The organism is Streptomyces sp. 4N509B, assembly GCF_052245655.1.
Taxonomy (GTDB): Bacteria; Actinomycetota; Actinomycetes; order Streptomycetales; family Streptomycetaceae; genus Streptomyces.
Map to the genome: position 1 here is coordinate 1 of NZ_JBQQBZ010000031.1, position 57,671 is coordinate 57,671.

Consider the following 57,671-nt stretch of genomic DNA (forward strand, 5'->3'; position numbering starts at 1 on the left):
CCCCCACCCGCCAGGCGAGTTGTTTTCCGAAAGTTCCCGCTCGCCCTCTGGTGTAGACCGCTCCGCCTTGGAACGCTGAACCGCTGGACGCGCGTCGCACGCGCACTGGTTTTGGCCTTCCGGGGAGTCGCGGTGGCACACGAGGCTGGACGTAGGCAGGGACGACGTCGTACACCCCGGCCGGGTCGAGGGCGGCGGCGCCACCTCGTGGTGGCGGCCGGCCTCGCGGCGCTGACGCTCGCGGGCCCGCCCGCCGTCGCCGCCGCCCCGGCCACGCTCCCCGCGGTGGCGCCCGCGGCGGCCCCCACGGCCCACGCCACGGGCATCGTCGCGGGCGACGGCCTGGAGCTGTCGCGCGCCGAGCTACCCCTGGCCCCCGGAGCGGAGCTGACGAGCTTTCAGCGGCTGGAGTCCGACAAGTGGCTCAGCGCGCACGCGCTGAGCCTGGACCTGACGAGTGAGCTGCGGATCGACTACCTCTCCCCCGAGGCCGTGTCCGCGTCGGCACCCGTCAGCGAGCTCGTCGCCGGACACGACCCGGGTGCCGGTCGCACCACGGTCGCCGCGATCAACGGCGACTTCTTCGACATCAACGGCAGCCAGGCACCACTCGGCTCGGGGCTCGCGGAGGGCGAGCTCGTCCACTCCTCCTCGGAGGGGTACACCGAGGCCGTCGGCATCGGCCCCGACAGCGCCGGCCGCATCCTCGACCTCTACTTCGACGGAACCCTGAGCCTGCCCGACGGCACCACGGAGCTGGCCGGGTACAACGCGGCCCGCCTGCCCGCCGACGGCATCGGCGTCTACACGGCGCAGTGGGGCGAGGCCGACCGGGCCCTACCGGTGGCGGGCGCCCAGGCGGCCACGGAGGTCCTGGTCGAGAACGACGAGGTCACGGCCGTGTCGGAGGCACCGGGCGAGGGCCCGATCCCGGACGACGCCGTCGTGCTGCTCGGCCGGGGCGAGGGCGCCGAGATACTGGCGACCCTGACCGCGGGCGACACCGTCGGCCTGGAGTACGCCCCCCGCGCCGGCGACGGCGGCCCGCTGCCCCGCACCGCCGTCGGCGGGCGCGGCCTGCTGGTGGTGGACGGCGAGCCGCAGGACTGGGAGGGCCGGCCGAACAACGCGACCGCCCCGCGCACCGCGGTCGGCTTCTCGCGGGACGGCCAGGAGATGTACGTGCTGAGCGTGGAGGGCCGCCAGGCCCACTCGGGTGGCGCCACCCTGACCGAGCTGGGGGTGATGATGGCTGCCCTCGGCGCGCACAGCGCCCTGAACCTCGACGGCGGCGGCTCCACGACCCTGCTGGCGCGGGAGCCCGGCGCCGAGCGTCCCGAGGTGGTCGGCCGCCCCTCGGACGGGCAGGAGCGGGCGGTGCCCAACGGGCTGGCCGTCACCGCCCCCGTGGGCAGCGGCGAGGTGACCGGCTACCGCGTCGCCACGGTCGCCGACCCCGTCGTCGCGCCGAGCCTCGACACCGTTCCCGGCGGCCACCCCGACCGGGTCTTCCCCGGTCTGACCCGGCGTCTGGCGGCGTTCGGCCACGACGAGAGCTACGGGCCGGCCGGCCCCCACGGCGGTCAGCCCCGGTGGCGTTCCCGTGACCCGCGCGTCGGCACCGTGGCGGCGGACGGCGCGTTCGGCGTCTTCACCGCCCGCCGCCCCGGCACGGCGACGGTCACCGCCACGCGGCGCGGCGCCGCCGGGGAGCTGGAGCTGACCGTCCTCGGCCCGTTGGAGCGGATCACGCCCACCACCCGCCGGGTCGGGCTCGCCGACCCGGCGGCCACCGCGCGGTTCGGCATCCTCGGCCAGGACGCGGCGGGCGGCTCGGCGCCCATCGAGCCCGGGGACGTCCGGCTCGACTACGACCCCGCCCTGTTCACCGTCACGCCGGACGCGTCGGCGGGCGGGTTCCTCGTGAGAGCCGCCTCGGACGCCGCCTTCGCCTCGGGCACGGTGACCGCCCGCGTCGGCGACGCCTCCACCGTGCTGGCCCTCACCGTCGGGCTGGAGGAGCACCGCGTCGCGGACTTCGACGACGCCGCGTCGTGGACCTTCAGCCACGCCCGTGCCGCGGGCTCGCTCGCGCCCGAGCCGGAGGGCCGGGAGGGCGCGGGGCTGCGGCTGCGCTACGACTTCACCCTGAGCGACGCCACCCGCGCCGCGTACGCCACCCCGCCCGCGGACATCCCGGTCGCCGGGCAGCCGCGGAGCCTCACCCTGTGGCTGTCGGGCGACGGGCACGGCGCCTGGCCCTCGCTCCACCTCCGCGACGCCCGGGGCACCGACCACGTGCTGCGCGGCGACCACGTCACCTGGCAGGGCTGGCGGCAGCTCACCTTCCGGGTGCCGGAGGGGGTGACGTATCCGGTGACCGTCCACCGCTTCTACCTCGCGGAGACCCGGCCGGACACCCAGTACGTGGGAGAGGTCGTCATCGACGAACTGGCGGCCCTGACCCCTCCGGACGTGACGCTGCCGCCGGAGCCGGTGGTGGCCGACCCGCTGATCGACACGGCGGCGGACGTCGCCGGCAGGGACTGGCGGTTCGCGGTGGTCTCGGACGCGCAGTTCGTGGCGCGGGCGCCGGACAGCGAGATCGTGCGGGCCGCGCGGCGCACGCTGCGGGAGGTGCGGGCCGCCGACCCCGACTTCGTGGTGGTCAACGGCGACTGGGTGGACGAGGGGACGCCCGCGGACCTGGCGTTCGCCCGCCGGGTGATCGAGGAGGAGCTCAGCGACGCCGTGCCCTGGTCCTACGTGCCGGGCAACCACGAGGTCATGGGCGGGTCGATCGCCGGGTTCGAGGCCGAGTTCGGTCCTGCCCGCCTGACGTTCGACCACCGGGGAACCCGTTTCGTCACGCTGGACACCTCCTCGTTGACGGTCCGTGGCGGCGGCTTCGCGCAGTGGCTGGAGCTGCGGGCGCAGCTGGACGCGGCGGCCTCGGACCCGTCGGTGGGCTCGGTGATGGTGATGGCGCACGTGCCGCCGCGCGACACGACCGCGCAGCCGGCGAGCCAGCTCACCGACCGCATGGAGGCGGACCTGCTGGAGGACTGGCTGGCCGACTTCCGCCGCGAGACGGGGAAGGGCGCGGCGTTCGTCGGCGCCCACGTGGGGGTCTTCGACGCCTACCACCTGGCGGGCGTGCCGTACCTCGTCAACGGGAACGCGGGCAAGGCTCCGTCGGCCGCGCCGGAGGAGGGTGGCTTCAGCGGCTGGTCCCTGATCGGCGTCGACGAGGTCTCGCGCGCCGAGCAGGAGGCGGCGCGGCGGGCCCCGCACCGGGTGCTGCCCGACTGGCTGTCGGTGCAGACCCGGCCGCACGTGGACGAGCTGACGCTCGCCGCACCGGGCGCGCTGGGGGTGGGCGAGTCGGCGACGGCCGGGGCGACGCTGCTCCAGCGGGGCTCGGCCGGGGCACGCGAGGTGCCGGTGACGTTCCCGGTGAGCGCGGACTGGGGCGGCTCGCGAGGGCTGTTCGTCGGGTCCGCCGAGGACGCCGGCCGGCGGCACGTCGCCGCGTTCGACCCGGCGACGGGCACGCTGACCGGGCTGCGCGAGGGCCGGGTCACGTTGACGGTGGAGGTCAGCGGGGTGGAACGGCACACGACGGTGACCGTCGGCCGCGGCTGAGGACCCCGCGCGGGGGCAGGCGCGGCAGCGGGCGGACCGGCGCGCCGGACCCGGCGACGGCCGGCCGCGCGGCACCGGCGGGGCCGTGCGCGGACCGGGTGCTCAGAGGTGGGTGATGATCGCGGGCAGCAGCTCCTTGAAGGTCTCGCCGCTGGCGGGGACCCCGATGGCCGTCATCCGCCAGCCGGAGCCCTCGCGGCTCATCTTCGCCATGATCCGCGCCGTGTCCGGGCTGCCGCCGGCCAGGGTGAACCGGGCCAGCTCCCGGCCGGTGCGCTCGTCGACGACCCGGCAGAAGGCACTCTCGACCTGGGCGAAGGTCTGACCGGTGAAGGAGTTCACCGTGAAGACGATCTGGTCGATCCGCGACGGCACCTCCGAGAGGCTCACGACGATCGACTCGCCGTTCTCCCTGCCCCGGCCGTCCGCGAAGTCGTCCCCGGAGTGGACGACGGAGCCGTCGTCGCTGCTCAGCTTGCTGACGTAGACGACGTCGGTGGCCTCCCGGCCCGCGAACAGGACGGCCGAGGCGTCGAGGTCGACCTCGTCGGCCCCGGGAGCGGAGCGGAAGAAGCCCCGGGAGGGCCGCGCCACCCGCCAGCCGAGGCTCACCCGCACGGCGGCGGGGGCGCCTCCGCCCGGCTTCTCCAGGCTGATCGCCCCTCCCGTGGACAGGGTGACGCTCATCGCGCGGCTCCTCCAGCTGACGTCGGTGTCGGGTGCCCCTCCCAGGCCCCCTGCTCACTACCGCGGCGTGTCAAGCGGGCGTTGTCGCGTCCTTAACGCCTCCGTGGGGCACCCGGGGCCCGGTCCCCTCAGCTCAGCCCGATCTCCCGCAGCTGCCGCAGCTCCTTCTTCAGGTCCGACACCTGGTCGCGCAGGCGCGCGGCCACCTCGAACTGGAGCTCCGCCGCGGCGGCCCGCATCCGCCCGGTGAGCTCCTCGATCGTCTCGGCGAGCTCGGCGACGGGCCGGTCGGTGGGCTCCTTCCGCTCCCCGCGCGCCGCCCCCGTGGCCTTCCCCGCCGCCCCGGCGGCCCGGTCCACGCCGCCGGCGCCGCTGGGCACGGGCGTCCTCCGCTTGGCCGCCTCGTCCCGCTGGCGGTATCCGGTCTCCAGCAGCTGCTGGGTGTCGACGTCCTCGCGGGCGATGCTCGCCACGATGTCGTTGATCCGCTTGCGCAGGGGCTGCGGGTCGATGCCGTGGGCCTCGTTGTACGCCACCTGCTTGGCGCGCCGGCGGTTGGTCTCCTCGATGGCCTTCGCCATGGCCGGGGTGACGCGGTCGGCGTACATGTGGACCTGCCCGGAGACGTTCCGCGCGGCACGGCCGATCGTCTGGATCAGCGCGGTGCCGGACCTGAGGAACCCCTCCTTGTCGGCGTCGAGGATCGCGACCAGCGACACCTCCGGCAGGTCCAGCCCCTCCCGCAGCAGGTTGATCCCGACCAGCACGTCGAACTCGCCGCTGCGCAGCTCCCGCAGCAGCTCCACGCGGCGGAGGGTGTCCACGTCGCTGTGGAGATACCGGACGCGGATGCCGAGCTCCAGGAAGTAGTCCGTGAGGTCCTCGGCCATCTTCTTGGTGAGGGTGGTGACCAGGACCCGCTCGTCCCGCTCGACCCGCTCGCGGATCTCGTGCACGAGGTCGTCGATCTGGCCCTCGGTGGGCTTGACGACGACCTCCGGGTCGACCAGCCCCGTGGGCCGGATGATCTGCTCCACCACGCCGTCGCCCCGGGAGAGCTCGTAGGAGCCGGGGGTGGCCGACAGGTAGACGGTCTGGCCGATCCGCTCCAGGAACTCCTCCCACTTCAGCGGACGGTTGTCCAGGGCGGAGGGGAGCCGGAAGCCGTGGTCCACCAGGGTGCGCTTGCGGGAGGCGTCGCCCTCGTACATCGCGCCGATCTGGGGGACGGTGTTGTGCGACTCGTCGATGACCAGCAGGAAGTCGTCCGGGAAGTAGTCCAGGAGGGTGTGCGGCGGGGAGCCGGTCTCGCGGCCGTCGATGTGGAGGGAGTAGTTCTCGATGCCGGAGCAGGTGCCGATCTGGCGCATCATCTCGATGTCGTACGTGGTACGCATGCGCAGGCGCTGCGCCTCCAGCAGGCTCCCCTGCCGCTCCAGCTCACCGAGCCGCCCTGCGAGCTCCGCCTCGATGCCGGCGATCGCCCGCTCCATGCGCTCGGGGCCGGCCACGTAGTGAGAGGCGGGGAAGACGTAGAGGTGGTCGTCGGTGGTGATGACCTCGCCGGTGAGGGGGTGGAGCGTGGAGAGCGCCTCGATCTCGTCACCGAACATCTCGATGCGGACGGCCAGCTCCTCGTAGACCGGGAAGATCTCGATGGTGTCCCCGCGCACCCGGAAGGTGCCGCGGGTGAACGCCACGTCGTTGCGCGTGTACTGGATGTCGACGAATCGACGCAGCAGGGCGTCACGGTCGATCTCCTGCCCGACCCGCAGCGGCACCATGCGGTCGACGTACTCCTGGGGGGTGCCCAGGCCGTAGATGCAGGAGACGGAGGCGACGACCACCACGTCCCGCCGCGTGAGCAGGGAGTTCGTCGCGCTGTGGCGCAGCCGCTCGACCTCCTCGTTGATCGAGGAGTCCTTCTCGATGTAGGTGTCCGTCTGGGGGACGTACGCCTCCGGCTGGTAGTAGTCGTAGTACGAGACGAAGTACTCGACGGCGTTGTGCGGGAGCAGCTCGCGGAACTCGTTCGCCAGCTGGGCGGCGAGGGTCTTGTTCGGCGCGATGACCAGGGTGGGGCGCTGGAGACGCTCGATCATCCAGGCCGTGGTGGCCGACTTGCCGGTGCCGGTCGCGCCGAGCAGGACGACGTCCTTCTCTCCCCCGGTGATGCGCTGCTCCAGCTCGGCGATGGCCGTGGGCTGGTCACCGCTGGGCTGGTACTCGCTGACGACCTCGAAGGGCGCCACCGTGCGTTCGATCTCTGAAACGGGCCGCATGGTCCCCACGGTACGACCTGCCACTGACAGCGCGACCAGCAGCGCCTGAGGGCGGCCCGGGGACGGCAGTCAGGGGGCGAGAGGGTCGGGGAGCGGCCGGGCACGCGGTGTTCACCCCCTCGCAGTCCGGACCTGTCGAACGAGTGTCTGTCCGTTCCCTCGTCTGGGGAGGCTCGCGGTGTCCCGCTTCCGCACCGCGAGAGACGAGGAGTCCCCCCATGCCGATCCACCTCGCCAGGACCGTGACCGTCGCCGGCCTCACCGCCACCGTCCTCCTCAGCCCCGTCGCCGCCCGGACCGCGCTGGCGGCACCGGGGGCGACACCGCCGGCCGCCGTCGACGCGCCGGTGATCATCGCCCATCGGGGCGCCTCCGGCTACGCGCCGGAGAACACGCTGGCCGCGGCCGAGGCCGCCGCCCGCCTCGACACCGCGTGGGTCGAGACCGACGTCCAGCGCACCGCCGACGGGGCGCTGGTGCTGATGCACGACACGACGCTGGCGCGCACGACGAACGTCGAGGAGGTCTTCCCCGACCGCGCGCCGTGGAACGTGTCCGACTTCACGGCCGAGGAGATCGAGGGCCTGGAGGCGGGCAGCTGGTTCGGCGAGGAGTTCGCGGGCGAGCCGGTGCCCACGCTCGGTGACTTCCTCGCCGAGCTGGCGGAGAACGGCCAGCGGCTGCTGCTGGAGCTCAAGCAGCCGCAGCTGTATCCGGGGATCGAGGCGGAGGTGCTGGCCGAGCTGGCCGCCGAGGGGTGGCTCGACGAGGAGACGCCGGGCGAGCGGCTGGTCGTCCAGAGCTTCAGCGCGGACTCGGTCCGCACCGTGCACGAGCTGGCGCCGGCGGTGAAGACGGGCTTCCTGGGGACGCCGGCGGAGTCGGAACTGGCCGCCTACGCGTCGTTCACCGACCAGGTGAACCCCACCCACGGCGACCTCACGGCCGACTACGTTCGCCGCGTACAGGCGCTGACCGGTCCGCACGGTGAGCCGATGGAGGTGAGCACCTGGACGGTCAACGACGCCGAGACGGCGGTCGAGGTGGCGGGTTACGGCGTGGACGGCATCATCACCAACTTTCCCGACGTGGTGCGCGAGGCCGTCGGCGGCTGACCGACCCCGGACCGAGGGCTGGCAGACGGCCGATCCGCGACCGGTCGACGGCTGATCCGCGAGCGACCGACGACCGACGCCGTGCGGCCCGGAGGACGTCGGCCGGCTGTCAGTGACCGGCCGTAGTCTCACCTCATGCGTCTCATGCACGGCACCACCCACGCCTGGACGGTGCGGGACACCCCGATCGGACCGCTGCTGCTGGCCGCCACCGGGCGGGGGCTGGTCAGCGTCGTCTTCCACGCCGACGAGCGAACGGCGCGCCGGGCGGTCGCGCGGCTGGACGCCGCGTTGCCGCCCGGTCGCCCCGCGGACGCCGAGGCGGTGCTGGCGGGTGCGGCCATGGAGGTGGACGCGTACTTCAGGGAGGAGCTGCGCGCGTTCACCACCGCGCTGGACTGGTCGTTGGTGACCGGCTTCACCGAGCGGGCGCTGCGCGAGCTGGCCGCCTCGGTGCCCTTCGGCTCCGTGGTGGGGTACGGGGAGCTGGCCGAGCGGGTCGGCGAGCCGGACGCGGCACGGGCGGTCGGCGCGGCGATGGGAGCCAACCCGCTGCCGGTCGTCGTGCCCTGCCACCGGGTGGTCGCGGCCGGTGGCGAGATAGGTGGTTTCGGCGGTGGGCTGCCGACGAAGCGGGCGCTGCTCGCGCTGGAGGGCGTGCTGCCCGAGCCGCTCTTCTGACGTGCGTGACGGGGGCGGGGGTGGCGTGTGTCGCCGGCCGGGCGCCCGGGCGCGTCTGGCGCGGGTGGTCTGTCGCACGGGGGCCCTGTCGCACGACTGGTCGCACGAGGATCGCCATACCGCGTGCCTGGCGACTTCTGGCCGTTCCGGCGGCCGAAAACGTATGACCGACGGCTCGGCCGGGCATCAGCCATGCGACGCGTTTCCTCCCCCACCCCCTCGTTCTCCCGCCCCTTCCCCCTGCGCCTCCCACGCCCGCACTGCCACGCCCGGAGGGCGATGATGCCGATCCCCCAACAGCGGCACCAGGACCGGACAGCGATCACCTATCTCTCACTCGACACCCTGCGGGCGCGCGGCTGGACGCCGTTCCTGGTGCGCGCCTTCCTCGGCGCGCCGGACCGCACGGCCCCCGTCGAGCTCTACCTGTCCTCCCGGGTGCGGGAGGTCGAGCGGCGAGCGGACTTCGTGGCCGCTCGCGACGTACGGCGGCGCCGGGCCGAGGCGCTGCGGGACTCCACTGCCAGACGTCGGGAGCAGGCGCTGGAGGCCATCAGGACCGTGGCGCTGGAGCTGCCGCGGCTGCGCCCGGCGGAGCTCGCCCGCCGGGCGGTGGAGCACCGCAACGTCCGGGACGCCGAACGCGCCGCGTTGTCCTGGGGGCACCGGCCGCGGCCGGTCACGGTGGAGTCGGCCTTCCCCGGGGAGCTCGTCCGCTGGCAGGTGGTGTACCTGCGGGACACCCTGCTCGGTCACCGCGTGCTGTTGGAGGCGCTGCCGCGTGGCGAGAGCCGGGAGGAGGGCGAACGACTGCTCACGGATCGCATGCTCTCCGCCATCGCCGCCGCCTACCCACAGCTGGAGCCGGAGTGTCACCGGCAGCTCTCGGCCGCCCGGGGCGGCGGTGCCGGAGCCACGGCGCACGCCGCCTGACCCCCCGACCGCCGGCCGCGCCCGGCCCTGAGCTCAGGGCTCGTGACCCGGAAGCCGGAGTCCGGAGCTCGGGGCTCGGGGCTCGGGGCTCGGGGCTCGGAGCTCGGAGCTCGGAGCTCGGGACGAACGAACACCGCCCCGCGCCGGCGCGGGGCCGACGCGGGGCGGTGTGGGGCACGACGGGGGCGGCGGGGACGGCGGGGACGCCGCCAGGGCCGCTCCGGGCCCTGGCGGGCGGGTCCTCCCGGCCGGTTGCGTCAGAGCGAGACGTTCTTGCCGCTGAGGAACGCCACCGGGTCCACCGCGCTGCCGTAGTCCGGCGTGGTCCGGATCTCGAAGTGCAGGTGCGGGCCGGTGCTGTTGCCGGTGTTACCCGAGAGGGCGACCTTCTCACCGGTGGCGACCTTCTCGCCGACGCTCACGCCGACGCTGGACAGGTGGGCGTACTGGGAGTACACGCCGTCCTCGTGCTTGATGACCACGGCGTTGCCGTAGGCGGAGCCGTCACCGGCTCCCCAGGAGCCGGCCTTCACGACGGTGCCGCCGTGCACGGCCCGGACGTCGGTGCCGCTGGGGACGGCGAAGTCCTGGCCGCTGTGGCTGGAGGTCCAGCGGTCGCCGCTGTTGCCGTAGGTCGCGGAGAGCACGTAGTCGCCCGAGGAGATGGGAGCCACCCAGGACCTGGCCTTGGCCTGCTCGGCCTCCTTGGCCTCCTCGGCCTTCGCCTTGGCCTCCTGCTTCTCGGCCTTGGCGGCGTCGACCGCGGCGAGCTGCGTGTCGGCCTGGCTCTGGGTGGAGTCGGCGAGCACGGCGGCGGTGCGCGAGGCGAACAGGTCGGTGGTCCCGGCGTCGACGGCGCTGGAGGCGGCGGCCGTGGCCACACCGCTGGTCGCCAGGACCGCGGACGCGCAGACCCCGACCGTCACGGCGGCGGCGCGGGTACGCAGCCGGGAGCGGAGAACGGTACGGGCGCGGTTCGTGGTGGTCTTCGACATGTGGGGGGCTACCTCACCTTTTCGGGGGAATTGCTCCTCCTTGGTAACCGACCCATTCGGGGACATCAAGACAGCCCATTACTAAGCCATCTCGTAGCCAGAAAGAGGGAAAAAGGTCCCTTGTCAGCCCTCGCGACACACGCCTCGCCAGGCCGAAGCTCCCGACCAGAGCCCGTTAACCCGCTTCCCACCTCGTCTGGCCTGCCGTTTCGCCGGAGAGGAGGAAGACCGTCCCCGAGTTCCGACGTTTTTCCCGGCGCTACGGACCGAAAGTCCCGACCTTAGGTCCCGCTTCTCTCCTACGCCGCCTCGTAGGCCGCCGTGTGGGCGTGACAGGCCTCACGATAAACCGCCACAAAACATCCAGAGAGCGTGCGGAGCCCGTCGGAGAAACCCGGAACGACACCGCGGACGAACACCCGGACAAGTGGCTTGAGGAAGTGTCCCGGGGAGCGGCCGGAGGAATGCCCGGGAACGCCCCGGGCAGCCCGGTGGGGGCAGGGGCCGGGCAGCGCGGGGCGGGGCGGGACGGGACGGGGCTCGGCCAGGGGTTCAGCGAGGAAAGAGTTCGAAGGGCACGCAGGGCCGGCCCTCGAAACGGTCGGCCGCGTGCCCTGCGAGCTGACCGAGCAGTTCCTGGGCGTAGGCGACGGGCTCCGCGTCACTGAGCGCGGCGATGTAGGCACGGTGCTCGGCCAGCGAGCGCACGGCCCGCTCCTGGGAGCTCTCGCTGACCGCCTGCGCGTGGGTCGACTCCGGCGAGGCCGCCACCGCCACCCACCGCACCCCGTCCCAGGGCCGCAGGCCGCCGTCCGCGCTCCCCTCCATCAGCTGCTCGGGGAAGATCCACCGGTTGCCCGCGTCACCGGCGGCGTCGATCACCGCGCGCCCGACCGCCCGGTGGTCCGGGGTGTTCCACATCCGGCCACCCCAGGTGTCGCGGTGGTTGATGGTGACCAGCAGCTCGGGCTGGTGACGCCGGATGGCCCTGGTCAGGTCGCGGCGCAGCGCGACGCCCTCCTCGATCACACCGTCCCGGTGGTCGAGGAACTCCACCGCGTCCACCCCCACGACCGCCGCGCTGGCGCGCTGCTCGGCCTCACGGACCCCTGCCGCCTCCTCGGGCGGCATCCCGTCGATGCCCGCCTCACCCCGCGTGACCAGCAGGTAGGCCACCTCACGGCCGGCGTCGGTCCACTCGGCGATCGCCGCTGCCGCCCCGTACTCCAGGTCGTCCGGGTGCGCCACGATGGCCAGTGCCCGCCGCCAGTCCAGCGGCATCGCCGCCAGGCTCTCCGCTCGCGTCTCGTGTCCGTCCGCCACCGCACGCCTCCTCGTCTCTCGTCGTTCCCCGCCGCGACCCCGGGTCGGCGGGGCTGGGCGCCCGCGGGCCGGGTGCCGCGGGCGGCCACCACCGTGCGGGACCCGGACCCGGACCCGGACGCCGGCCCGTGGTGGTCCGGTCTGCTCACCGCTCCGGTCTGCTCTCAGCGCCAGCCGTGACGGCGCTGAAGGGTGTGCACCACCCGGTTGAACCGCGCCCTGTCGAGCGCGCACGCCTCGCGCCGCATCCCCGCCGGATGCACTCGCAGCACCCTCTCCAGGTGAACCCAGGAGTCTCGGCCCGACCGGTCCCACGGGCCCGAGCCCAGCGGCAGCCACTCGTCGTCGTGGTCACGGACCCTGCTGGAGAGCTGCACGGCCAGCAGGGTGTCGCGCGCCTCCTCTCGGGCGACCACCAGCACCGGCCGGTCCTTGCCACGCCCGTCGTTCTCCTCGTACGGCACCCACGTCCACACGATCTCCCCCGGGTCGGGATCGCCGTCCGGCTCGGGCGCGTACTCGGTGCGGACCCGCCCGACCTCCCGGGGGAATACCTCGACCGTGGCGCTCGGCCCCCGGCGCCCGGGTATCTCGCTGTCGGCTGTGGTGTCGGGCCCGCCCAGGTCCTGTGTGGTCATGCGCCCACACGCTAGTACGTTGCCCCGCGGGGGAGGCACGGTGGTCGACGAAACGGCGCCAGCGCGGGTCGTGGCCTCACCCGGACGGCTGGCGCCGCCCGCCGCCCGCCGCCCGGTCCGTGCCGTGCGCGGCCGAGGACGAGCAGCCGGCGCGCGCCGCGTACCCCCACGCCCTGGCGGAGGGCCGCGACGACGAGCAGCTGGCGCCACTGCTGTGCGCGGTGTCACCGGGCAGCTGGAAGTCGCCGAGGCCGCGCGCGTCTCGAACAGGAACAACGCCTCTTCCGAGTGCGGACCGCGCGGGGCTCGGGCCGCGCGGGGCGTGAGGCGAACACGCGGGCCGCCGCACCGCCCCCTCCCCGGCCGTCAGACGGCGCGGCGCTCGTTCTGGAGAGCGCTGAGCCGGCGAACGTACCGGCCGGCGAGGACGACCGACGGCACGACCAGCAGCTGCAGGACGAGGTTGATCCAGGTCAGCGGCCCGAACTCGTACCAGTAGTCGTACTCGTAGTCCTCACACCACTCGTTCAGATCGTCCCAGTCCAGGCAGGCGGAGTCGTCCTGGAAGTCGAGCGTCTCCACCCAGGGGAACCAGAAGAGCGGCCAGGTCACGAACGTGACCAGCCAGGCGTACCACCAGGCGTGGAGCGCGCCCGCGGGAGCCATCCCCCCGGCCCTTCCCGGCGGGCTGGAGGCGTGCCAGACGTCGTTGGCGATCTGCTTGGGGAGGAAGAGATTCCCCACGGGGACGAACCACCCGAGCACCGCCATGCGCGGCGCGTACCTGAGCCTGCCCGGCGAGAACTCCTCCGCGACGGCGCGGACGCGGGCGAACCACACGAGCCAGCACACCACCAGGCCGACGGCCGAGGCGCACTGAACGCCCATCAGGACGTACGCGGGAACGCTCTCCCGCTGCATCGTCAGGTCGTCGGGATCGTCGGCGTAGTCGCCCATGCCGCTGACGGCGACGAACTGGTGGACGACGGTCAGGACGGCGACCAGGCCGAAGAGGGCGAGGGCCCAGTAGACCGCGTCGCGACGGCCGTCGCCCGGCGGCCGGCCCTGTGCGCGGCGGCGTTCGTCCACCAGCCGGGGCCCCGACCGCTCGGGCGGCCCGCTCCCGGCCGACGGCGACGTCGTGTGCTCCCCGGACCCACCGGACGCGCCCGCCCCGGAACAGCCGGACGCGTCGGCACCGTCGGATCCGGTGGTGGCGGACGACACCGTCAGCCGGGCCGTCGCCGGGTGGGCCGGGGCGGTGGGCGCCTGCGCGAGCTGTGCCGCCTCCGCGGTCTCCGGGGTCTCCGCGGTCTCCGCGGTCTCCGCGACGCGCCCGGTCTCCGCGGTCTCCGCGACCCGCCCGGCCTCCGCGTCTTCCCTGTCCTCCCCGCCCTCCCCGTTCACCGGCGCGGCCACCCGGGTCCGCGGGTCCTCCTGGTCCAGGAGCCGTACCGCGTCCTCCGCCAGTCGGGCCAACGCCTCCTGCGGCAGCCACGACCTCAGCGAGCGGTACTGCGTCTCCTCCCGGTCCCGCAGCTCGGCGAGGGTCGGACGGTCGGCCGGATCCTTGGCCAGGCAGTCCCTGACCAGCCCCAGCAGGGGCTCCGGCACGCCGGTGAGGTCGGGCGGCTCGTTGACCACGCGGTACATCACGGCGTGGATCTGGCCCTCGGGCGTGTCGAACGGCAGCCGCCCGGCGGCGGCGAACGCCAGCACCGCGCCCAGCGAGAAGATGTCGCTGGCCTCGGTGAGCCGTTCGCCGCGTATCTGCTCCGGTGACATGAACCCGGGCGAGCCGATCACCGACCCGGTCGTCGTGAGCCCGCTGGCGGTCGAGGCGTCGAGGGCGCGCACGATGCCGAAATCGATCACCTTGGGCCCGTCGACGGTCACCATCACGTTCGACGGCTTCAGGTCGCGGTGGATGAGCCCGGCGCCGTGGATGGCGCCGAGCGCCTGGCACAGGCCGGAGGCCAGGCCGCGCAGGGAGTACTCGGGCAGCGGGCCGTGCTGCTCGGCCACCACCCGGTGCAGGGTCGGGCCGGCGATGTACGCCGTGGCCACCCAGGGCAGCTCCGCGTCGGGGTCGGCGTCCAGCACCGCGGCCGTCCACGTCCCGCCGACGCGTCGGGCCGCCGCGGACTCCTGGGCGAAGCGGTGGCGGAAGCCGGGGGCGGTGACCAACTCGGCCCGGATCGTCTTCACCGCCACCATGCGGCCACGCGGCGACCGGGCCAGGTACACCACACCCATGCCCCCCTGCGCGAGCCTGCCGATGAGTCGGTAGTCGGCGATCCGATCAGGATCCTGGTCCTGCAAGGGCTTCACTGCCGTCGGTCCCCCTCCTGCGTGTCACGTACGACGGGTCAGCCTAGCCACCTCCGAACTCCGTCCGTGACATCGGGAGTTGGCAGGCGCGAACGGGGAGCCGGCCCGCCGAGGGGCTGACGGGGGGAGCCCGTGCCGCAACAACGCTCGCGGCGTGCTCCGAGACTGTCGGATCGAGCACCGCACGTGGTGACGCCGGCGCAGTCTGATCATCCGCCCCAGGATGCGACGCGTCCTCGGCGAACTGTTTCCCAACCCGCTGACGGGTCTGGCGAGCCTGGGCGGCATCGCGCCTCTGGTCTCCACCGTCCTCAACACGGTGCTCGCGACCCTCCCGTGAACACCGCTGGCGGCTGGCCGTCTCCCCCCGAGCGGCCACTGTCCCCCACCGGTCCGCTCGAACCGCGACGAGACGGCCGCTCTCAGCCCTCGCCGTTCCAGGCCGGCCGCCGGGGGTCGTCGGCCCGCACCACGACGTCGGCGTGCTCGGCGGGCCGCACCTCGTCCTCGTAGCGGGCGAAGGCGGGCAGCGTCCACCGCTCGTCGGGGTCGGTGCGACGGGCGAGGGCGGAGGAGCCGAGGCTCACGTGGACGGCGAGGTCGGCCGGGAAGCCGTGGCCGAGCAGCAGGGCGCCGTGGAGCACGAGCACCCCGCCGGGGGGCAGGAGCACGGGTGCGCTGCGGGTGGCGCGGTCCCGGTCGGGGTCCCACAGGTCCGGCAGCACGCGGCCGGTGCCGCCGGGCTCCAGGGGGCCGACGACCTCCCGCCACAGGGCGCCGGTGTCGAGCCAGTGGTCGTAGTACGCGTCGGGGTCGTTCCTGCCGTACTCGTAACGCAGCGAGGCCGCGCGCCAGAAGCCCTCGGCGGCGACGGTGACGGCGGCGCGGCCCCGGAGCCGGAGCGCGTCGGTGAGCGCGGCGGCGAGGTGCCCCGGCCGTGCGGCGGGGGCGCCGTCGACGAGTACGCGTCGCCACCCGTCCGCAGAGCCAGAACCCGAGCCGGCGCCAGCACCGGCACCGGCTCGGGTGACGCGCTCGGCGAGCGCGTCGGCCAGTCGGTCCCAGGTGATCGCCGTGAGCCGCATGCTCCCATCATTCCGCGTGCCCCGCCCGCCCCCACCGGCACCGCCCGCGGCCACCCCCGGCACCCATCGCAGAGATTCACAAAAATGAGCAATTCGGCCGATACCATCGGAGTGTGCCGGACGTACCAGAACAGGTAATCGACCTTGCCAAGCGCAGCGCCGAGCCCGTCGTGGCCCAGGTGCTCCGCTCGACGACCGCCGCGACCCTCGCGTACATCGTCGCGCTGTGGCTGACCGACGTCCCGGCCCCCCTCCTCGCCCCGCTCACCGCGCTCCTCGTCGTACAGGTCACCCTCTTCGCCACGCTCACCAGCGGCGTCCGGCGGGTGAACTCCGTGGTGGCCGGAGTGGTGTTGGCCTCCGCGTTCAGCACACTCGTGGGCCTGAGCTGGTGGAGCCTCGGCCTGCTGATCCTCTTCTCGCTGGGTCTGGGACACCTCGTGCGGGTGGGCGAGTTCGTGCCCGAGGTGGCGATCAGCGCCATGCTGGTGCTCGGTGTCACCCAGGTGACGGACACGGCTCTGGACCGGGTGCTGGAGACGCTCATCGGCGCGGTGGTGGGGCTGGTCTTCAACGTGGTCTTCGTGCCGCCGGTGTGGGTCCGCCCGGCCGGGCAGGACATCGAGGACCAGGCCAGACGGATGCGGGAGCTGATGCTCCAGCTCGGCGAACAGGCCGACGAGCGGCACACCCCCGTGGCGCGCGCCACGGCCAAGCTGCGCCAGGCGCGCCGGCTGGACCAGGACGTCGCGCAGGTCGACGCCTCCCTCTCGCAGGCCGAGGAGAGCCTGCGGCTCAACCCGCGCGTGAAGGAGGGCGTCCTCACCCGCATCGTCATGCGCACCGGCCTGGACACCCTGGAGGTATGTTCGGTGCTGCTGCGCACGGTCTCGCGCACCCTGGCCGACCTCGCCTCGCACCGCTCGGGCACCGACGAGCCGCTCTTCCCGCCGGAGGTGGCCCACGAGCTGCGCGGTCTCTTCACCCTGCTGGGCAACGCCATCGCCAGCTTCGCCTCCCTGATCACGAGCCAGGTCACCGCCAACGCCGAGGACGCCGAGGCGCGGCTCGCCACCGAACTGGAGGAGAGCCGTGCCAGCAGGGAGCGGGTCGCGCGGATGCTGTTGGAGCGGGTCCAGGCCCATCCGCGGCAGTGGCAGCTCCACGGCGCCCTGCTGGTGGCGATCGACCGGCTGCTCGACGAACTCGACGTGGAGAACCGCTCGCTCCACCTCGCCAACGAGCTCGACCGCTACTCGCGGGAGCGCAGCGACCGGCCCCGGCGGTGGAAGGGACTGCGACGCCTCTTCGCCCCGGCACACTGACCGGGCCGCACTGACCGGGCCGCACCGACCGTGCCGCGCTGACCGCGCGTCAGAGGGTGATGTTGCCCTGGATGTCCCTGGCCTGGATCACCGTGCCGGAGATCTGGGCGCCGTGGGCGACGGTGTTGTGCACCGTGTCCCGGTTGGTGGTCGTCTGGAGAGCGCCCTGGTGCTCCTGCGCCCACTGGCGGAGCGCCGCCGCGAAGTCCTCGTCGGCGCGGGCGCGGTCCTCGATCCGGGCGACCAGCACCCGCGGGTCCTCGGACGCGGCCTCGGGTGTGGGCGCGGTCGCCGTGTCGTCCGCGACGCCGTCGGCGGTGTCGGCGGTGTCATCCCCGGTGTCCGTGTCGGCGTCGGGCGCCGAACGGCCCGTGGCGCGGCGGAAGAGGGAGACCAACGACTCCCACGCGGTGCCACCGGCCCCGTTCGCGGCGCCGCCGGCCGCCGCGGTGGCCAGGGCAATGGCGGTGTCAACGTCCATGGACACACCGTAGTGCGGGCGCCGTGTCCGCCGCCACGCCGCGCGTCATCCCGTCACGACCGGAACCGCCGCTTCCTCACCGCGTCCCTCGGCAGGGCCCGCCGCGAGCCGGCGCGCCGCCCGCGTAGCGCTCCGGCCCGCGTCGTGCCTTCCCGCGCCGGCCATCGCGCGGGTGAACTGTTCGGCCGCGAGCGCCGCCTCCCCCAGCTCCCGGTAGGCCACGCCCAGCTCGTACGCGGCGCGGGCCGCGAGCCGCCCCCGCCGCTGGGCACGCGCCGACGCGAGCGCCTCGCGCAGCAGCGCGACGGCCCCCGCCGCGTCGCCGCGCCGCACCGCCGCCCGGCCCAGCAGGTGGGTCAGGAGCAGCACGCCGTGGTCGTCGCCGACCTCCCGGTACAGCCGACGGGCGTGCGCGTACGCGGCGGCGGCGCCGTCCCAGTCGCCACCCGCCGCCAGCAGGGATCCGCGGAAGCCGTACGTCGAGGGCAGCAGCCTGGCGTCGCCGGCCTCGGCGCCGAGCCGTTCGGCGGCCTTCACCGCCCGGTCCACCTGGTGACGCGCCTCGGCGAGGCGGCCCTGCTCCCACAGCGGCCGGGCGAGCTGGCAGCGCATCCTGACCCGTGCCGCGGGCCGGCCCGCCCTGCCGGCGGCGCGAACGCCCGCCGTGAAGGCGGCGACGGCGGCGTCACGGTGCCGGTGGCTGAGGAAGTGGGTCCACAAGGGCTCACACAGGGACCACGCCTCGTCGTCAGCTCGGTCACCGTCGCTGCCGCCGCCGAGCGCGTGGGCCAGCCGGACACTGCCGTAGAGCGCCGACCGCTCCCTCTCCAGCCACCGCAGCGCCTCCGTCTCGTCGGCCAACGGCACGTCAGGAGCGTGCGGCACGGCCGACAGCGGCTCCGCGAGCCGCATGCGCGGCCCGGCCGCCAACCGGTCCGCCCGCTCCGCCTGCCGTCGGTACCAGCGGAGCACGCGGAGCGTGGCCGCCCTCACCTCCTCGGGGTCGCCGTCGCGACGGGCGCACTCCCGCGCGTGCGCGCGCACCGGGCTCGGGAGGTGAAGGTGCCCGTCGAGCCGCACCTCCAGCAGATGTGCCGTCTCCAGCGCGTCCACCGCGTCGTCGGCCGCGTCCTGGCCCTCGCCCAGGGCGGCGACGGCGGCCCCGGCCGGGAAGTGCGCGGTGGGGTGGTCGGCCAGGTAGCGAAGGAGCCGCGCGGCCCGGGGCGGCAGACTCGCGTAGCTCACGTTCCAGACGGCTTCGACCACGGGCATGCCCTCCTGTTCGGCTCGCCTGGCACCCCGCCGCCAGTCGGACTCCCGCACGGACGGCGACGACGCGGCGACGCGGACCGGGAGGCCCACACTCTAGGGCGCGACGGAGAGGAAGCCCACCGCGACAGCGCGTGTTGGTGCGACGTGCGGCGCTAGCCGCGCGCCCCGCGCCCCGCGAGATCACGCAAGCGCCCCCACAGGGCGGTGACCTGACGGGCCAGATCCTCGCGCGGCCCGTCGTTGTCGAGCACGAAGTCCGCGATCATCAGCCGCTCCTCGCGGGTGGCCTGGGCCGCCATTCGCGCGCGGGCGTCCTCCTCGGTCATGCCGCGCAGCCGCACGAGCCGGTCCAGCCGGGTGGCCTCGGAGGCATCCACCACGACGATGGCGTCGTACCGCCCCTGAAGCTGGTTCTCGGCGAGCAGCGGCACGTCTTCGACCACGATCGCCCCGGGGGCCGCCGCCGCGGCGCGCAGCTGGGCGGCACGCGCCCGGACCAGCGGATGAACGATGGCGTTCAACGCGCGGCGGCGCTCCGGCGCGGCGAACACGATGCGCCCCAGCCGTGGCCGGTCGAGCGCGCCGGACGAGGTGAGGACCTCCTCGCCGAACTCGGTCACGACGGCCGCCAGGCCCGGTGTCCCGGGCTCGACCACCTCCCGTGCGATGCGGTCCGCGTCGATCACCACCGCGCCGTGCTCGGCCAGAAGCCGCAGGGCCTCACTCTTGCCGGCGCCGATGCCGCCAGTCAGTCCCACCGTGAGCATGTCGTGCAGGCTACCGTGTCATCCCTGGTCGTCGGTGTCCTCGCGTTCGGCGAGGAAGCGTTCGAAGACCTCGCCGAGTTCGTCGGCCGAGGGCAGCTCGACGGGCTCGGCCACCAGGCTGCCGCGGGTGGCGACCCCGGCGAGCGCGTCGTACTGCTGCTCCAGGCCGCGCACCACGGCCACGAGGTCCGCGTCTCCCTCGGCGAGCTCCCGCTCGATCTCGTCCTGGGTCTTGACCGCTCGGCTGCGCAGCAGGTGGGCCGCCTCGGGGAGCACCAGCCCCGTGGCCGCTGTGATCGCCTCCAACACCACCAGAGCGGCGTCGGGGTAGCGGGAGCGGGCGATGTAGTGCGGCACGTGCGCCGCGACGCCCAGCACGTCGTGCCCGGCCTCGGTGAGCCGCAGCTCCACCAGGGCGGCGGCGCTGCCAGGCACCTGCGCCTCCTCGAACATGTTCCGGTGGCCGGGGACCAGGTCCGCGCGGTTCCCGTGCGGTGTCAGGCCGACGGGGCGGGTGTGCGGCACGCCCATCGGGACGCCGTGGAAGTTCACCGAGAGCCGGACCCGCAGGCGCTCGACGATCTGCCGCACCGCCTGGGAGAAGCTCTCCCACTCCACGTCGGGCTCGGGGCCGGCGAGCACCAGGTACGGCTGGCGGGTGGCGTCCCGCAGCAGCCGGACCTCCAGCGTCGGCGTCTCGTACGCCGTCCATCGGTCACGGCGGAAGGTCATGACGGGGCGACGCGCCCGGTAGTCGATCAGTCGGTCGTGGTCGAAGCGGGCCACCGTGACGTGGGGGCCCTGGTCGAGCAGTTCCTCTATGAGCTGGTCACCGGTCTCGCCGGCGTCGATGAAGCCCTCGAAGTGGTAGAGCAGCACGGGGCCCGTGCTGTCGCTCCCGCCCATGGCCTGGTCAGCCTGCTCGAGACCGTGGGGGTCCCACGCGTACAACTCCCGCGGATCGCGCACCGTCACCGCCACTCCTTCTGCCGTTTCCCGTGCATCAGGCACAACGCACCGTACCGCAGGGGCATTCCCAGAGTGTTGCTACGACGGAGCGGGGCCACTCCCCCGTCAGGGAGTGGCCCCGCCCGTCACGGTGATGGGCGGGCGCTCGGCGGGAGGTCCCGCCTCGCGCCGACCGCCGACCGCTAGCTCTGCCCGCCGGCCAGCTTCTCGCGGAGCGCCGCCAGCGCCTCGTCGGAAGCCAGGGCACCGGAGTCCTCCGAGGGGCTGGAGGAGTACGAGCCGCCGCTGCCGCCGCCCGCCTGCTGCGAACCGCCACCGGACTCGGCCTCAGCCTCGGCGTCCGCCTCACGGGACTTGATGACCTGCGCCTGGTGCTGCTCGAAGCGGGACTGGGCCTCGGCGTACTGCCGCTCCCACTCCTCGCGCTGCTTCTCGTACCCGGGCAGCCAGTCGTTGGCCTCGGGGTCGAAGCCCTCGGGGTAGATGTAGTTGCCCTGGTCGTCGTAGGAGGCGGCCATGCCGTAGAGCGTCGGGTCGAACTCGACCGCCATCGGGTCGGGGCCGAAGTTCTCGTTCGCCTGCTTGAGGGAGAGGCTGATCCGACGACGCTCCAGGTCGATGTCGATGACCTTCACGAAGATCTCGTCGTTGACCTGGACGACCTGCTCGGGGATCTCGACGTGGCGCTCGGCCAGCTCCGAGATGTGCACCAGACCCTCGATGCCCTCGTCCACCCGGACGAACGCGCCGAACGGCACCAGCTTGGTGACCTTGCCAGGCACGACCTGGCCGATCTGGTGGGTCCTCGCGAACTGCTGCCACGGGTCCTCCTGCGTCGCCTTCAGCGACAGGGAGACCCGCTCGCGGTCCATGTCCACGTCCAGGACCTCGACGGTGACCTCCTGGCCGACCTCGACGACCTCGGAGGGGTGGTCGATGTGCTTCCAGGACAGCTCGGAGACGTGCACCAGGCCGTCGACGCCGCCCAGGTCGACGAAGGCGCCGAAGTTGACGATCGAGGAGACGACGCCGGAACGGACCTGACCCTTCTGGAGGGTGGTGAGGAAGGTCTGGCGGACCTCGCTCTGCGTCTGCTCCAGCCAGGCACGGCGGGAGAGGACGACGTTGTTCCGGTTCTTGTCCAGCTCGATGATCTTGGCTTCGAGTTCCTTGCCGACGTACGGCTGGAGATCACGGACCCGGCGCATCTCGACGAGGGACGCGGGCAGGAAGCCACGGAGTCCGATGTCGAGGATGAGGCCGCCCTTGACGACCTCGATCACGGTGCCGGTGACGATGCCGTCCTCGTCCTTGATCTTCTCGATCGTGCCCCAGGCGCGCTCGTACTGGGCGCGCTTCTTGGAGAGGATGAGGCGACCCTCCTTGTCCTCCTTCTGCAGGACAAGGGCCTCGATCTCGTCGCCGACGGCGACGACCTCGTTGGGGTCGACATCGTGCTTGATCGACAGCTCACGCGAGGGGATGACACCCTCGGTCTTGTAACCGATGTCGAGCAGGACCTCGTCCCGGTCGACCTTCACGATGACGCCGTCGACGATGTCGCCGTCGTTGAAGTACTTGATCGTCTCGTCGATCGCGGCGAGGAAGGCTTCCTCGGAACCGATGTCGTTGACCGCGACCTGGGGGCTGGTCACGGTGGGCTCGGTGCTGCTCGTCATGTGGTAAAGGGCTCCGGTACGGACATGGTGTCGTCGGCACTGCTACGCCGAAGGCCCGTATCGCACTGCCGAAGCCGGACAGCCTGAGAAGCGCTCTCCGAAGATCGAACCGGAAGCGCCTCGACAACCGAGGGGACATACAACAGATGCGAGCGCGACCTGCTCCGTCTGAGGCGCGCAGGCCCGCAGCGCGTCTTATAGCATACGGGCGCTTCCGATCAGGGTCAATGCGTGGTTCGCCCCGTGCCGGGGTGCTGTCGGGCGACAGCCGGCGTTCGGGGGGACCCGGAGGGGGGTCGTGTGACGGGAGCGGCACGGGAATCCGCGAGAGATTGGCAGATTCTACGGGCTGCGCCGCATGCGGGGAAGACGCGGGTCCACACGTCGGCCAGTCGCCCGAAAGGCCCTGTGTCGCGCCGCCGAGCGGGTCGGTGGCACCCGCCGACGAGATCCCCGACCGCTCCTCCCGACCGCGGCAGGTGAACGCCGCCGCTCCCCTCGCCGCCCCTCCGCCGTGTCCTCGCCTCGGAGGCGGCAGGCCGCCCCTCCGGGGGTGAAGCCCGTGGGGCGCCGTGGAGGTCCGCCGGCTCGGCCGGGTTCGCTCCCAGACCGGGCCGCTGCCCCGCGCGGCGAGCCGCCGGACCAGTGGGAGGCGATGCGGCGTGCCGGCCACCGCGCTGCCCCGAGGGTTCTCGGACGCCGGCCGTCACGCCGCCGCGCCTACGGCGGCCGCGGCCCGACACGAGAGCGTCCGTGGCCCGCCCGGGGGTGCGGGCCGTGCCCGGGCGCGCGACGCGCCGCGGGCGTGGCAGCACCGCTAGTGGGCGGCGGACTCCCAGGTGTCGCCGACGCCGACGGAGACGTCCAGGGGGGCGCGCAGCGAGACCGCCGTGGACATCTCGTGGCGGACCAGCTCGGCGACGGCCTCCCGTTCTCCGGGGGCGATCTCCAGGACGATCTCGTCGTGGACCTGGAGAAGGATGCGGGAGGTCAGCCGCTCGCGGGTCAAGGCCTCGTCCACGCGGAGCATCGCGATCTTGACGATGTCGGCGGCCGTGCCCTGGATCGGGGCGTTGAGCGCCATGCGTTCGGCCATCTCCCGGCGCTGCCGGTTGGAGCTGGTCAGGTCCGGCAGGTACCTGCGCCGGCCGAGCATGGTCTCGGTGTACCCGATGGCCCTGGCCTCCTCGACGGCCCGGCGCAGGTACTCCCGCACGCCGCCGAAGCGCTCGAAGTACGTGTCCATCAGGCCGCGGGCCTCCTCCGCGCTGATGCCCAGCTGCTGGGAGAGACCGAACGCCGACAGACCGTACGCCAGGCCGTAGCTCATGGCCTTGGTCTTCCGGCGCATCTCGGCGTCCACCCGGTCCCTGGGCACGGAGAACACCTGGGAGGCGACCGTGTCGTGCAGGTCCTCCCCGGTGGTGAAGGCCTCGATCAGGTCCCGGTCCTCCGACAGGTGGGCCATCACCCGCAGCTCGATCTGGCTGTAGTCCGCGGTCATCAGCGACTCGAAGCCCTCGCCCACCACGAAGCCGCGCCGGATCGCCCGGCCCTCGTCGGTGCGGACCGGGATGTTCTGCAGGTTGGGGTCCGTGGAGGACAGCCGGCCGGTGGCGGCGACCGTCTGCTGGAACGTGGTGTGGATGCGGCCGTCGGAGGCGATCGTCTTGATCAGGCCCTCGACGGTGCTGCGCAGCCGGGCCTGCTCGCGGTGGCGCAGCATGATCAGCGGCAGCTCGTGCTCGGTCTGGGTCGCCAGCCACGTCAGGGCGTCGGCGTCGGTGGTGTAGCCGGTCTTGGTGCGCTTCGTCTTCGGGAGGTTCAGCTCGTTGAAGAAGACCTCCTGGAGCTGCTTGGGCGAGCCGAGGTTGAACTCGTGCCCCACGGAGCGGTGCGCCTCGGCGACCGCCGCCTGCGTGGCGGCGGCGAACTGCTGCTCCAGCCGCTCCAGCCACGCCCGGTCCGCCGCGATGCCGGCCCGCTCCATCCGGGCCAGCAGCGCCGAGGTCGGCAGTTCGAGGTCGACCAGCAGCTGACCGGCTCCCACGTCCGCCAGCCGGGCGCCGACGACCTCGCCCAGGTCCAGCACGGCACGGGCCTGCCGCATCAGCGACTCGGCCTGCGCGGCGTCGTCGGCTCCGAAGGCGAGCTGGCCGTCCTGCGCCTGGGCCGGCTCCAGCTCGCGGCCGAGGAACTCCACGCTGAGCGCGTCCAGCGCGAACGAGCGGCGGCCGGGCTGCACGAGGTACGCCGCCAGCGCCGTGTCCATCGTGACTCCGGCGAGGTCCCAGCCGTGCTCGGCGAAGGCGCGCCGCGCCGCCTTGGCGCCGTGCACCGCCTTGGGGCGGTCGGCGTCGGCCGCCCAGGCCGCGAAGGCCCGCTCGTCGGTCTCGTCCAGCCGCACCGGGTCGAACCAGGCGGCCGGTCCTTCGGCGGTGGCCAGGGCGACGGCCAGCACGTTCCCCGCGCCGAGCTTCCAGTCGTCCAGTAGCGTCAGGCCGAGGGCCTGCCCGCCGTGTGCCGCCAGCCAGGGCGCCAGCGCGCCCGGCGCGAGCACCTCGCCGGCGACGACCGCGGCCTCCCCGATCTGCTCCGGCTCCTGGTCGGCGCCGGGGTCGACGGCGAAGAGCCGCTCGCGAAGGTTCGGGTTGCGGAACTCCAGGGCGTCGAGCAGGCCCAGCAGCGCCGGGCCGTCGTACGGCTCGCGCACCAGGTCCGCCGGGTCACAGCCGAGCTCGACGTCGCGCACCAGCTCGGTGAGCTCGCGGTTGAGCAGGACGGACTCCAGGTGGTCCCGCAGACCCTGGCCCGCCTTGCCCTTGATCTCCCCGGCGTGCTCGACGACGGACTCCAGCGAGCCGTACTGCGTCAGCCACTTCGCGGCCGTCTTCTCGCCCACTCCGGGGATACCGGGAAGGTTGTCCGAGGGGTCGCCGCGCAGGGCGGCGAAGTCCGGGTACCGCTCCGGGGGCAGCCCGTACTTCTCCTCCACCTTCTGGGGGGTGAAGCGGGTCAGCTCGGAGACGCCCTTCGTGGGATAGAGAACGGTCACCTGCTCGGAGACGAGCTGGAAGGTGTCGCGGTCCCCGGTGACGACGGAGACCTGGAAGCCCTCGGCCGCGGCGCGCGTCGCCAGGGTGGCGATGACGTCGTCCGCCTCGAAGCCCGACACCGCGAACCGCCGCACGCGCATCGTGTCCAGCAGCTCGCCGATGAGCTCCACCTGCCCACGGAACTCGTCCGGCGTGGCCGACCGGGTGGCCTTGTACTCCGTGTACCGCTCTGAGCGCCACGTCGCCCGCGAGACGTCGAACGCGACGGCGACGTGCGTGGGCGCCTCGTCCCGCAGGGTGTTCGCGAGCATCGACGTGAAGCCGTAGATCGCGTTGGTCGGCTGGCCGACCGTGGTGGTGAAGTTCTCCGCGGGAAGGGCGAAGAAGGCGCGGTACGCCAGGGAGTGCCCGTCCAGCAGGAGCAGGCGCGGAGGGGCGGTGGTCTCGTGCGATGCGTTCTCAGCCACGCACCCGATCCTGCCACGGACCACTGACAGCCAGGCCGCCCCGTCCCCTTCGCCTCCCACGCCCCGGCCTCGGTGGGTGCCCGCGCGGCCTGATAGAACCCACCCAGACCACCTGTACCAGAGGGGACCTGATCATGGGCGAGAACACCGCCACCCACTTCCCGCGGCACATCCTCACCGAGTGGGCCGGACGCGGGATCGACCTTCCCTCCCTCTTCTCCGCGGGGCACCTCGGGGAGCGGATGGGCGTGCGGGTGCTTCAGGCCTCGCCGGAGCGGGTGGTGGGCACTCTGCCCGTCGAGGGCAACACCCAGCCCTACGGTCTGCTGCACGGCGGGGCGTCCGCGGTGCTCGCCGAGACCCTCGGGTCGGTCGGCGCCATGCTCCACGCCGGGCCGAACAAGATCGCCGTCGGCGTGGACCTCAACTGCACGCACCACCGCGCCGTCCGGGCCGGCCTGGTCACCGGCGTGGCGACGCCCGCCCACACCGGCCGCACCTCGGCGACCTACGACGTCGTCCTCACCGACGAGCGGGGCAAGCGGGTGTGCACCGCTCGCCTGACCTGCGCACTGCGGCCCGCCACCCAGGCGGGACAGCCGGGTGGCGGGGCCGAGGGGCAGGGGCCCACGGACCAGACGTCCGGGGGCCACGCACCGGAGGGCCAGACCTCGGAGACCCAGACCTCCCAGACCTCGGAGACTCAGACGTCCGGGGAGCAGGCCCCGAAGAGCCGGGCCACCGAGGGCTAGCCTCCGGGGGCCCGGCTCCGACGGTGCGGGACGGGGGATCGGTCAGGCCGGGGAGCCGCCCGCGGCGGACTCCTCCTCCGACTCGCCGAGGTAGGCGGCGCGCACGCGCGGGTCGGCCAGGAGCGCGGCGGACTCGCCGGCCATCACGACCTCGCCGGTCTCCAGCACGTAGCCGCGGTCGGCCAGCTGAAGGGCCTGCGCCGCGTTCTGCTCGACCAGCAGCAGCGTCGTGCCCTGCACGTTGATCTCCTTCAGGATCTCGAAGATCTGCTGCACGATGAGCGGCGCCAGGCCCATCGAGGGCTCGTCCAGCAGCAGCAGCTCCGGCTTGCCCATCAGGGCGCGCCCGATGGCGAGCATCTGCTGCTCGCCTCCGGAGAGGGTGCCGCCGATCTGCTTGCGCCGCTCCTTCAGCCGCGGGAAGAGCGTGAACACCCGGTCGAGGTCGGCGGGGTCGGGACGGCGCAGCCGGTAGGCGCCCATCTCCAGGTTCTCCAGCACCGTCATGCGCGGGAAGACCCGTCGTCCCTCGGGCACGTGGCCGATGCCGAAGCGCACCAGCTCGTGGGAGGGGATGCCGTCGACCCGCTCGCCGCGCAGCAGCACCTCGCCCGCGCGGGGCTTGATCATGCCCGACGCGGTCTTCAGCGTGGTGGACTTGCCGGCGCCGTTGGCGCCGAGCAGCGCCACGATCTCGCCCTCGCCGACGGTGAGGCTGACGCCCTTCAACGCGCCGATCGCGCCGTAGAACACCTGGAGGTCGCGCAGTTCGAGGAGGGGCGGGGCGGTCGCCTGGGCGGTCGCCGCGCCCTTCGGGTCCTGGTCCAGCCGGACGTCCGTCATCGCGTGTCCTCCTCGTCGCCGCCCCCGGTGTCCGCCGCGGCGCCGCTCTCCTCCGTCGTGTCGTCCGCGGAGCCCGGGTCGCCCTCCGTGACGTCCGTGACGTCCGTGCCCTCGGTGACGTCCGCGATGTTGGCACCGGGGACCGCGGCGTCCTCCGGGGCGGAGGCGCCGAGGTAGGCCTCGATCACCGCCGGGTCGTTCTGGACCGCCTCGGGGCTTCCCTCGGCGATCTTCCTGCCGAAGTTCAGGACCGTGACGCGGTCGGCCACCGACATCACCAGGCGCATGTCGTGCTCGATGAGCAGCACGCTCACCTCGAGGTCCCGGTTGATGCGGCGGATCAGCTCCTCCAGGTCCCGCTTCTCCGTCGGGTTGGTGCCCGCCGCCGGCTCGTCCAGCAGCAGCAGCTCCGGCGAGGTCGCCAGGGCGCGGGCGATCTCCAGACGTCGCTGCTCGCCGTAGCTGAGGGAGGACGCCAGCTCGTTGATGCGGTTGCCCAGGCCCACGAACGACAGCACCTCGTGCGCCCTGCGGTCGCTCTCGGCCTCGTCGCGCCGGGCGTTGGGCAGCCCCAGCATGATCGAGATCGGGTCGGTCTTCTGCCGCGTCTCCACGGCGATCTTGACGTTCTCGATCGCGGTCAACGCGCCGAAGAGGCGGATGTTCTGGAAGGTGCGGGCCACGCCCAGGCGGCTGACCCGGTGCGGCTTGCGGCCGCGCAACTCGTTCCGGCCGCCGCCGCGCGGCATGAAGGCGATGGTGCCCTCCTGCGGCACGTACGCGCCGGTCAGCGAGTTGAACAACGAGGTCTTGCCCGCGCCGTTCGGTCCGATGACGGCCAGGATCTCGCCGCGGGTCATCCGCAGGTCCACGTTGTCCAGGCTGGTCAGGCCGCCGAAGCGCAGCGTCACGCCCGAGGCCACCAGGATCTCGTCCGCGGCCGCGGCGCGCTCGCCGCCCTTTCCGAGGGTCGTCGTCGCGCTCGTCATGCCTTCTCACCTCCCGTCGAGCCCGTGCCCGCACCCGAGCCGAGCCCGTTGCCCTCGACGGTGCCCTGCTCCGCCAGGCGCAGCTCCCGCTGTCGCCGTCGGGAGGGCAGCAGCCCCTGTGGGCGGTAGATCATCATGACCACGAGCACCGCTCCCAGGTACATGTAGCGGTCGGCCGGGTCGACGACGTCCCGCAGCTGTTCGGGCAGCCACACCAGCAGGGCCGCGCCCGCCATCACGCCCGGGATGGAGCCCATGCCGCCGAAGATGACGTAGGACAGGACCAGCACCGACAGCAGCACGATGAACATCTCGGAGTTGATGAACCCCTGCTTGCTGGCGTAGATGACGCCCGCCACGCCGGAGGTCGAGGCGCCGATCGCGAAGGCCAGCAGCTTGAAGCGGACCGTGTCGACGCCCGTGGCGGCGGCGGCCACCTCGTCCTCGCGGATGGCGGTCCACGACCGGCCGACGCGCGAGTGCTCCAGGCGCAGGAAGAGGAAGACGATCACCACGGCGAAGCCGAGTTGGAGCCAGTAGTACGGCACCGGGTCCAGGCCCCACTCGTAGGAGAGGAACCCGAGGTCGATCGAGAAGTTGTCCACCCGGTCGGGGGAGGTGCCGCGGGTGCCGCCGGTGAACTCCGTCCAGTTGCGGGCCATCAGGTAGACGATCTCGTGGAAGCCCAGCGTGACGATCGCGAGATAGTCGCCGCGCAACCGGAGTGTCGGCGCGCCCAGCAGGACGCCGGCGATGAGGCAGGTCACCACGGCGAGCGGGATGACCAGGAAGTTGTTCAGCTCGAACGGCGGCTTGGCCGGCAGGGCGCCGGTCCAGTAGGCCGCGCTGTAGGCGCCGATGGCGAAGAACGCGATGAAGCCGAGGTCGAGCATGCCCGCCCAGCCGATCACGACGTTCAGGCCGATCGCCAGCAGGATGTAGATGCCGATCTGGTCGACCAGGACCTGCTGCCAGTACGTCTGCACCATCAGCGGCAGCACCACGAGGAAGACCAGCAGCGCCCCGAGTCCGGCCCACCGCAGGCGGCGGTCGGCGCGGAAGGCGCCCGACACCTTGCCCGTGGGTCCGGTCACCTGCTCCTTGACCGTGGCGGTCAGGCGCGCGGCGGGCGCGTGGAGGAACTCCCGCACCGCCCATATGCCGACGAAGACCGCGAGCCACAGCCAGATCGCGGTGCCGGTGAAGTTCGCCTCCAGCGCCGCGAACAGGTCGCCGCGCACGCCCTGCTCGCCGGTCACGTTGGCCACGACCACGGCCGTGACCACCATCGCGGTCAGCCGCCGCCAGCGGGGCTGGTCGTACCAGGCGACGCGGCGCAGCCGCGCGGCCGAGGGAGCACCCTTGCGGTTGTTCCCCTTCCCGGAAACGGTCGTCGCGCTCATGCCGTCCTCCCGACACGCTCACCGAGCAGGCCCGTGGGACGGAACATCAGCACCAACACCAGGACGGCGAAGGCACCCACGTACCGCCAGGCGTCGCTCCACAGCTCCACCGTGAACGCCTCGACGATGCCGAGGGTCAGGCCCCCGAGCATCGCGCCGCGCACGTTGCCGATCCCGCCGAGGACGGCCGCCGCGAAGGCGGTGATCCCGGGCAGGAAGCCCATCGTGTACTCGACCTGGAGGTTGGTGCCGAACAGGAAGCCGGCCACGCCGCCCATGAGGCCGCCGAGCACGAAGGTCCGCGACACCACCTTGTCGATGTTCACGCCCATCAGGGAGGCGACCTCGGCGTCCTGGGCCACGGCCCGGATGCCCGCCCCCATCTTCGTCCGGTTGACCACGAAGTCGACCATGACGAGCATCAGCACCGCCGACACCAGGATCAGCAGCTGCGTCACGTTGACGTTGGCCCCGAAGATCGTGAAGAGCCGCCTGTTCTCGTACATCTCCGGCATCGGGATCGCGTAGCGCCCGAAGAGCTTGCCGGCGAGGTTGTAGAGGAAGAACGACGCGCCGATCGCGGTGATCAGGAAGACCAGGCGTGGCGCGTTGCGCCGCCGCAGGGGCTTGTAGGCGGCCTTCTCCAAGCCGAAGGCGACGGCCCCGCCGAGGAGCGCGCCGGCCACCATGCCGCCCAGTACGTAGAGCACCGACTGGGCCGCCGTCGGGTCAGCGGCGGGCTCGATGAGCGTCAACGCGATGAGGCCGCCGTACCCGCCGGCCATGAAGACCTCGCTGTGCGCGAAGTTCAGCAGCTGTAGCACACCATATACCAGCGTGTATCCGATGGCGATCACGGCGTACAGCGAGCCGAGCACCAATCCCAGGACGGCGACGTCCCAGATATCCGATGGGGACATGAAACTGACTTTCCTTGTGGGAATAACGGAGACGAGCGAAGAGGTCCTGCATGGCCGTCCGCGGCCGGTGCGGGATCGTGCCGCACCGGCCGCGGACGCAAGGCACCGTTGCTGTCGTCAGGAACCGGCGACTTCGCTGGTCTCGCCCAGGTAGCCGATCTGTCCACCCTCGACCTGGTAGAAGTAGATCGTGGTGTTCTCGAACTCCCCGTTGTCGTCGAACGAGAAGGTCTTCGTCAGGCCCTCGTACTCGACGCCCGCGAGCTCCTGGTAGAGCTCCTCACGCGTGGGCTCGCCGCCGAGCCGGTCGATCGCCTCGATGATCATGTTCGTGGCGTCGTAGGACTCGGCCGAGTAGGTGCCCGGGGGCAGGTCGTAGGCGTCCTGGTAACGCTGGGAGAAGTCGGCCGTGGCCTCGTTCGCCGTGGCGTCCGTGCACGGGCAGGTCAGGTAGACGCCCTCGACCGCGTCGCCGGCGAGGTTGATCAGCTCGTCGTCGTTGGAGCCGTCACCCGAGACGATGATGCCCTCGTAGCCGGCCTCGTTCAGGCGGGTGGCGAACGGGGCCAGGTCCGCGTAGTAACCCGCGTAGGCCACCGCGTCCGCGCCGGAGTCCACCACGGTGCGCGCGGCGCTGCCGTAGTCCACCGTGTCGTCGGGGACGGTCTCGCGCTGGACGTCGAGGCCGGCCTCCTGCATGTCCGCCACGGCCACGTCCGCGAGGCCCGCGCCGTAGGGGGTCGAGTCGTCGACGACGACGACCGAGTCGACGCCGTCCTGACCGGACAGGAACTGGGCCCACGCGGTGCCCTGGGCGTTGTCGTTGGGCACGGCCCGCAGGAAGGTGCCGAAGCCCTGCTCGGTCAGGGTCGGGTTGGTGGCGGAGGTGGAGACGGCCGCCAGGCCCGCCTGTCCGTAGAGCGGCGCGGCGACGTTGGCCGGGCCGGAGAAGGCGGGGCCGATCACGGCGAGCACGCTCTGGTCGTCGATGGCGAGCTGGGCGGCGGCGGTGGCCTGCCCCTCGGCGCCACCGTCGTCGGCCGCGAAGTACTCCAGTTCGAAGTCGTACTGGCCGGACTCGTTGGCCTCGTCGATGGCCAGTTGGATGCCGCGCTCCATGTTCTCGCCCAGGCCGACGTTGTCACCGGAGAGGGGACCCTGGTAGGCGATCTTGATGGTGTCGCCCCCGCCGGATCCCCCGCCGCAGGCGGAGAGCAGGAGCGCGCTGGCGGCGACGGGTATCGCGAGCCGCACGATGGATTTGTTGAGCACTTCGATTACTCCCTGAGCGGGCCCAGTCAATGTCGTCGGCCGCACACCCACATGCGCGCACGTGCGAACCACTGAGCACGGTGGTGCGGCGTGCAGCGGAATCTATTGCCCTCTCCGTCCGGTAGACACACTGTGACGACAGTTGTGATCGAGGCGTGACCTCCGAGATATGCCGGAAACAGAACAGCGACGTCCGGTAAACGGACGTTCGTGTAGAGACCAGGCATCCCGGGCCAGGACGAGCGCGGCGCGCGTCCAGCCGTCAGGCCGGGCGCGCGCCGGGAACGATTCGGGTGGGTCCGCCCACACGGGCGGCGTTCTCCGTCCTTATTTCTGCTTGTTCTGCTTCTGCTGCTTCTCCGCGGCGTCGTCGATGACAGCCTGGGCGACCTGGTGCATCGACAGCCTGCGGTCCATCGACGTTTTCTGGATCCAGCGGAACGCGGCCGGCTCGGTCAGCCCGTACTGCGTCTGCAGAACGCTCTTGGCGCGGTCCACCAGCTTGCGCGTCTCCAGCCGCTGCGCGAGGTCGGCGACCTCCTGGGTCAGCGACCTCAGCTCCGTGAACCGGGACACGGCGATCTCGATCGCGGGCACCACGTCGCTCTTGCTGAAGGGCTTCACCAGATAGGCCATGGCCCCGGCGTCCCTGGCGCGCTCGACGAGGTCCCGTTGCGAGAAGGCGGTCAGCATGAGCACCGGCGCGATGGACTCGGCCGCGATCTTCTCCGCCGCGGAGATCCCGTCGAGCACGGGCATCTTCACGTCGAGGATCACGAGGTCGGGGTTGAGCTCGCGGGCGAGCTCGACGGCGCGCTGCCCGTCGCCCGCCTCCCCCACGACCGTGTACCCCTCCTCTTCCAGCATCTCCTTCAGGTCCAGCCGGATCAGGGCCTCGTCCTCGGCGATGACGACGCGGGTGGTGTGGGGCGGAACATGTGCGCTCTCCTCGTCGGCCGGCTCGGGGGCGGGCGTGACGGTCTCGTCAGGGACGTCGGCGGTGCTCACGGTGCTCCTTGGGATCTGCCTGGTGGTGGCATCAATGAGAGTACCTAGTCGTGGGGCGCCTCGGTGAGTCGGTAGACTACGCGCGAACCATTCGGCCGGGTTGGTGGAACGGTATACACGGAGGTCTCAAAAACCTCTGCCCGCGAGGGCTTGCGGGTTCGAATCCCGCACCCGGCACACCTCTCACACCCACGTGTCGTGACGGCATGTGGGTGTGAGCACGATCTCCCTCTTCCTCTCCTTCTCTCCTTCTCGCGCCGTCCCCGGCGTCACTCCCCGCCGTAGGGAAGGGTGGCGCCCGGCACCTCGTACTCCTGGCGGCGTCCGCACATGCCGAGGCCCGCCTGCCGGGTGGGGCCCGTGGCGTGGAGCGTGGCCCGCCCCAGGTGGGTGGCGTCGCCCCGTTCCAGCGCGTCCAGCTGCGCCCCGGTGGCCTCGGCCGCGGCGAGGGCGCCGACGCGCCAGCGCTCCCGCCAGGCCGCCACCTTCGGCGCGAGGAGGCGGGCGGCGGCCTGGTGGAAGGCACGCAGCGGCTCGGCGTCACCGTCGCGCAGGGCGGTGCGCAGCAGCAGGTACCCCTCGACGGCCAGGTCGCGGCGGCGGCGGGCGGCGGCCTCCGCCGCCGGCCCCTGGCTGCCGGGCAGCGTCGCGGCCTCGGCGTAGGCCCCCGCGTCGGCCAACAGCTCGGGCGGGAAGGTGAAGACGGCGTCGCCGGCCTCGGGCAGGCCGCTGTTCTGCATGACGACGGTCACGCGCAGGGAGCCGTCTCCGTTGACCATCCGGTGGACGGTGCCGGGGGTGAACCACGCGACGACGCCGGGGCGCAGGGGCGTCTCGACGTAGCCCTGGTCGGGGCTGAGGGTCTGGACGCTCCCTTCGCCGGCCGTGACGACGTACGCCTCGGTGCAGGCGAGGTGCATGTGCGGGCTGCCGCCGCGGACGCCGTCGGCGCAGGGCCAGTCGTAGGCGCTGATGTGGGAGAGGCCGACGGCTCCGGGGAGGGGGTGGGGAAGGTCCATGGTCACCAGGCGTGGGTCTTGAGGTACCGCTCGACGCGGTCGGCGTCCCAGAGGCCGTCGGCGACGACGATGCGGTAGCGGTAGGAGAAGGAGGCCCCCGCGGCGAGCTCGAACTCCTCGAAGAAGGCCCACGAGAACGCGGAGGTCGGCGTGGCGTTGGCGCGGATGAACCAGTGCGAGGGGTGGATCGCCGAGCCGTCGAGGTTCTCCGGCGCGTGGGCGAAGACGAGGGTGGTCTCGGCGTCCACGTCGTCGCGGGTGGCGGTGTAGGCCAGCCAGGGTGCCTCGACGGCGGGCGTGCCCATGGCCGCCTCGTCGGTGGTGGGACCGGCGGGGGTGAGGACCTGGCCCCCCGCGAAGTCGCGGGGGCCGCGCCAGTGGAGGCCGGTGTAGCCGGCCATCTCACGGCCCGCGGTGGTGGGGCTGCCGAAGTGGAGGGCCTCGCCGCGCGTGTTCGTGAGGTGGATGGTCCAGTCCAGGGCCCAGGCTCCCTCGGCCGGTTCCACGGAGTGGACGGTCACGGTGCGCCGCTCGCGGGCCCACTCCTGGCCGGTGTGGTTCAGCCAGGTGAGGTTCTCGGCGATCTCGGCGCGGTCGCCGTCGGCGGTGACGGCGGTGAAGTCGTCGTGGCGCATCGAGCCGACGCGCTCGGGGACGCGCTGGTACCCGACGCCGGGGCCGAGGTAGGAGTTGCCGCCCCAGAGGTTCTGCCCCGAGACGTGGCTGGCGGTCATCTGGATGCCCTTGTGCCAGCGGTGGTCGTTCGGGCGGTAGCCGGTGACGAGGTTGCCGGCGAGGGTGCGGACGGGGTGGGCGTAGGGCTTGCGCGACTCGTACGGCTCGGGGTCGGGGCGGTAGACGTAGGAGAGGATCTCGGTGGCGCCCGCGGTGACGGCGACGCGGTGGCCCAGGTGGTGGGTGACGGTGAGCGGGGCGGTCATCGACGGCTCCTTCGCGGTGTGGTCGTCTCAGCGGGCGTGCTGGCCGGGCGCCCAGTCCGCGTGGTCGCCGTGCATCGCGGCGTGGAACGGGTCGCCCGGGACTATCTCGCCGGCCGTGACGGGCCGGCCGGTGAACGCGGCCTTGTACAGCGCGGCGTTGAACTCCAGCGTCCGGCGGGCGTCCGCGCCGCTGCCCGGAGGCCGGACGCCCTCCTGGAAGGCGGTGAGGACGCCGTCGAGCTGGGCGGTGTGGGAGCTCGGGACGTCGGCGGCGGGGGTGCGCCACCGGGCGACGCGCGCGGGGTCGTCGAGGCCGGGGCGCGGGGTGTACCGCCAGTCCTCGTTGCGGTGGCCGTAGAGGTGGGTGAGCTCGACGGTGGCGTCGTCGCAGTCGATGCGGATACGGCTGACCTCGTCGGGCGAGATCACGCTGTTCACGACGGTGGCCACGGCGCCGCTCGCGAAACGCACCAGGGCGGTGGCGACGTCCTCGCTCTCGACGGCGTGAACGAGGCGGCCGGCCATCGCGCGGATCTCCGTCCAGTCGCCGAGGAGGTGGAGGAGGAGGTCGGTCTGGTGGATGCCGTGGCCCATGGTGGGGCCGCCGCCCTCGGTGACCCAGCGGCCGCGCCAGGGGACCTCGTAGTAGGTGGTGTCGCGGTACCAGGTGGTCTGGCAGTGGGCGACGCGGGGGGCGCCGAGTTCCCCCGAGGCCAGCAGGGCGCGGGCGTGGACGGCGCCGGAGCCGTAGCGGTGCTGCGCGACGACGGCGGCGTAGGGGCCGCGGCCGTCGCGGGCCGCGGCCTCCTCGGCGGCGGTGATCTCGTCGAACTCGGCGAGGGAGAGGCACAGCGGCTTCTCGCACCAGACCCAGGCGCCGGCCCGGAGGGCGGCGACGGCCTGCGCCCGGTGCAGACCGGGCGGGGTACCGATGATGACGAGGTCGGGCCGCTCGGCCTCCAGCATGGCGTCGAGGTCGGTGTACCCGGTGGCGGCGCCGGCGTCGGCGGCGCGGGTGGCGCGCTGGAAGGCGTCGAGCCGGTCGGGGTCGACGTCGACCGCGGCGACGAGTTCCGCGCGGTCGGCGTGTGCGGCGACGGCCGGGAGGTGGCAGGCGGTGGTGATGCCACCAGTGCCGACGACGGCGATGCGGACGCGTGGTGGCACGGGGTGAGCCATGCGGGGTGACTCCTGGCGAGGCGACGGAAGGCGGTTTAGTAAGCGCTTTCAATAGCGCAGCATGCAGCACATCACGCGAAGCCGTCCGTGGCAAGTGCCCCCCGGACACCTCGCCGGACGCCTCCCGGACACGCCACCGGGCCCGCCGGCGGTACGCCGTCGGGCCCGGTCGATCCCTGAGAGGGGTCCCTGGTGGAGACGCGCCGAGGGCGGTCGGCGAGGTCACCTCGGGTCAGGCCACCGCGTCGGAGCGGCACGTCGCACGACGCGGCCCGACCCCCCGAACGCGACGCGACGCACACGCCTTCGGCCCCGCCCGGCGGCAGGGCCGCCGAGGGCCGATCCCGCCTACGCGGGGCGGGGTCGGTGCCGCGGTCGCCGTGCCGGCGGATCGGGGAGCGGCGTCCCGTGGCTTCGACGGCACGGCGGCGGAGGGAGCCGGACCCACGGCGTGGCAGCCGTCAGGGCGTGTCGTCCTCGCCCACGCGGTGGACCCTGACGAGGTTGGTGGTGCCGGGCGTGGCCGGCGGCGAGCCGGCGGTCATCACCACCAGGTCACCCTGGCGGCAGCGCTCCAGCCGCAGCAGCTGCTCGTCCATCTGCGCGACCATCTCGTCGGTGGTCTCGACGGTGGGGACGAGGTGGGTCTCCACCCCCCAACTCAGGGTGAGCTGCGCGTGGGTGTCGGGGTCGGGCGTGAAGGCGACGACCGGGATGGGCGAGCGGTACCGCGACAGGCGGCGGGCCGTGTCGCCGCTCTGGGTGAAGGCCACCAGCAGCGAGGCGCCGAGGAAGTCGCCGATCTCGGCGGCGGCGCGGGCCACGGCGCCGCCCTGGGTGTGGGGCTTGGTGGCCTCGGTCAGGGGCGCCAGGCCGTGGGAGAGCATGTCGTCCTCGGCCGCGGCGACGATGCGGCTCATGGTGCGGACGGTCTCCGTCGGGTAGCGGCCGACGCTGGTCTCGCCGGAGAGCATGACGGCGTCGGCCCCGTCCATGACGGCGTTGGCGACGTCGGACGCCTCGGCGCGGGTGGGGCGCGAGGAGTCGATCATGGAGTCGAGCATCTGCGTGGCGACGATGACCGGCTTGGCGTTGCGCCGGGTCAGCGCCACCGCGCGCTTCTGCACCAGGGGGACCTCCTCCAGCGGGACCTCGACGCCGAGGTCGCCGCGGGCGACCATCACGCCGTCGAAGGCGTCCACGATGTCCTGGAGGTTCTCCACGGCCTGCGGCTTCTCGACCTTGGCGATGACCGGGAGGAAGCGCGCCTCCTCGGCCATCACGCGGTGGACGTCCTTGATGTCGTCGCCGCTGCGCACGAACGAGAGGGCGATGATGTCGGCTCCGACGCGCAGCGCCCAGCGCAGGTCGTCCACGTCCTTGGTCGACAGGGCGGGCACCGAGACGGCGACGCCCGGGAGGTTGATGCCCTTGTGGTCGGAGACCAGGCCGCCCTCGGCGACCACGGTGTGGACGCGGGGGCCGTCGACGTCGGTCACGTCGAGCGCGACCCGGCCGTCGTCGACGAGGATGCGCTCGCCCGGGGTTACGTCCGAGGCGAGCCCCGGGTACGTCGTGCCGCACTGGCGGTGGTCGCCGACGACGTCCTCCGTGGTGATGGTGAATTCGTCGCCGCGCTCAAGGAGGACGGGGCCTTCCCCGAAGCTGCCGAGCCGGATCTTCGGCCCCTGGAGGTCGGCCAGAATTCCGATGCTGCGCCCCTTTTCCGCGGCGGCGCGACGGACCCGCTGGAGACGAAGCTCGTGTTCGCGGTGGCTGCCGTGGCTGAGGTTCAGACGTGCGACGTCCATTCCCGCCTCGACAAGCGCCACGATGCGCTCATATGAGTCAGTCGCAGGTCCAAGTGTGCAGACGATTTTCGCTCGGCGCATACGCCAACCCTAGGAGTTACCCGCAGGTAGAGGGCTATCGGGAAGTGACCACACGACGACCTCGTTTTAAAGAGACGCCCACAACGGGCCAAGCAATTCTCGAACGCTCACATTGAGCGGAATGCCGCTCTTTTGAGCTGCGCGGGCACGTGAACCTCCGCGACCTCCGTACGCGGCGCCCGCGATCCTTCCTTTCCCTCCGACGGACGACGCAGCCCGAACGTGGTGAAAGCGGCCCTGCGGGAGACCGGATACCGCCGCTCGCCGGTCAGGGAGTTGAGGATCGTCGCGCTGCGGTGGGCGAGGAGCCCGAGGTCCGGCGCGCCCACGCCGTGGGTGTGGCGTTCGGCGTTCTGCACGTAGACGCTGCCGGACACCTCCGGGGCGAGGTCGAGGCGGTAGTGGGCGTCGATCGAGGGGCGGCCGGAGGCGTCGCGGCGGACCACGGAGTTCAGGGTGGTGAGCAGGGGATCCAGGGGGCGTTCGCGGTAGCCCGTGGCGAGCACGAGCGCGCTGGTGGTCAGCCGCGAGCGTTCGCCCTGCTCCACGTGGTCCAGGTGGAGTTCGAGACGGGTGGTGCCGACGCGACCCGCGGTGCGGACGCTGACGCCGGGGGTGAGCAGCACGTCGGGCCACTCGCCCGCCACCGTGCGGCGGTAGAGCTCGTCGTGGAGGGCCGCGAGGGTCTCGTGGTCGATCGCCCGGTGCAACTGCCACTGCCGCTCCACGAGGTGGTCGCGGACCGCCTCCGGCAGGGCGTGGAAGTACCGGGTGTAGTCGGGGGTGAAGTGTTCGAGGCCGAGCTTGCTGTACTCCATGGGGGCGAACGCGGGGGTGCGGGCGAGCCAGGCCAGGCGCTCCCGGCCGGCCGGGCGGTGACGCAGCAGGTCGAGGACGATCTCGGCGCCGGACTGGCCGGCGCCGACGACCGTGACGTGCTCGGCGGCCAGCAGCCGCTCGCGGTGGTCGAGGTAGTCGGCGGAGTGGCAGACGGGGACGGTGGCGGCCTCGGCGAGGGGGCGCATGACCTCCGGGAGGTGGGGGGCGGTGCCGATGCCGATGACGAGGTGTCGGGCGTGGCGCCGCAGGACGGCCTCGACCTCGCCGTCCGCGCCGAGGCGGGTGACGTCGACGTCGAAGACCTCGTGTTCCGGGTTCCAACGGACGGCGTCGACCTGGTGGCGGAAGTGGAGCCCCGGCAGGCGCTCGCTGACCCACCGGCAGTAGGCGTCGTACTCGGCGCGGTCGGGGTGGAGGCGCTCGGCGAAGTAGAAGGGGAAGAGCCGGCCGGTGTGGCGCAGGTAGTTCAGGAAGCTGTGCCGGCTGGTGGGGTCGACGAGGGTGACGAGGTCGGCGAGGAAGGGGACCTGGAGCGTCGCGCCGTCGATGAGGAGCCCCGGGTGCCAGCGGAAGGTGGGGCGCCGCTCGTAGAAGGCGGCGGTCAGGCCGGGCAGTGGCTGGGCGAGGGCGGCGAGCGAGAGGTTGGCCGGGCCGACGCCGACGCCGAGGAGGTCCAGCGGACGGTCGGGGAGGGATCCGGGAGCCGGCGCGGCGTCAGGCGCGGTCATGACAGGGGTCCTTCTGCGAGAGCGTGGGGGCAGCGTGAGGGGTGGGCGCGTGGTCGACGACGAGCTTGACGAGGGCGGCGAGATCGGCGGGGCCGACCTCGGGGTTGAGGAGGGTGGCCTTGAGCCAGGTGCGCGGCGGCCCGCCGGGGCGGCGGGGGTCGGCCGCGCGGGCGCGGCCGAGGACGGCCCGGCCGTCGAGGAGGAGGTGGCGGCGGACCTCGGCCACCTCCTCGTCGCTGGCGTGGGCCGGCCGGAAGAGGACCGTCGAGATCGTCGGGCGGGAGTGCAGGCGCAGGCCGGGCTCCGCGTCGACGAGGTCGGCGAGTTCCTCGGCCGCGGCGCAGGTGCGGTCCACCAGCGCGCGCAGGCCGGCCCGGCCGAGGGCCCGCAGCGTGACCGCGATCTTGAGGGCGTCGGGGCGGCGGGTGGTGCGCAGCGAGCGGCCGAGGAGGTCGGGCAGACCCGCGTCGGTGTCGTCCTCGGCGTTGAGGTACTCGGCGCGGTGCGCCAGGGGACGCAGGAGGCCGGCGTCGGGCACGGTCAGCAGGCCGGCGGCGACGGGCTGCCAGCCGAGCTTGTGGAGGTCCAGGGCGACGCTGTCGGCCCGTTCGAGACCGGTGAGCTTGGGGCGGTGACGCTCGCTGAGCAGCAGGAGCCCGCCGTAGGAGGCGTCGACGTGGAGGGCGGTGGGACGACGGGCGCGGTGGGCGGCGACGACGTCGGCGAGGGCGTCGAGGGGGTCGAGCGCGCCGCTGTCGGTGGTGCCGGCCGTGGCGACGACGAGGGCGGGGCTCGCGGGTCCCGGTGGGCAGCGCAACGCGTCGAGCCGGTCGAGCGCGGCGCGCACGTCGGCGGGATCGAGGACGCCCCGCGGGGTGGGCAGCACGACGGGGGCGGGCAGGCCGAGCAGCCAGGCGGCGCGGTGGACGCTGTGGTGGGCGTTGGCGCCGCAGACGATGGTGAGCCCCCCGCCGCGCGCCCCTCCCGTGCCGCACTCCCCCGCGGCCGCCAGGTGTTCACGGGCGAGCAGCACGCCCAGCAGGTTCGACTCGGTGCCGCCCGTGGTGATCAGGGCGTCGGGGTCCGCTCCCCGGGGATGGACCTCGGCGGCGAGGACGCGGGTGAGACGCTCCTCCAGCGCGGAGGCCGCGGGGGCCTGGTCCCAGGAGTCCATCGAGGGGTTGAGGGCGCTCGCGGCCAGGTCGGCGGCGACGGCGACGGCCAGGGGCGGACAGTGCAGGTGGGCGGCGCAGAGCGGGTCGGCCGGGTCGGCGGCGCCGGCCGCGAGGACGTGGACGTGGTCGCGGAGCGCGGCGTGGGCGCCGTCGGTGAGTGCGGCCAGGACGGTGTCGAGGAGGGGCCGCAGAGCCCGCGGTCCCGCCACGCCGCCCGCCCACTCCCGCCCCGCCTCGTCGGGACGGCACGGGCCGGGGAGGGCGCGCTGGCCGGATTCGTCGTGGGCGGGGGCGGACATGGGCGCCTTCCGGGGGGTTCGGGCCGGTGCGGGCGGGAGCGCGGCCGGAGGGGGTGACGGCCTGTCACGGCCGGGACGGGCCACAAGCTACGCCCGGAGCACGGAGGTTCAGCGCGCGTTTCCGCTCGTTCGCCCGAACGAGGGAATCTCGGACGAGAACCAGCTGGCGATGTGCTATGTCCAGCGACCGAGGGTGAGCGGGCCGCTCCGTTCCGGAGCTAGGGTGCCCCCATGGAGACCTCTCAGAGTCCGAGAGAGCGAGCGGACCGGTTCGCCGCCGCCCTGGTGATGCTGGGGCACACACCCCGGAGGCTGGCGGAGCCGGAGGAGGACCTCCTCCGGCAGCAGGCGACGTTGGTCGCGGCGGCGGCGCTGCCGTACGTGGAGAGCGCGGCCGATCCCGCCGTCAGCGGACAGCCGCCGGTCTTCGCCGAGGCGGTGCAGACGGTGCACGGCTACCCCGGCGACCCCCACCACCCGGTGCACGACCACCTGATCACCCACCTCGGGTTCGCCGCGCAGTACGTGCACGCCCTGTTCGGGCAGGTCCCCGGTCAGCGACGGCCGGAGACCCTGCGCGTGCTGCTCGCGTTCAGCCTGGCGATGCTGGGCGGCGCCGCCGGGGTGCACGACCGGGTGCGGTCGGCCCACATGGGGGTGGTCAGGGGTACGGACGAGGAGCGGGTGGAGGCGGTGAGCTACGTCTTCGACGCCGCGGAGCTGACGCGGCTGGCCCGCCACGTGGCCCAGACAGCGCAGGAGTTCGTCGCCCATCTCGACCAGGTGGCGCCGGAGGCGGGGCCGCACGAGGCGGCGGAGGGCGCGTGAGCGCTCGCCCGAGGCGCGCCCTCCACCGGCCGGCGTCACGTGGCGGTGGCGGGGCCGCTCAGTCGTAGTCGCAGTCGTTCTGACCCGCGCCGCCCGCGGAGCCGCCGACGCTGCCGCGGCCGCCGCCGCCCCGCCCGCCGCTGCTGCGTTCGGGGGCCGCGACCTGCTGGAGGACCGACTCGGAGGTGCCCGTGTCAGGACTCGTCGCGAGCGTGTCCCGTAGGGCGGGAGCGGAGTCGCAGTCCCTGCCGCCGTTGCAGGCGGCGAGCAGCGGGAGGGTGACGGCGAGTGCCGCGAGAGCTGTGACGGCTCGCTTCATCAGAGGGATGACCTTCTGTTCTCGTGGTGACGGCTGGCGTGTGCCAACTCGCCCGGCACCGTATCGGGTTGGTCCGGGGCATGCATGCGTCACACGCCTGTTCCCCTGATCCCGCGCATCCTCTCCTCGTAGGTGTCCAGGTCGAAGCTGCCGTACGTCGGCTCACCGGCGCGCTCGTACTCGCAGTACACGGCGCCGCCCGCGGTCTGGCGGGAGTGGGTCAGGCGCAGGGCGGCCGGGGCGGTGCCCTCGGCGAACAGGCGCTTGCCGGTGCCCAGCACCACCGGCTCGACGACCAGCCGGTACCGGTCGACGAGGTCGTGCCGTTGCAGGGTGGCGATGAGGTCGGTGCTGCCCTGGACGTTGATCTCGCCGTCGGTGCCCTCCTTCACCTCGGCGACGGCCCGGCCCACGTCGCCGCTCAGCAGCTGGGCGTTGTGCCAGGTGACGCGGTCCAGGCTGCGGGAGGCGACGTACTTGGGGGCCGCGTTGAGCTTCGCCGCGACGGGGTCCTCCTCGTCGGTGATGTGCGGCCAGTGCGCGGCGAAGATCTCGTAGGTCCTGCGTCCGAGGAGGAAGGCGCTGAAGCCGGCGAACTGCTCGTCGATGATCGCGCCGAGGTCCTCGGTGAAGTACGGGACCGACCAGCCGCCGTGCGGGAAGCCGCCGTCGCGGTCCTCGTCGGGGCCGCCGGGCGCCTGCATCACGCCGTCCAACGTGACGAAGGCCGAGACGCTCAGGATGCCGCTCATGGTTGTCTCCCTGGGGTCTTGAGCACCCCGGCCGCGGCCGGCCGGGGTGTGCGGGTGCCTACCTCAGGTCAGACTCGGGTGGTGCGGGGACCTCATCGGCTCCTGACACGCAGGGCGCGGCGCAGGTCGTCCAGTTGGTCGGTCAGGCCGCGGCGCAGTGCCGGGATGAGGTCGTCGCCGGCCAGGCACTCCTCGCCGAGGCGGAGCGTCTCGGGCTCGACGAGGGCCCACGGGAAGGCGTCGATGGCCGCGGCCTGGGCCAGGGCGTGGCCACGGCGGGCCGCCAGCTCGGTGGCGGCCGGGAAGTACCGGGCGACGTAGGGGGCGAGAAGCTCGCGCTGCTCGGGGGCCCAGAAGCCCTGGGCGGTGGCGACGAAGAGGTAGTTCGACAGGCGGTCGGCCGGGTCGAACAGGGCCTCCCACGCGGCCTCCTTGGCCGCCGCCTCGGGCAGCGCGGCGCGGCAGCGGGCGGCGCCCTGCTCGCCGACGGCGCTCGGGTCGCGCTCGGTCTCGGCCGCGATCTCGCCCTCGTCGGTGGCGCCGAGTGTGGCGAGGCGGTGCAGGGCGCTCCAGCGCAGCTCCTGGTCGAGGGCCGGGCCGCCGGGCACGGTGCCGGCCTCCCACCAGCCCCGGAGCTCGGCCGGGTCCGTGGCGGCGGCGATCACGGTGCGGGCCGCGACGAGCCGGCGGTCGGCGCCGGTGCCGGTGGACCCGGGCGGGCTCTCCAGCAGGTCGTGGGCGAGGTCGGTGAGCGTGGCCAGCGCCCCGGTGCGCCGGTCGGGCGCGAGGTAGCGGTCGACGAGGTGGCGGCGTGCGAAGTTCAGGACGCCCTCGATGATGGCGGTGGAGGTCTCACCGGGGAGGTTGGCGCGGGCCGCGGCGAGGTGGTCGGCCGGGTCGAGCTCGCCGTCGCGCACCATGTCGCGGGCGGCGTTCCACACGACGCAGCGGGTGAGGGGGTCGGGGAGGGAGGACAGGGTGCGTTGGGCGGTGGCCCAGGAGGCTGGGTCGAGGCGCACCTTGGCGTAGGTGAGGTCGCCGTCGTTGACGACCAGGAGGGCGGGCCGCGGGCCGGCGTGGGTGTGGGTGGAGGTGCCGTCCTCGGCGGTCAGCTCGATCTCGTGCCGCTCGCGGACGACGACGCGGCCGGGCTCGGCGGGCGCCTCGTCGTAGACGCCGAGGCGCAGCCGGTGCGGGCGTCCGCCGGTGTGGGTCAGGCGCAGCCGCCACGCGTCGGCGTCGGTCTCGACGACCGGGGCGAGGGTGTCGGGGGTCGAGGTCCGCAGCCAGGCGTCGGCCCAGGTGTGGACGTCGCGGCCGGAGGCGCGGGCCATCGAGTCGATGAAGTCCGCCAGGGTGGCGTTGGCGAAGCGGTGGCGGGCGAAGTGGTCGTTGATGCCGGCCAGGAAGCTCTCCTCGCCGAGCCAGGTGACCAGCTGGCGCAGCGCGGAGGCGCCCTTGGCGTAGGAGATCCCGTCGAAGTTGAGCCAGGCGGAGGCGGTGTCGGGGACGTCCTCGGGCGCGGGGGCGACGGGGTGGGTGGAGGGGCGCTGGTCGGCGTCGTAGCCCCAGGGCTTGCGGGTGGTGGCGAACTCGATCCAGGGGTTGTGGTGGGTGGCGTCGGTGAGCACCTGGTAGCCCATGAACTCGGCGAAGGACTCGTTGAGCCAGACGTCGTCCCACCAGCGGAGGGTCACGAGGTCGCCGAACCACATGTGGGCCATCTCGTGGGCGATGACGGTGCCGCGCAGCTCGCGTTGGGTGTCGGTGACGGCGGAGCGGTGGATGAACTCGTCGCGGAAGGTGACCAGTCCCGGGTTCTCCATCGCCCCGGCGTTGAACTCGGGGACGAACGCCTGGTCGTAGGAGTCGAACGGGTAGGGCTCGGTGAAGATCTCCTGGTACCGGTCGAAGCAGCGGCGGGTGATGTCGAGGATCTCCTCGGCGTCCTTGTCGAGGTGCTCGGCGAGGGAGCGGCGCACGTGGAGACCGAAGGGCAGCCCGGCGTGCTCGGTGCGCACCGAGTGGTACGGGCCGGCGGCGACCGCGAGCAGGTAGGTGCTGATGGGCGGCGTGGGGGCGCAGCTGAAGCGGCCCGGCTCGCCGGGGACGGGGGTGGCGACGCCGTTGCCGAGGACGGTCCAGCCCGTCGGGGCCGTGACGTGGACGGTGAAGACGGCCTTGAGGTCGGGCTGGTCGAAGAGCGCGGCGACCTTGGGGCCCTCGGTCATGCAGCACATGCTGTAGAGGTAGGTCAGGCCGTCGGCCGGGTCGGTGAAGCGGTGCATGCCCTCGCCGGTGCGCGAGTACCGCATGTCCGCCTCGACGCGCACCTCGTGCTCGCCGGCGGTCAGGCCGGTCAGCGGCAGGCGGCCGTCGTCGAGGAGATCCGTGGCCAGTTCGCGTCCGTCGAGGGTGACGCGATGGAGGGTGGCCGGCTCCACCTCGACGAAGGTGTCGCCCCGCTCCCGCGCGGTGAAGCGGACCGTGGTGGTGGAGGCGAAGGTCTCCTGACCGGTGTCGGCGCCCCTGAGGTCCAGGTCGACGGTGTACTGGTGGACGTCCAGGAGGCGGGCGCGGGCCTCCGCCTCGCCGCGTGTGAGTGATGCCATGCGGGCCATGGTGCCGCACGGTGCACGGATCACGCCCTGTTTTAATCGCGCCCGTCGGGGCTAGGCTGACGCCCGCTCGGGGTGAGGTGCCACGCCACGCGCTGGCGGCGCGGGCGCCGACGGACACCCTCCGCCCCCGCGCACGGCCCCCCGGGCCGCGACGAGCCGCCGTCCGGCCCTGGCAGCGAGGACACGTCCGCCAGGGCACGCGTGCCAGCGCACACCCCGTCACGTCTTCATGCCAGGACACCGAGGGACGACACGTCATGGACACCCACCTCCCCCCGCCACCGGGCGCCCGGGGCCGCGCCGGCACGCCGCTGGCGGAGCAGCCCCTGGAGCCCCTGATGACCCGGGACTTCGAGACCCGCCCCGCGCTGGTCTACGAGCGGCTGCGCGCCCGGCACGGCCCCGTCGCCCCCGTGGAGCTGTACGGCGTCCCGGTGTGGCTCGTCCTGGGGTACCGCGAGGTGATGGACATCCTGCGGGACGAGAGCCAGTGGAAGAAGGACATCGGTCACTGGCGGCCCTACCGGGAGGGCCGGGTGCCCCCGGACTGGCCGCTGCTGCCGGCGTACCACGTGAGCCACCTGCTGCACCAGGACGACCAGCGGCGGATGGCGACCCGCGCGGCGGTGGACCAGGCGCTGCGGCCCTACCAGGAGCCGGGGCAGCCGCAGGCCGTGGAGCTGGCGGCGGCCGTGGAGCGGTACGTGGACGAGCTGATCACCTTCTTCGCCAACGGCCAGGGCAGCGGCTTCGTGGACCTGTGCTCGCAGTTCGCCCGTCCGCTGCCGCTGATGGTCATCAACCGGCTGTTCGGCTTCCCGGTGGAGCAGGGCGACGACATCTTCATGGACGCCTGGCGGATGGTGGACTCGGGCCCCGACGCGGGGGAGGCCATCGGGCGGCTGATCGCGTCGACGACGGAGCTGGCCGCGTACCGGCGGGAGCATCCGGGGGACGACCTGACGACGCGGCTGCTCCAGGCGGACCCGCCGCTCACGCCCGAGGAGATCGGCATGGAGCTGTACGCCATGCTCGTCTTCTCCGACCTGGTCTCCCACACGATCACCAACAGCGTCGTGGAGGTGCTGGCGGGCAACACCTGGGCGCAGGAGAGCCTGGCGGTGGGGACCTTCCAGGAGCTGGTCAACCGGGTCCACATCGCCTCGCCGCCGTGGACCAACCTGGCGATGCACTTCCCCGTGACCGACGTGACGCTGGGGAACTACCACGTGGCGGCCGGGGACGGCGTGGTGCCCTCGGTCGCGGCGGCGCACGGCGACCCGCTCTTCGCCGACGCGGTGGGCGACGCCGTCACGAGCTCGCGCGCGCACCTGGCGTGGGGTGCCGGGCCGCACGTGTGCCCCTCGCGGGAGCTCGCCGAGATGATGAGCGCGAAGGCGGTGACCCGCCTGTTCGAGCGGTGCGACGTGGAGCTGAGCCTGCCCGTCGACCAGCTGCCGTGGCGCTCGTCGCTGTACGTGCGGGCGGTGCGCTCGCTCCCCGCGACCTTCCGGATGCGGTGGCCGGGGGGCGGGGGCGCGGGGGCGCCGGCCGCCGCGCCCGGACGGCCGGGCGGTGCGGCGGCGGGCGAGCCGGTGGGAGCCGTCGCCGGAGGCGGCGACGGGGGCCCGGTCGACGGCGGGGCGGCCGTGTCGACCCCGGCGTCAGTGTCGGCGTCGCAGGAGCGGCCCCGGTCCCGGCTGTGGCGCTTCCTCGCGAGCATGCGCCCCGGCCAGCGGCAGCAGCAGGGCTGAGCCCCTCCCCCACCCCGGGTCAGTGCGCGGTGTGTCGGCCCGCGAGGGTCTCGTGGTGCCGGATCACCTCGGCGATGATGAAGTTCAGGAGCTTCTCCGCGAAGGCCGGGTCGAGCCTGGCCGTCTCGGCGAGCTGGCGCAGCCGCGTGATCTGGCGGGCCTCCCGGGCCGGGTCGGCGGCCGGCAGGTCGTGGGCGGCCTTGAGCCGGCCGACGCGCTGGGTGCACTTGAAGCGCTCGGCGAGGATGTGGACGAGGGCGGCGTCGATGTTGTCGATGCTCTCGCGCAGCGCGAGCAGTTCCGCCCTGACCTCGTCGTCGAGCTCGTCGGGGGTGCCAGGGGCGTCGCGGCTGTCGGTGCCCGTTCCGGTGCGGCTGTCCATGTGGTCAGCTTAGGCCGCTGGAACGGGCGGGGCCGCACGCGCGTCCTCGCCCTCGACGTCACGGGAGGGCGGAGCGATGGTGGCAGGAACGGCGCTGGTCGGGCACGGCGGCGCGGTGCGGGGGCTGGCGGAGCGCTGGCTGGCGATGGCGGCGCGCCCGGAGGAGGACCTGGCGTGCTCCCCGGCGGGCCTGTGGCTGGCGCTGGGCGCCGTGGCGGCGGGCGCGCGGGAGGCCACGGCGCGGGAGCTGCGGGAGCTGCTGGGGGTGGCGGGCGAGGAGGCCGCGCCGGCCGTCACGGAGGTGGCGCGGGAGCTCGGGCGCACGGAGGCGTTGGGCGTGGCGACCGGGGTGTGGGCGCGGGTGCCGGTATGCCGCGCGCTGCGGGAGGCGCTGCCGGAGATCGGCTTCGGGGGCGCTCCCGACCAGGCGGCGATCGACGCCTGGGTGGACGAGGCGACCGACGGGCTGATCCCGCGGCTGCCGGTCACCGTGACGCCCGAGACGCTGCTGGTGCTGGTCAACGCGCTGCTGCTGAAGGCGCGGTGGGAACGGCCGTTTCCCGGGTGGCTGACCGGCGAGCTGCCGTTCACCGACGCGTTCGGGGCACGGCACGGTGTGGCGACGATGCGCCAGACGCTGCCGGTCGCCGACGCCTGGCGGGTGGGGCGCGGCCGGGACGAGGTCAGCGTGGTCCAGTTGCGCTGTGCGGCCGGCGGCGCGGGCGGGCTGCCGGCGGTGGCGCGGTTCGTGCTGGGCGCCGAGGGTCTGGCGCCGGCGCGGGTGCTGGCCGCCGCCTGGGCGGAGCCCGCCCGTCGGTCGGCCTTCGAGGCGGACCAGGTCAGCGTGGCGCTGCCGCGGCTGTCGTTGCGGTCGCGGCTGTCGCTGCTGCCGCAGCTGGCGCGGCTCGGGGTGCGGACGCTGGGGACGCCGGCCGCCGACCTGTCCGGGCTGTCGCCGGAGCGGCTCATGGTCAGCCAGGTGGTGCAGGAGTGCGTGCTGAAGGTCGCGGAGGAGGGGGTGGAGGCGGCGGCGGTCACGGCCGTGACGGCGCGGGCCGGCTCGGCGCTGCTGCGGCCACCGCGCGTCCACCAGGTCCGCTTCGACCGGCCCTTCGGCGTCGTGCTGCTCGACGGCGAGGGCGCCGTTCCGCTCTTCACGGCCTGGCAGGCCTCGGCGCCCGTCGGGCCGTAGCCCGCGGGCGCCGGAGGCCCGCCCGCGGGGGCCCACCCCGTCAGCGGATCGCGCCGGCGGCGAGGCCGCCGGCGAGGCGGCGCTGCACGAGGACGAAGAAGATCAGGACGGGGAGCGTGATCAGGGTGGAGCCGGCCATGACCGCGCCCCACTCCGTCTCGTACTGACCGAAGAAGCGGTGGAGGCCGACGGCCGCGGTCCACTTCGTGTCGTCCTGGAGGAAGGTGACGGCGAAGACGAACTCGTTCCACGCGACGATGAACGCGAAGACGCTCGTGGCCACGAGGCCCGGCGCCACCAACGGCAGCAGCACCGAGCGGAACATCCGCCACCAGCCGCAGCCGTCGAGGTAGGCCGCCTCCTCCACCTCCTTCGGCACCGCCGCGACGAAGCCCCGCAGCGTCCACACCGCGAAGGGGAGGGAGAACGCGAGGTAGACGATGGTCAGGCCGAGGAGGCTGTTGAGCAGCTCCAGGTCGCGCATCTGGAGGAAGAGCGGGATGACCAGCGCCTCCAGCGGCACCATCTGCACGACCAGGATCAGGACCAGCACCGTGGTCCGCATCCGGAACGCGAAGCGGGCCATCGCGACGGCGGCGAAGAGCGCCAGCAGGCCGGAGAGCAGGACGGTGCCGACGCCCACGAGCGCGGAGTTCAGGAGATACCCGCCGAACTCCCCCGTCTCCAGAACGTACCGGAAGTGGTCGAGCGTGACGCCCGAGGGCACGACGGACGAGCCGCGGTGGTCGGCGCCGGGGTCGAAGGCGGAGCTGACCATCCAGTAGACCGGGAAGAGCGTGAAGGCCAGCAGGGCCGTCACGGCGACGACGAGTCCGACGCGGCGGGCGGGGGACGATCGGGTCCTCACAGCGTGTCCCCCTCCTTCTCTCGGAACAGTGCCCTGACGTAGACGACGGTGATGCCCAGCAGGAGCACCGTGAGCAGCACGGCGATGGCCGACCCCATGCCGTACTCGTTCCTGCTGAAGGACTGGATGTAGGACCACACGCCGAGGTTGAGGACCTCGGGGTTGGAGCCCGCGCCGCCCGGCATCAGGTAGATCTGGGCGAAGACCTTGAAGTCCCAGATGGTGGACAGGATGGTGACGACCATGAAGACGGGACGGATGGTCGGGACCGTGATCCGCCAGAAGCGCTGCCAGGCGTTGGCTCCGTCCATGAGGGCCGCCTCGGGCAGCTCCTTCGGGATCGTCAGCAGCCCGGCGAAGACGGTGATGGCGACGAACGGGAAGCCGTGGTGGACGACGTTGAGGGTGGCGATGGCGTAGAAGGACCAGCGGTCGGTGAACCAGTTCGTCTCGCGCGGCTCGATCATGCCGAGGTTGTCCAGGCCACCGCTGACGACGCCGTCCAGCGGGTCGAAGATCCAGATCCAGACGTAGGTTCCGGTGACGGCCGGCATCGCCCAGGCCATCATGATGACGGTGGAGCAGATGACCCGCCAGACGGGTCCCAGGCGCTGGAGGAGCAGCGCGACCAGGGTGCCGACGACCACGGTGAGCGCCACGCAGGTGAGCGCGAAGAGCACCGTGTTGGGCAGCACCGTCTGCCAGAGGAACGAGTCGCTGAGGATCTCCTGGTAGTTGTCCAGGCCGTTGTAGTTCGACTCGCCGGTGTTGATCTCGCGGAGGCCGTAGTCCTGGAAGGACAGCATCACGACGCGGACGATCGGCCACAGCAGGAGGACGGCCAGCACGACCAGCGCCGGGGTCAGCAGCAGCCAGGGCCGCAGCGCGCGGCGGGTCCGCACGCCGCGCCCGGGTCCCGGGCCGGGGCGCCGCGACGGGCCCCGGCCCGCCGGGGTCCCCGGCCTGGCGGCGGGGTCGTGCTTCGTGAGGGAGCCGTCGAGTGTCACGGGTTCGACGGAGACGGGCGGTGCGGGGGCGGCGGCCCGCGGAGGGGCGCCGCCGGTGTCCGGCGAGCCCGGCCGCCCGTCGGGGGCGGCCGGGCTCGGGCGCTCGTCGTCGCGGTCGCCCGTGGCGTCGAGGTCAGCTGCTGCCAAAGGTCTCGTCCATTGCTGCCGCGGCGTCGTCGGCGGCGTCCTGCACCGACTTGTCGCCGGAGAGGATGGCCTGGAGCATCTGCGGGACCACCTGCTCACCCTGGATGACGCCGTAGTGCTCGGTCACGGGGACGCTCGCCCCCGCCTCGCCCATCTGGGTGGCGAACGGGGCGACCAGCGGGTCGTTCTCCGCCTGCACGGCCTCCAGCTGGGACTGCTGGCCGGGGAAGTACCCGGACTGCTCGGCCCACTGGGTGGCGAACTCGCCGGTGGTCATCAGCTTGATGAACTCCCAGGCCAGGTCGGGCTGGTCGCTGCTGAACTCGCCCAGCAGCGAGCCGCCGACGAAGGAGGGGCTGTAGCCCTCGGTCTGCCCGGGGATCGGCACGACGCCCAGGCGCTCCTCCCAGGTGGGGTCGTCCTCCAGCAGGGTGGCGACGGTCCAGTTGCCGTTGATGACCATGGCCGCCTCGCCGTTCTGGAAGCTCTCCAGCTGGTCGGTCTCCAACCAGGTGTTGGCGGCGGCGACGGACAGGTCGTCCTCGGTGGCGAGGGAGGTGTAGAACTCGATGCCCTCGACGGCCTCGGGCTGGTTGATCGTCGCCGTCCACTCCCCGTCGCCGTTCTGCTCGGCGAGCTGGCCGCCGGCGCCCCAGATGAAGGCGTCCACGGCGTACTCGCCGCCGCCCATCACCGGGAACGGGATCATGTCCGGCTCCAGGTCCTTCAGCTCCAGGGCGACCTCGCGCAGCTCCTCCCACGTGGTCGGGGGCTGAAGGTCGTGCTCGGCGAAGACGTCGGCGCGGTACATCAGCGAGCGGGTGCCGGCGTACCAGGGCATGCCGTAGGTGGCGCCCTCGACGGTGGCGGCCTCCTTCAGCGCGGGGACCAGGTCGTCGGACAGGCCGTCGGCCTCGATGTTCGAGGTCAGGTCGGTCAGGGCGCCGGCGGCGCCGAACTCGGCCGCCCAGGTGGTGCCGATCTCGGCGACGTCGGGCAGCTCGCCGCCGGCCATGGCGGTGGTGATCCGGTCGTGGGCCTCGGCCCACTGGATGAAGTCGACGTTCAGCTCGGCGCCGGTCTGCTCGGTGAAGGCGCGCTCGACGTCGCGGAAGAAGGGCTCGGCGTCGGGGTTGGTGCCCTCCATGATCCACACGTCGAGCGTCTCGACGTCGCTCCCGCCCTCGCCGCCGTCGTCACCACAGGCGGTCACCAGGCCGAGGGAGAGTATGGCGGCCGCGGCGACGGCGCGTGGCGTGCGTCGGGGGGAGGGTCTCCCCCCGGGAGCGTGTGGCGTTCGTGACATGCCGGTCCCCTCCGGGGTGTGTCCTCGTCAAACGAGGGTGACGGGGTGGGTTGAGCGTTGATTGTGGCAGTGAGGACTAGACCAGGCCAGGGCGGCACATCACGGAACGGCACCGATTGTGGTCTAGACCTATAACTATCACCGAACGGCGGACACGGCCCCTGGAACGCGCGAGGGCCGGCCAGTCGCGAGTGACTGGCCGGCCCTCGTGGGGTGGAACGGGCGCTGGCGGCGTCAGACCGCGAGCGCCCGGTCGGTGGGACGGACCGGGTACGGCAGGGCGGACTCGCCCGTCAGGTACCGGTCCACGCCGCGCGCGGCGGCGCGGCCCTCGGCGATGGCCCAGACGATCAGCGACTGGCCGCGGCCCGCGTCGCCCGCGGCGAAGACGCCCTCGACGTTCGTCGCGTAGTCGGCGTCGCGCGCGATGTTGCCGCGCTCGTCGAGCGTGAGGCCGAACTGCTCGACCAGCCCGTTGGCCTGGTCGGTGCCGGTGAAGCCCATGGCGAGGGTCACCAGCTGCGCCGGGATCCTGCGCTCGGTGCCCTCCTTCGGCGTGAGGCGGCCGTCCACGAACTCGACCTCGACCAGGTGCAGCCACTGCACGGCGCCGTCGGCGTCGCCCTCGAAGTGGGTGGTGGAGACGGAGTAGACGCGCTCGCCGCCCTCCTCGTGGGCGCTGGTGACCTTGTACGTCATCGGGAAGCTCGGCCACGGCTGGTGGCCGGGCCGGGTGTCGCCGGGACGCGGCATGATCTCCAGCTGGGTGACGGAGGCCGCGCCCTGCCGGTGGGCGGTGCCCACGCAGTCCGCGCCGGTGTCGCCGCCGCCGATGACGACGACGTGCTTGCCCGCCGCCGTGATGGGGGACTCGGCGAGGTCGCCCTCCTGCACCTTGTTGGCCAGCGGCAGGTACTCCATGGCCTGGTGGATGCCGGCCAGCTCGCGGCCCGGCACCGGCAGCTCGCGCGGCGTGGTGGCGCCGGCGGCGACGACCACCGCGTCGTAGCGGCGGCGCAGCGCGGCGGCGTCGACGTCGCGGCCGACCTCGACGCCCGTGCGGAAGGTGGTGCCCTCCTCCCGCATCTGCGCGATGCGCCGGTCGAGGTGGCGCTTCTCCATCTTGAACTCGGGGATGCCGTACCGCAGCAGGCCGCCGACGCGGTCGGCGCGCTCGTAGACGGCGACGGTGTGACCCGCCCGCGTCAGCTGCTGGGCCGCGGCCAGGCCCGCCGGCCCGGAGCCGATGACGGCGACGGTCCTGCCCGAGAGGCGCTCGGGCGGCTGCGGGGCGATGATCCCGGCCTCCCACGCCCTGTCGACGATCGTGACCTCGACGTTCTTGATGGTGACGGCCGGCTGGTTGATGCCCAGCACGCAGGCCGACTCGCACGGCGCGGGGCACAGCCGCCCGGTGAACTCGGGGAAGTTGTTGGTGGCGTGCAGCCGCTCGCTGGCGGCCTCCCAGTCGCCGCGGTAGGCGTAGTCGTTCCACTCGGGGATGAGGTTCCCGAGCGGACAGCCGTTGTGGCAGAACGGGATGCCGCAGTCCATGCAGCGGCTGGCCTGCCGGCTGATGACGGGCAGCAGCGAGCCGGGAACGTAGACCTCGTTCCAGTCGCGGACCCGCTCGGCGACGGGGCGGCTGCGCGCGGTCTCGCGCTCGGGGTGGGTGAGGAAGCCCTTGGGGTCAGCCATTCGCCGCCTCCATCATCTTCTCGTGGGTCTCGGACTCGCTCAGGCCCGCGCGCTCGGCGGCGTCCTTGGCGGCGAGGACCGCCTTGTAGGTGGTGGGCATGATCTTGCTGAAGCGGGCCGCCGCGGCCTCCCAGTCCTTCAGCAGCCGGTCGGCGACCGTGGAGCCGGTCTCCTCCGCGTGGCGGCGCACCGTGTCGTGCAGCCAGGCGCGGTCGGCGTCGTCGAGCTCCTCGATGGCCACGTACTCGGGGTTGACGTCGCGCGGGTCGAGGTCGACGACGTAGGCGACGCCGCCCGACATGCCGGCCGCGAAGTTGCGGCCCATCGAGCCCAGCACCACGGCCCTGCCGCCGGTCATGTACTCGCAGCCGTGGTCGCCGACGCCCTCGGCGACGACCGTCGCGCCGGAGTTGCGGACGCAGAAGCGCTCGCCGACCCGGCCGCGCAGGAAGATCTCGCCGCCGGTGGCGCCGTAGGCGATGACGTTGCCCGCGATGATCGAGAACTCCGGCAGGTGGTCGGCGGACCGGTCCGGGCGGACGACGACGCGACCGCCGGACAGGCCCTTGCCGACGTAGTCGTTGGCGTCGCCCTCCAGCCGGAGCGTGACGCCGCGGGGCAGGAAGGCCCCGAACGACTGGCCGGCCGAGCCGGTGAAGGTGATGTCGATGGTGTCGTCGGGGAGGCCGGCGCCGCCGAAGCGGCGGGTCACCTCGTGGCCCAGCATGGTGCCGACGGTGCGGTTGATGTTGCGGATCGGCAGCTGGGCGCGGACGGGCTGCGCCTCCTCCTGGGTCGCCGCGCCCAGGGCGTCGGCGGACAGGCGGATCAGCTCGTTGTCCAGCGCCTTGGCCAGCCCGTGGTCCTGTTCCGTGGTGTGGTGGCGGGCGGCGCCGTCGGGCAGCTCGGGCACGTACAGCAGCGGGGCCAGCTCCAGGCCCTGCGCCTTCCAGTGGTCCACGGCGCGGGAGACGTCCAGCACCTCGGCGTGGCCCACGGCCTCGGCGAGGGTGCGGAAGCCGAGCTCGGCCAGCAGCTCGCGGACCTCCTCCGCGATGTAGGTGAAGAACGTCTCGACGAACTCGGGCCTGCCGGAGAAGCGCTCGCGCAGTACCGGGTTCTGGGTGGCGATGCCGACCGGACAGGTGTCGAGGTGACACACGCGCATCAGGACGCAGCCGGAGACGACGAGCGGAGCGGTGGCGAAGCCGAACTCCTCGGCGCCCAGCAGGGCGGCGATCACGACGTCACGGCCGGTCTTCAGCTGGCCGTCGGTCTGGACGACGATCCGGTCGCGCAGCCCGTTGAGCAGCAGCGTCTGCTGCGTCTCCGCCAGGCCGAGCTCCCAGGGGCCGCCCGCGTGCTTGAGGGAGGTCAGCGGGGAGGCTCCCGTGCCGCCGTCGTGGCCCGAGATGAGGACGACGTCGGCGTGGGCCTTGGAGACGCCCGCGGCGACGGTGCCGACGCCCACCTCGGAGACCAGCTTCACGTGGATGCGGGCCGCGGGGTTGGCGTTCTTCAGGTCGTGGATGAGCTGGGCGAGGTCCTCGATGGAGTAGATGTCGTGGTGCGGTGGCGGGGAGATCAGGCCCACGCCGGGGGTGGAGTGCCGGGTCCTGGCCACCCACGGGTAGACCTTCTGACCGGGCAGCTGGCCGCCCTCGCCGGGCTTCGCGCCCTGCGCCATCTTGATCTGGATGTCGTCGGCGTGGACCAGGTACTCGCTGGTGACGCCGAAGCGGCCGGAGGCCACCTGCTTGATGGCGCTGCGCCGCTCGGGGTCGACGAGACGGTCGGGGTCCTCGCCGCCCTCGCCGGTGTTGGACTTGGCGCCCAGCCGGTTCATGGCGATCGCGAGAGTCTCGTGCGCCTCCTTCGAGATCGAGCCGTAGCTCATCGCGCCGGTGGAGAAGCGGCGGACGATCTCGCTGGCGGGCTCGACCTCCTCGATCGGCACCGGCGGACGCTCGCCGGTCCGCAGCCGGAACAGGCCCCGGAGCGTCATCAGGCGCTCGGACTGCTCGTTCACGCGCTCGGTGTACTGGCGGAAGATGTCGTAGCGCCGCTCGCGGGTGGAGTGCTGGAGCCGGAAGACGGTCTCGGGGTCGAACAGGTGCGGCTCGCCCTCGCGGCGCCACTGGTACTCCCCACCGATCTCCAGGTCGCGGTGGGCCGGGGCGATGCCGGTGGCCGGGTAGGCCCGGCTGTGGCGGGCGGCGGTCTCGCGGGCGATGACGTCGATGCCGACGCCGCCGATCTTGCTGGTGGTGCCGTGGAAGTACGTGTCGACGAACTCCTGGTCGAGGCCGACGGCCTCGAAGACCTGGGCGCCGCAGTAGGAGGCCACGGTGGAGATGCCCATCTTGGACATCACCTTCAGCACGCCCTTGCCGAGCGCCCTGATGAGGTTGCGGATCGCGGTGTGGGCGTCGAGTCCGGGCAGGTAGGTGCCGCGGGCGACGAGGTCCTCGACCGACTCCATCGCGAGGTAGGGGTTGACCGCCGCCGCGCCGTAGCCGATGAGCAGCGCGACGTGGTGCACCTCGCGCACGTCGCCCGCCTCCACCAGCAGCCCGACCTGCGTCCGCTGCTTGGTGCGGATCAGGTGGTGGTGGACGGCGGAGGTGAGCAGGAGGGAGGGGATCGGCGCGTGCTCGGCGTCGGAGTGCCGGTCGGACAGCAGCAGCAGGCGGGCGCCGTCGGCGATCGCGGCGTCGGCCTCCGCGCAGATCTCGGTCAGCCGGTCGGCCAGGGCCTGGCCGCCACCGGCGACGCGGTAGAGGCCGCTGAGGGTCACGGCGGCGAAGCCGGGCAGGTCGCCGTCGGCGTTGATGTGGACGAGCTTGGCCAGCTCGTCGTTGTCGATGACCGGGAAGGACAGCGTCACGGCGCGACAGGAGGCAGCGGTGGTGTCCAGCAGGTTGCCCTCGGGGCCGAGGGAGGTCTGCAGGGAGGTGACCAGCTCCTCGCGGATGGCGTCCAGCGGGGGGTTGGTGACCTGGGCGAACAGCTGGCTGAAGTAGTCGAAGATGAGGCGGGGCCGGTCGGAGAGGGCGGCGATCGGGGTGTCGGTGCCCATGGAGCCGATCGGCTCCGCTCCGGTCCTGGCCATGGGGGTGAGCAGGACCCGCAGCTCCTCCTCGGTGTAGCCGAAGGTCTGCTGCCGGCGCGTGACGGAGGCGTGGGTGTGGGCGACGTGCTCGCGCTCCGGCAGGTCGGCCAGGTCGATCAGGCCGGCGGCCAGCCACTCGGCGTAGGGGTGCTCGGCGGCCAGCCGCTCCTTGATCTCGTCGTCCTCGATGATGCGGTGCTCGGCCGTGTCCACCAGGAACATGCGGCCGGGCTGGAGCCGACCCTTGCGGACCACCCGTGCGGGGTCGATGTCCAGGACGCCGACCTCGGACGAGAGCACGACCAGGCCGTCGTCGGTGACCCAGTACCGCCCCGGGCGCAGGCCGTTGCGGTCGAGGACCGCGCCGACCTGGGTGCCGTCGGTGAAGGTGACGGCGGCCGGGCCGTCCCACGGCTCCATGATCGTCGAGTGGAACTGGTAGAACGCGCGGCGGGCGGGGTCCATCGACGCGTGGTTCTCCCACGCCTCGGGGACCATCATCAGCACGGCGTGGGCCAGCGGCCGGCCGCCGAGGTGCAGCAGCTCCAGCACCTCGTCGAAGCTGGCGGAGTCCGACGCCTCGGGGGTGCAGATCGGGAAGGCCCGCTCCAGCGCGCTGCGGCCCTCGACCGTGGCGCCGAAGAGGTCGCTGACCAGCTGCGACTCGCGGGCCCGCATCCAGTTGCGGTTGCCC

The 57,671-nt window shown here is 73.1% G+C and carries 42 protein-coding genes, 1 tRNA gene and 1 pseudogene (1 of these 44 running past the window's edge); 10 read left to right on the forward strand and 34 right to left on the reverse strand.

What is annotated here, in order from left to right:
• Nucleotides 1–207 precede the first annotated feature (207 nt).
• Complete coding sequence (locus ACTWP5_RS24300) at nt 208–3,645, forward strand: phosphodiester glycosidase family protein (RefSeq protein WP_443223225.1); 3,438 nt, start codon at nt 208–210, stop codon at nt 3,643–3,645.
• Between the two features lie 102 nt (nt 3,646–3,747).
• Here the strand turns inward: ACTWP5_RS24300 and ACTWP5_RS24305 are convergent, their stop codons facing one another.
• Both ACTWP5_RS24305 and uvrB read right to left on the reverse strand, forming a co-directional pair.
• On the reverse strand, nt 3,748–4,332 hold the full coding sequence (locus ACTWP5_RS24305; RefSeq protein ID WP_443223226.1) for a TerD family protein: 585 nt from the start codon (nt 4,330–4,332) through the stop codon (nt 3,748–3,750).
• Between the two features lie 128 nt (nt 4,333–4,460).
• Entirely contained in the window at nt 4,461–6,614 is a 2,154-nt protein-coding gene (uvrB, locus tag ACTWP5_RS24310) for an excinuclease ABC subunit UvrB (protein WP_443223227.1), read from the reverse strand.
• Nucleotides 6,615–6,832: 218 nt separating this feature from the next.
• On the opposite strand from uvrB, the gene ACTWP5_RS24315 reads away from it, so the two are divergent.
• The 3 genes from ACTWP5_RS24315 to ACTWP5_RS24325 all read left to right on the forward strand — a co-directional run bounded on the left by ACTWP5_RS24315 (nt 6,833) and on the right by ACTWP5_RS24325 (nt 9,343).
• Nucleotides 6,833–7,729 (forward strand): glycerophosphodiester phosphodiesterase, encoded by an 897-nt coding sequence (locus tag ACTWP5_RS24315; RefSeq protein WP_443223228.1) that lies wholly within the window; start codon nt 6,833–6,835, stop codon nt 7,727–7,729.
• Nucleotides 7,730–7,864: 135 nt separating this feature from the next.
• Nucleotides 7,865–8,410: a methylated-DNA--[protein]-cysteine S-methyltransferase gene (locus ACTWP5_RS24320; protein ID WP_443223229.1), complete on the forward strand. Its 546-nt coding sequence runs from the start codon at nt 7,865–7,867 to the stop codon at nt 8,408–8,410.
• A 279-nt stretch (nt 8,411–8,689) separates the two neighbouring features.
• Nucleotides 8,690–9,343 carry a hypothetical protein gene (locus ACTWP5_RS24325; protein WP_443223230.1) on the forward strand — a complete coding sequence of 218 codons (654 nt, stop codon included), beginning with the start codon at nt 8,690–8,692 and terminating at the stop codon, nt 9,341–9,343.
• 257 nt (nt 9,344–9,600) lie between these two features.
• Here the strand turns inward: ACTWP5_RS24325 and ACTWP5_RS24330 are convergent, their stop codons facing one another.
• From ACTWP5_RS24330 to ACTWP5_RS24350, 5 genes are all read right to left on the reverse strand, one after another.
• The gene (locus tag ACTWP5_RS24330; RefSeq protein WP_443223231.1) at nt 9,601–10,338 is read right to left on the reverse strand and encodes a M23 family metallopeptidase; all 738 of its coding nucleotides are present in this window, start codon (nt 10,336–10,338) and stop codon (nt 9,601–9,603) included.
• 552 nt (nt 10,339–10,890) lie between these two features.
• The gene (locus ACTWP5_RS24335) at nt 10,891–11,619 is read right to left on the reverse strand and encodes a PIG-L deacetylase family protein (protein ID WP_443223285.1); all 729 of its coding nucleotides are present in this window, start codon (nt 11,617–11,619) and stop codon (nt 10,891–10,893) included.
• Between the two features lie 206 nt (nt 11,620–11,825).
• The gene (locus ACTWP5_RS24340; RefSeq protein WP_443223232.1) at nt 11,826–12,299 is read right to left on the reverse strand and encodes a type II toxin-antitoxin system PemK/MazF family toxin; all 474 of its coding nucleotides are present in this window, start codon (nt 12,297–12,299) and stop codon (nt 11,826–11,828) included.
• A gap of 366 nt (nt 12,300–12,665) precedes the next feature.
• The gene (locus ACTWP5_RS24345; protein WP_443223233.1) at nt 12,666–14,630 is read right to left on the reverse strand and encodes a protein kinase domain-containing protein; all 1,965 of its coding nucleotides are present in this window, start codon (nt 14,628–14,630) and stop codon (nt 12,666–12,668) included.
• A gap of 422 nt (nt 14,631–15,052) precedes the next feature.
• Nucleotides 15,053–15,715, reverse strand: a complete 663-nt coding sequence (locus tag ACTWP5_RS24350) for a uridine kinase (RefSeq protein WP_443223234.1) — start codon at nt 15,713–15,715, stop codon at nt 15,053–15,055.
• Between the two features lie 113 nt (nt 15,716–15,828).
• Between ACTWP5_RS24350 and ACTWP5_RS24355 the strand changes: the two genes are divergently transcribed.
• Nucleotides 15,829–17,040, forward strand: coding sequence for an FUSC family protein (locus tag ACTWP5_RS24355; RefSeq protein ID WP_443223235.1), 1,212 nt, complete (start codon nt 15,829–15,831; stop codon nt 17,038–17,040).
• A gap of 49 nt (nt 17,041–17,089) precedes the next feature.
• Here ACTWP5_RS24355 and ACTWP5_RS24360 read toward each other — a convergent pair whose 3' ends face one another.
• From ACTWP5_RS24360 to polA, 6 genes are all read right to left on the reverse strand, one after another.
• The gene (locus ACTWP5_RS24360) at nt 17,090–17,521 is read right to left on the reverse strand and encodes a hypothetical protein (RefSeq protein WP_443223236.1); all 432 of its coding nucleotides are present in this window, start codon (nt 17,519–17,521) and stop codon (nt 17,090–17,092) included.
• A gap of 45 nt (nt 17,522–17,566) precedes the next feature.
• Complete coding sequence (locus ACTWP5_RS24365; protein WP_443223237.1) at nt 17,567–18,793, reverse strand: tetratricopeptide repeat protein; 1,227 nt, start codon at nt 18,791–18,793, stop codon at nt 17,567–17,569.
• A 152-nt stretch (nt 18,794–18,945) separates the two neighbouring features.
• On the reverse strand, nt 18,946–19,560 hold the full coding sequence (gene coaE, locus ACTWP5_RS24370) for a dephospho-CoA kinase (protein ID WP_443223238.1): 615 nt from the start codon (nt 19,558–19,560) through the stop codon (nt 18,946–18,948).
• A gap of 18 nt (nt 19,561–19,578) precedes the next feature.
• Nucleotides 19,579–20,529, reverse strand: a complete 951-nt coding sequence (locus ACTWP5_RS24375; protein WP_443223286.1) for a proteasome assembly chaperone family protein — start codon at nt 20,527–20,529, stop codon at nt 19,579–19,581.
• 182 nt (nt 20,530–20,711) lie between these two features.
• Nucleotides 20,712–22,208: a 30S ribosomal protein S1 gene (gene rpsA / locus ACTWP5_RS24380; RefSeq protein WP_443223239.1), complete on the reverse strand. Its 1,497-nt coding sequence runs from the start codon at nt 22,206–22,208 to the stop codon at nt 20,712–20,714.
• 817 nt (nt 22,209–23,025) lie between these two features.
• On the reverse strand, nt 23,026–25,731 hold the full coding sequence (gene polA, locus ACTWP5_RS24385; RefSeq protein ID WP_443223240.1) for a DNA polymerase I: 2,706 nt from the start codon (nt 25,729–25,731) through the stop codon (nt 23,026–23,028).
• Between the two features lie 134 nt (nt 25,732–25,865).
• Here polA and ACTWP5_RS24390 point away from each other — a divergent pair.
• Nucleotides 25,866–26,327: pseudogene (locus ACTWP5_RS24390) on the forward strand (PaaI family thioesterase); the annotation flags it as partial.
• Between the two features lie 198 nt (nt 26,328–26,525).
• Here the strand turns inward: ACTWP5_RS24390 and ACTWP5_RS24395 are convergent.
• The 6 genes from ACTWP5_RS24395 to ACTWP5_RS24420 all read right to left on the reverse strand — a co-directional run bounded on the left by ACTWP5_RS24395 (nt 26,526) and on the right by ACTWP5_RS24420 (nt 32,918).
• Nucleotides 26,526–27,326 (reverse strand): ABC transporter ATP-binding protein, encoded by an 801-nt coding sequence (locus tag ACTWP5_RS24395; protein ID WP_443223241.1) that lies wholly within the window; start codon nt 27,324–27,326, stop codon nt 26,526–26,528.
• On the reverse strand, nt 27,323–28,315 hold the full coding sequence (locus ACTWP5_RS24400; protein WP_443223242.1) for an ABC transporter ATP-binding protein: 993 nt from the start codon (nt 28,313–28,315) through the stop codon (nt 27,323–27,325). Before ACTWP5_RS24400 ends, ACTWP5_RS24395 begins: the two co-directional genes overlap by 4 nt.
• Entirely contained in the window at nt 28,312–29,718 is a 1,407-nt protein-coding gene (locus ACTWP5_RS24405; RefSeq protein WP_443223243.1) for a branched-chain amino acid ABC transporter permease, read from the reverse strand. The genes ACTWP5_RS24400 and ACTWP5_RS24405 overlap by 4 nt, the downstream gene beginning before the upstream one ends.
• Nucleotides 29,715–30,638, reverse strand: coding sequence for a branched-chain amino acid ABC transporter permease (locus ACTWP5_RS24410; protein WP_443223244.1), 924 nt, complete (start codon nt 30,636–30,638; stop codon nt 29,715–29,717). Before ACTWP5_RS24410 ends, ACTWP5_RS24405 begins: the two co-directional genes overlap by 4 nt.
• A gap of 117 nt (nt 30,639–30,755) precedes the next feature.
• Nucleotides 30,756–31,910, reverse strand: a complete 1,155-nt coding sequence (locus tag ACTWP5_RS24415) for a branched-chain amino acid ABC transporter substrate-binding protein (RefSeq protein WP_443223245.1) — start codon at nt 31,908–31,910, stop codon at nt 30,756–30,758.
• Between the two features lie 327 nt (nt 31,911–32,237).
• The gene (locus tag ACTWP5_RS24420) at nt 32,238–32,918 is read right to left on the reverse strand and encodes an ANTAR domain-containing response regulator (protein ID WP_443223246.1); all 681 of its coding nucleotides are present in this window, start codon (nt 32,916–32,918) and stop codon (nt 32,238–32,240) included.
• A gap of 94 nt (nt 32,919–33,012) precedes the next feature.
• Between ACTWP5_RS24420 and ACTWP5_RS24425 the strand changes: the two genes are divergently transcribed.
• Nucleotides 33,013–33,095 (forward strand) — tRNA-Leu (locus ACTWP5_RS24425).
• Between the two features lie 92 nt (nt 33,096–33,187).
• On the opposite strand, the gene ACTWP5_RS24430 is transcribed toward ACTWP5_RS24425, so the two are convergent.
• The 6 genes from ACTWP5_RS24430 to ACTWP5_RS24455 form a co-directional block, all read right to left on the reverse strand.
• Nucleotides 33,188–33,937: a cupin domain-containing protein gene (locus ACTWP5_RS24430; protein ID WP_443223287.1), complete on the reverse strand. Its 750-nt coding sequence runs from the start codon at nt 33,935–33,937 to the stop codon at nt 33,188–33,190.
• 2 nt (nt 33,938–33,939) lie between these two features.
• A complete protein-coding gene (locus ACTWP5_RS24435) occupies nt 33,940–34,878 on the reverse strand; it encodes a PmoA family protein (protein WP_443223247.1) in 939 nt (312 codons plus the stop codon).
• A gap of 27 nt (nt 34,879–34,905) precedes the next feature.
• Nucleotides 34,906–36,057 (reverse strand): Gfo/Idh/MocA family protein, encoded by a 1,152-nt coding sequence (locus ACTWP5_RS24440; protein WP_443223248.1) that lies wholly within the window; start codon nt 36,055–36,057, stop codon nt 34,906–34,908.
• Between the two features lie 461 nt (nt 36,058–36,518).
• Entirely contained in the window at nt 36,519–37,949 is a 1,431-nt protein-coding gene (gene pyk, locus ACTWP5_RS24445) for a pyruvate kinase (protein WP_443223249.1), read from the reverse strand.
• A 107-nt stretch (nt 37,950–38,056) separates the two neighbouring features.
• Nucleotides 38,057–39,517 carry a lysine N(6)-hydroxylase/L-ornithine N(5)-oxygenase family protein gene (locus ACTWP5_RS24450; RefSeq protein WP_443223250.1) on the reverse strand — a complete coding sequence of 487 codons (1,461 nt, stop codon included), beginning with the start codon at nt 39,515–39,517 and terminating at the stop codon, nt 38,057–38,059.
• The gene (locus ACTWP5_RS24455; RefSeq protein WP_443223251.1) at nt 39,504–40,991 is read right to left on the reverse strand and encodes a pyridoxal phosphate-dependent decarboxylase family protein; all 1,488 of its coding nucleotides are present in this window, start codon (nt 40,989–40,991) and stop codon (nt 39,504–39,506) included. The genes ACTWP5_RS24450 and ACTWP5_RS24455 overlap by 14 nt, the downstream gene beginning before the upstream one ends.
• Before the next feature lie 231 nt (nt 40,992–41,222).
• Here ACTWP5_RS24455 and ACTWP5_RS24460 point away from each other — a divergent pair, with 231 nt between their 5' ends.
• Nucleotides 41,223–41,819 carry a hypothetical protein gene (locus ACTWP5_RS24460; RefSeq protein WP_443223252.1) on the forward strand — a complete coding sequence of 199 codons (597 nt, stop codon included), beginning with the start codon at nt 41,223–41,225 and terminating at the stop codon, nt 41,817–41,819.
• Nucleotides 41,820–41,877: 58 nt separating this feature from the next.
• On the opposite strand, the gene ACTWP5_RS24465 is transcribed toward ACTWP5_RS24460, so the two are convergent.
• The 3 genes from ACTWP5_RS24465 to pepN all read right to left on the reverse strand — a co-directional run bounded on the left by ACTWP5_RS24465 (nt 41,878) and on the right by pepN (nt 45,502).
• Nucleotides 41,878–42,138 carry a hypothetical protein gene (locus ACTWP5_RS24465; RefSeq protein WP_443223253.1) on the reverse strand — a complete coding sequence of 87 codons (261 nt, stop codon included), beginning with the start codon at nt 42,136–42,138 and terminating at the stop codon, nt 41,878–41,880.
• Between the two features lie 89 nt (nt 42,139–42,227).
• Complete coding sequence (locus ACTWP5_RS24470; RefSeq protein ID WP_443223254.1) at nt 42,228–42,890, reverse strand: dihydrofolate reductase family protein; 663 nt, start codon at nt 42,888–42,890, stop codon at nt 42,228–42,230.
• Between the two features lie 92 nt (nt 42,891–42,982).
• Complete coding sequence (pepN, locus tag ACTWP5_RS24475; protein ID WP_443223255.1) at nt 42,983–45,502, reverse strand: aminopeptidase N; 2,520 nt, start codon at nt 45,500–45,502, stop codon at nt 42,983–42,985.
• Between the two features lie 266 nt (nt 45,503–45,768).
• On the opposite strand from pepN, the gene ACTWP5_RS24480 reads away from it, so the two are divergent.
• A complete protein-coding gene (locus ACTWP5_RS24480; RefSeq protein ID WP_443223256.1) occupies nt 45,769–47,265 on the forward strand; it encodes a cytochrome P450 in 1,497 nt (498 codons plus the stop codon).
• Between the two features lie 19 nt (nt 47,266–47,284).
• Here the strand turns inward: ACTWP5_RS24480 and ACTWP5_RS24485 are convergent, their stop codons facing one another.
• On the reverse strand, nt 47,285–47,647 hold the full coding sequence (locus tag ACTWP5_RS24485) for a chorismate mutase (protein WP_443223257.1): 363 nt from the start codon (nt 47,645–47,647) through the stop codon (nt 47,285–47,287).
• Nucleotides 47,648–47,723: 76 nt separating this feature from the next.
• Here ACTWP5_RS24485 and ACTWP5_RS24490 point away from each other — a divergent pair, with 76 nt between their 5' ends.
• The gene (locus tag ACTWP5_RS24490) at nt 47,724–48,839 is read left to right on the forward strand and encodes a serpin family protein (protein ID WP_443223258.1); all 1,116 of its coding nucleotides are present in this window, start codon (nt 47,724–47,726) and stop codon (nt 48,837–48,839) included.
• Between the two features lie 40 nt (nt 48,840–48,879).
• Here ACTWP5_RS24490 and ACTWP5_RS24495 read toward each other — a convergent pair whose 3' ends face one another.
• The 5 genes from ACTWP5_RS24495 to gltB all read right to left on the reverse strand — a co-directional run.
• On the reverse strand, nt 48,880–49,707 hold the full coding sequence (locus ACTWP5_RS24495; RefSeq protein ID WP_443223259.1) for a carbohydrate ABC transporter permease: 828 nt from the start codon (nt 49,705–49,707) through the stop codon (nt 48,880–48,882).
• Nucleotides 49,704–50,714, reverse strand: coding sequence for a carbohydrate ABC transporter permease (locus ACTWP5_RS24500; RefSeq protein WP_443223288.1), 1,011 nt, complete (start codon nt 50,712–50,714; stop codon nt 49,704–49,706). The genes ACTWP5_RS24495 and ACTWP5_RS24500 overlap by 4 nt, the downstream gene beginning before the upstream one ends.
• Nucleotides 50,715–50,847: 133 nt before the next feature.
• Nucleotides 50,848–52,074, reverse strand: a complete 1,227-nt coding sequence (locus tag ACTWP5_RS24505) for a sugar ABC transporter substrate-binding protein (protein WP_443223260.1) — start codon at nt 52,072–52,074, stop codon at nt 50,848–50,850.
• A gap of 327 nt (nt 52,075–52,401) precedes the next feature.
• Entirely contained in the window at nt 52,402–53,865 is a 1,464-nt protein-coding gene (locus ACTWP5_RS24510) for a glutamate synthase subunit beta (RefSeq protein WP_443223261.1), read from the reverse strand.
• Nucleotides 53,858–57,671: the 3' portion of a glutamate synthase large subunit gene (gene gltB, locus ACTWP5_RS24515; protein WP_443223262.1), read on the reverse strand. Its footprint extends 752 nt past the window's final position; only the last 3,814 of its 4,566 coding nucleotides appear in the window; the start codon falls outside the window, past its right edge; the stop codon is at nt 53,858–53,860. Before gltB ends, ACTWP5_RS24510 begins: the two co-directional genes overlap by 8 nt.

Coding starts and splice junctions, on each gene's coding strand:
- ACTWP5_RS24490 (WP_443223258.1), top strand. CDS start 47,724: ATGGTGGCAGGAACGGCGCTGGTCGGGCACGGCGGCGCGGTGCGGGGG.
- ACTWP5_RS24395 (WP_443223241.1), bottom strand. CDS start 27,326: ATGACGGACGTCCGGCTGGACCAGGACCCGAAGGGCGCGGCGACCGCC.
- ACTWP5_RS24450 (WP_443223250.1), bottom strand. CDS start 39,517: ATGACCGCGCCTGACGCCGCGCCGGCTCCCGGATCCCTCCCCGACCGT.
- pepN (WP_443223255.1), bottom strand. CDS start 45,502: ATGGCATCACTCACACGCGGCGAGGCGGAGGCCCGCGCCCGCCTCCTG.
- ACTWP5_RS24430 (WP_443223287.1), bottom strand. CDS start 33,937: ATGGACCTTCCCCACCCCCTCCCCGGAGCCGTCGGCCTCTCCCACATC.
- ACTWP5_RS24305 (WP_443223226.1), bottom strand. CDS start 4,332: ATGAGCGTCACCCTGTCCACGGGAGGGGCGATCAGCCTGGAGAAGCCG.
- rpsA (WP_443223239.1), bottom strand. CDS start 22,208: ATGACGAGCAGCACCGAGCCCACCGTGACCAGCCCCCAGGTCGCGGTC.
- ACTWP5_RS24320 (WP_443223229.1), top strand. CDS start 7,865: ATGCGTCTCATGCACGGCACCACCCACGCCTGGACGGTGCGGGACACC.
- ACTWP5_RS24455 (WP_443223251.1), bottom strand. CDS start 40,991: ATGTCCGCCCCCGCCCACGACGAATCCGGCCAGCGCGCCCTCCCCGGC.
- pyk (WP_443223249.1), bottom strand. CDS start 37,949: ATGCGCCGAGCGAAAATCGTCTGCACACTTGGACCTGCGACTGACTCA.
- ACTWP5_RS24405 (WP_443223243.1), bottom strand. CDS start 29,718: ATGAGCGCGACGACCGTTTCCGGGAAGGGGAACAACCGCAAGGGTGCT.
- coaE (WP_443223238.1), bottom strand. CDS start 19,560: ATGCTCACGGTGGGACTGACTGGCGGCATCGGCGCCGGCAAGAGTGAG.
- ACTWP5_RS24340 (WP_443223232.1), bottom strand. CDS start 12,299: ATGACCACACAGGACCTGGGCGGGCCCGACACCACAGCCGACAGCGAG.
- uvrB (WP_443223227.1), bottom strand. CDS start 6,614: ATGCGGCCCGTTTCAGAGATCGAACGCACGGTGGCGCCCTTCGAGGTC.
- ACTWP5_RS24365 (WP_443223237.1), bottom strand. CDS start 18,793: ATGCCCGTGGTCGAAGCCGTCTGGAACGTGAGCTACGCGAGTCTGCCG.
- ACTWP5_RS24350 (WP_443223234.1), bottom strand. CDS start 15,715: ATGCGGCTCACGGCGATCACCTGGGACCGACTGGCCGACGCGCTCGCC.
- ACTWP5_RS24330 (WP_443223231.1), bottom strand. CDS start 10,338: ATGTCGAAGACCACCACGAACCGCGCCCGTACCGTTCTCCGCTCCCGG.
- ACTWP5_RS24435 (WP_443223247.1), bottom strand. CDS start 34,878: ATGACCGCCCCGCTCACCGTCACCCACCACCTGGGCCACCGCGTCGCC.
- ACTWP5_RS24315 (WP_443223228.1), top strand. CDS start 6,833: ATGCCGATCCACCTCGCCAGGACCGTGACCGTCGCCGGCCTCACCGCC.
- ACTWP5_RS24460 (WP_443223252.1), top strand. CDS start 41,223: ATGGAGACCTCTCAGAGTCCGAGAGAGCGAGCGGACCGGTTCGCCGCC.
- ACTWP5_RS24480 (WP_443223256.1), top strand. CDS start 45,769: ATGGACACCCACCTCCCCCCGCCACCGGGCGCCCGGGGCCGCGCCGGC.
- ACTWP5_RS24325 (WP_443223230.1), top strand. CDS start 8,690: ATGATGCCGATCCCCCAACAGCGGCACCAGGACCGGACAGCGATCACC.
- ACTWP5_RS24465 (WP_443223253.1), bottom strand. CDS start 42,138: ATGAAGCGAGCCGTCACAGCTCTCGCGGCACTCGCCGTCACCCTCCCG.
- ACTWP5_RS24360 (WP_443223236.1), bottom strand. CDS start 17,521: ATGGACGTTGACACCGCCATTGCCCTGGCCACCGCGGCGGCCGGCGGC.
- ACTWP5_RS24485 (WP_443223257.1), bottom strand. CDS start 47,647: ATGGACAGCCGCACCGGAACGGGCACCGACAGCCGCGACGCCCCTGGC.
- ACTWP5_RS24510 (WP_443223261.1), bottom strand. CDS start 53,865: ATGGCTGACCCCAAGGGCTTCCTCACCCACCCCGAGCGCGAGACCGCG.
- ACTWP5_RS24410 (WP_443223244.1), bottom strand. CDS start 30,638: ATGTCCCCATCGGATATCTGGGACGTCGCCGTCCTGGGATTGGTGCTC.
- ACTWP5_RS24440 (WP_443223248.1), bottom strand. CDS start 36,057: ATGGCTCACCCCGTGCCACCACGCGTCCGCATCGCCGTCGTCGGCACT.
- ACTWP5_RS24400 (WP_443223242.1), bottom strand. CDS start 28,315: ATGACGAGCGCGACGACGACCCTCGGAAAGGGCGGCGAGCGCGCCGCG.
- ACTWP5_RS24470 (WP_443223254.1), bottom strand. CDS start 42,890: ATGAGCGGCATCCTGAGCGTCTCGGCCTTCGTCACGTTGGACGGCGTG.
- ACTWP5_RS24335 (WP_443223285.1), bottom strand. CDS start 11,619: ATGCCGCTGGACTGGCGGCGGGCACTGGCCATCGTGGCGCACCCGGAC.